This is a genomic window from Streptomyces sp. MUSC 14 (assembly GCF_001866675.1).
GTDB lineage: Bacteria > Actinomycetota > Actinomycetes > Streptomycetales > Streptomycetaceae > Streptomyces.
This window is the reverse complement of the sequence record NZ_MLYN01000087.1, coordinates 1-53,536: the sequence shown is the minus strand read 5'-3', so window position 1 is coordinate 53,536 and position 53,536 is coordinate 1. Positions and strand designations below refer to the sequence as shown.

The 53,536-nt window shown below is 67.9% G+C and carries 57 protein-coding genes and 7 pseudogenes; 31 read left to right on the top strand and 33 right to left on the bottom strand.

Annotation, left to right across the window (positions count from 1 at the left end; translation table 11 throughout):
• Window positions 1–321: 321 nt before the first annotated feature.
• Window positions 322–660, bottom strand: a complete 339-nt coding sequence (locus BIV25_RS42220) for a hypothetical protein (RefSeq protein ID WP_071377888.1) — start codon at window positions 658–660, stop codon at window positions 322–324.
• Window positions 661–1,821: 1,161 nt separating this feature from the next.
• Between BIV25_RS42220 and BIV25_RS51800 the strand changes: the two genes are divergently transcribed.
• Window positions 1,822–1,971, top strand: a complete 150-nt coding sequence (locus BIV25_RS51800; protein ID WP_177235620.1) for a hypothetical protein — start codon at window positions 1,822–1,824, stop codon at window positions 1,969–1,971.
• Window positions 1,972–2,383: 412 nt separating this feature from the next.
• Here the strand turns inward: BIV25_RS51800 and BIV25_RS42215 are convergent, their stop codons facing one another.
• Window positions 2,384–2,803 carry an NUDIX domain-containing protein gene (locus tag BIV25_RS42215; RefSeq protein ID WP_071377887.1) on the bottom strand — a complete coding sequence of 140 codons (420 nt, stop codon included), beginning with the start codon at window positions 2,801–2,803 and terminating at the stop codon, window positions 2,384–2,386.
• 1,492 nt (window positions 2,804–4,295) lie between these two features.
• Between BIV25_RS42215 and BIV25_RS42210 the strand changes: the two genes are divergently transcribed.
• The 3 genes from BIV25_RS42210 (at window position 4,296) to BIV25_RS50620 (ending at window position 6,337) form a co-directional block, all read left to right on the top strand.
• On the top strand, window positions 4,296–4,790 hold the full coding sequence (locus BIV25_RS42210; protein WP_067137117.1) for an RICIN domain-containing protein: 495 nt from the start codon (window positions 4,296–4,298) through the stop codon (window positions 4,788–4,790).
• A 149-nt stretch (window positions 4,791–4,939) separates the two neighbouring features.
• Entirely contained in the window at window positions 4,940–5,353 is a 414-nt protein-coding gene (locus tag BIV25_RS42205) for a peptidase inhibitor family I36 protein (protein WP_071377886.1), read from the top strand.
• 558 nt (window positions 5,354–5,911) lie between these two features.
• Window positions 5,912–6,337, top strand: a complete 426-nt coding sequence (locus BIV25_RS50620; RefSeq protein ID WP_143076800.1) for a hypothetical protein — start codon at window positions 5,912–5,914, stop codon at window positions 6,335–6,337.
• A 506-nt stretch (window positions 6,338–6,843) separates the two neighbouring features.
• Here the strand turns inward: BIV25_RS50620 and BIV25_RS48585 are convergent.
• Both BIV25_RS48585 and BIV25_RS42190 read right to left on the bottom strand, forming a co-directional pair.
• A pseudogene (locus BIV25_RS48585) lies at window positions 6,844–7,453 on the bottom strand (IS982 family transposase); the annotation flags it as partial.
• Between the two features lie 107 nt (window positions 7,454–7,560).
• A complete protein-coding gene (locus tag BIV25_RS42190; protein ID WP_143076799.1) occupies window positions 7,561–7,977 on the bottom strand; it encodes a hypothetical protein in 417 nt (138 codons plus the stop codon).
• 158 nt (window positions 7,978–8,135) lie between these two features.
• Between BIV25_RS42190 and BIV25_RS42185 the strand changes: the two genes are divergently transcribed.
• Window positions 8,136–8,843, top strand: a complete 708-nt coding sequence (locus BIV25_RS42185; RefSeq protein WP_143076798.1) for a sigma-70 family RNA polymerase sigma factor — start codon at window positions 8,136–8,138, stop codon at window positions 8,841–8,843.
• A 61-nt stretch (window positions 8,844–8,904) separates the two neighbouring features.
• Here the strand turns inward: BIV25_RS42185 and BIV25_RS42180 are convergent, their stop codons facing one another.
• The 3 genes from BIV25_RS42180 to BIV25_RS42170 form a co-directional block, all read right to left on the bottom strand.
• Complete coding sequence (locus tag BIV25_RS42180; RefSeq protein ID WP_071377882.1) at window positions 8,905–9,258, bottom strand: hypothetical protein; 354 nt, start codon at window positions 9,256–9,258, stop codon at window positions 8,905–8,907.
• Window positions 9,249–9,545, bottom strand: coding sequence for a transposase (locus tag BIV25_RS42175; RefSeq protein WP_071377881.1), 297 nt, complete (start codon window positions 9,543–9,545; stop codon window positions 9,249–9,251). Before BIV25_RS42175 ends, BIV25_RS42180 begins: the two co-directional genes overlap by 10 nt.
• Before the next feature lie 347 nt (window positions 9,546–9,892).
• Window positions 9,893–10,606, bottom strand: a complete 714-nt coding sequence (locus tag BIV25_RS42170) for a LuxR C-terminal-related transcriptional regulator (RefSeq protein WP_371273137.1) — start codon at window positions 10,604–10,606, stop codon at window positions 9,893–9,895.
• Between the two features lie 183 nt (window positions 10,607–10,789).
• On the opposite strand from BIV25_RS42170, the gene BIV25_RS42165 reads away from it, so the two are divergent.
• Window positions 10,790–11,167: a helix-turn-helix domain-containing protein gene (locus BIV25_RS42165; RefSeq protein WP_071377892.1), complete on the top strand. Its 378-nt coding sequence runs from the start codon at window positions 10,790–10,792 to the stop codon at window positions 11,165–11,167.
• A gap of 145 nt (window positions 11,168–11,312) precedes the next feature.
• Here BIV25_RS42165 and BIV25_RS42160 read toward each other — a convergent pair whose 3' ends face one another.
• The 3 genes from BIV25_RS42160 to BIV25_RS42150 form a co-directional block, all read right to left on the bottom strand.
• Entirely contained in the window at window positions 11,313–12,290 is a 978-nt protein-coding gene (locus BIV25_RS42160) for a MerR family transcriptional regulator (protein ID WP_071377879.1), read from the bottom strand.
• A 155-nt stretch (window positions 12,291–12,445) separates the two neighbouring features.
• Window positions 12,446–13,228, bottom strand: coding sequence for a GPP34 family phosphoprotein (locus BIV25_RS42155; protein WP_071377878.1), 783 nt, complete (start codon window positions 13,226–13,228; stop codon window positions 12,446–12,448).
• A gap of 354 nt (window positions 13,229–13,582) precedes the next feature.
• On the bottom strand, window positions 13,583–14,218 hold the full coding sequence (locus BIV25_RS42150) for an MBL fold metallo-hydrolase (protein WP_071377877.1): 636 nt from the start codon (window positions 14,216–14,218) through the stop codon (window positions 13,583–13,585).
• Between the two features lie 403 nt (window positions 14,219–14,621).
• On the opposite strand from BIV25_RS42150, the gene BIV25_RS42145 reads away from it, so the two are divergent.
• Window positions 14,622–15,584 carry an AraC family transcriptional regulator gene (locus BIV25_RS42145; protein WP_071377876.1) on the top strand — a complete coding sequence of 321 codons (963 nt, stop codon included), beginning with the start codon at window positions 14,622–14,624 and terminating at the stop codon, window positions 15,582–15,584.
• Between the two features lie 385 nt (window positions 15,585–15,969).
• On the opposite strand, the gene BIV25_RS42140 is transcribed toward BIV25_RS42145, so the two are convergent.
• The 7 genes and pseudogenes from BIV25_RS42140 to BIV25_RS42115 all read right to left on the bottom strand — a co-directional run bounded on the left by BIV25_RS42140 (window position 15,970) and on the right by BIV25_RS42115 (window position 24,929).
• Window positions 15,970–18,837, bottom strand: a complete 2,868-nt coding sequence (locus tag BIV25_RS42140) for an RICIN domain-containing protein (RefSeq protein ID WP_143076797.1) — start codon at window positions 18,835–18,837, stop codon at window positions 15,970–15,972.
• A pseudogene (locus BIV25_RS54830) lies at window positions 18,834–19,266 on the bottom strand (amidohydrolase). The gene BIV25_RS42140 and the pseudogene BIV25_RS54830 overlap by 4 nt, the downstream one beginning before the upstream one ends.
• Before the next feature lie 116 nt (window positions 19,267–19,382).
• Window positions 19,383–19,727 (bottom strand): annotated as a pseudogene (locus BIV25_RS54825) (amidohydrolase family protein); the annotation flags it as partial.
• Window positions 19,724–21,667, bottom strand: coding sequence for a hypothetical protein (locus BIV25_RS42130; protein WP_071377874.1), 1,944 nt, complete (start codon window positions 21,665–21,667; stop codon window positions 19,724–19,726). The gene BIV25_RS42130 and the pseudogene BIV25_RS54825, both read right to left, overlap by 4 nt.
• 100 nt (window positions 21,668–21,767) lie before the next feature.
• Complete coding sequence (locus BIV25_RS42125) at window positions 21,768–22,655, bottom strand: carbohydrate ABC transporter permease (RefSeq protein WP_071377873.1); 888 nt, start codon at window positions 22,653–22,655, stop codon at window positions 21,768–21,770.
• Window positions 22,645–23,553 (bottom strand): carbohydrate ABC transporter permease, encoded by a 909-nt coding sequence (locus tag BIV25_RS42120; protein ID WP_071377872.1) that lies wholly within the window; start codon window positions 23,551–23,553, stop codon window positions 22,645–22,647. The genes BIV25_RS42125 and BIV25_RS42120 overlap by 11 nt, the downstream gene beginning before the upstream one ends.
• Window positions 23,554–23,555: 2 nt before the next feature.
• Entirely contained in the window at window positions 23,556–24,929 is a 1,374-nt protein-coding gene (locus tag BIV25_RS42115) for an ABC transporter substrate-binding protein (protein ID WP_071377871.1), read from the bottom strand.
• A gap of 351 nt (window positions 24,930–25,280) precedes the next feature.
• Here BIV25_RS42115 and BIV25_RS42110 point away from each other — a divergent pair, with 351 nt between their 5' ends.
• The 3 genes and pseudogenes from BIV25_RS42110 to BIV25_RS48580 all read left to right on the top strand — a co-directional run.
• Entirely contained in the window at window positions 25,281–26,111 is an 831-nt protein-coding gene (locus tag BIV25_RS42110) for a FadR/GntR family transcriptional regulator (protein WP_079177229.1), read from the top strand.
• Window positions 26,112–26,135: 24 nt separating this feature from the next.
• A pseudogene (locus tag BIV25_RS53780) lies at window positions 26,136–26,286 on the top strand (IS3 family transposase); the annotation flags it as partial.
• A gap of 199 nt (window positions 26,287–26,485) precedes the next feature.
• Window positions 26,486–26,656, top strand: a pseudogene (locus tag BIV25_RS48580) (IS982 family transposase); the annotation flags it as partial.
• A gap of 364 nt (window positions 26,657–27,020) precedes the next feature.
• Here BIV25_RS48580 and BIV25_RS42105 read toward each other — a convergent pair.
• The gene (locus BIV25_RS42105; protein ID WP_071377870.1) at window positions 27,021–27,680 is read right to left on the bottom strand and encodes a type III effector protein; all 660 of its coding nucleotides are present in this window, start codon (window positions 27,678–27,680) and stop codon (window positions 27,021–27,023) included.
• A 127-nt stretch (window positions 27,681–27,807) separates the two neighbouring features.
• Between BIV25_RS42105 and BIV25_RS42100 the strand changes: the two genes are divergently transcribed.
• From BIV25_RS42100 to BIV25_RS42085, 4 genes and pseudogenes are all read left to right on the top strand, one after another.
• Complete coding sequence (locus BIV25_RS42100) at window positions 27,808–28,239, top strand: Hsp20/alpha crystallin family protein (RefSeq protein WP_071377869.1); 432 nt, start codon at window positions 27,808–27,810, stop codon at window positions 28,237–28,239.
• A 108-nt stretch (window positions 28,240–28,347) separates the two neighbouring features.
• Window positions 28,348–28,731: pseudogene (locus BIV25_RS42095) on the top strand (DUF2267 domain-containing protein); the annotation flags it as partial.
• An 80-nt stretch (window positions 28,732–28,811) separates the two neighbouring features.
• Entirely contained in the window at window positions 28,812–29,249 is a 438-nt protein-coding gene (locus BIV25_RS42090) for a DUF2267 domain-containing protein (RefSeq protein ID WP_071377868.1), read from the top strand.
• A gap of 219 nt (window positions 29,250–29,468) precedes the next feature.
• The gene (locus tag BIV25_RS42085; RefSeq protein WP_071377867.1) at window positions 29,469–30,446 is read left to right on the top strand and encodes an L-threonylcarbamoyladenylate synthase; all 978 of its coding nucleotides are present in this window, start codon (window positions 29,469–29,471) and stop codon (window positions 30,444–30,446) included.
• A 327-nt stretch (window positions 30,447–30,773) separates the two neighbouring features.
• Here the strand turns inward: BIV25_RS42085 and BIV25_RS42080 are convergent, their stop codons facing one another.
• Window positions 30,774–31,415, bottom strand: a complete 642-nt coding sequence (locus tag BIV25_RS42080; RefSeq protein WP_071377866.1) for a carbonic anhydrase — start codon at window positions 31,413–31,415, stop codon at window positions 30,774–30,776.
• Between the two features lie 360 nt (window positions 31,416–31,775).
• Window positions 31,776–31,949, bottom strand: a complete 174-nt coding sequence (locus BIV25_RS42075) for a CsbD family protein (RefSeq protein ID WP_071377865.1) — start codon at window positions 31,947–31,949, stop codon at window positions 31,776–31,778.
• A 136-nt stretch (window positions 31,950–32,085) separates the two neighbouring features.
• On the opposite strand from BIV25_RS42075, the gene BIV25_RS42070 reads away from it, so the two are divergent.
• From BIV25_RS42070 to BIV25_RS42060, 4 genes and pseudogenes are all read left to right on the top strand, one after another.
• A complete protein-coding gene (locus BIV25_RS42070) occupies window positions 32,086–32,256 on the top strand; it encodes a hydrophobic protein (protein WP_071377864.1) in 171 nt (56 codons plus the stop codon).
• 264 nt (window positions 32,257–32,520) lie between these two features.
• A pseudogene (locus tag BIV25_RS53775) lies at window positions 32,521–32,670 on the top strand (IS701 family transposase); the annotation flags it as partial.
• Between the two features lie 331 nt (window positions 32,671–33,001).
• Complete coding sequence (locus BIV25_RS42065) at window positions 33,002–33,415, top strand: hypothetical protein (protein WP_071377863.1); 414 nt, start codon at window positions 33,002–33,004, stop codon at window positions 33,413–33,415.
• Window positions 33,387–34,040: a terpene synthase family protein gene (locus tag BIV25_RS42060; protein WP_371273138.1), complete on the top strand. Its 654-nt coding sequence runs from the start codon at window positions 33,387–33,389 to the stop codon at window positions 34,038–34,040. Before BIV25_RS42065 ends, BIV25_RS42060 begins: the two co-directional genes overlap by 29 nt.
• 161 nt (window positions 34,041–34,201) lie before the next feature.
• On the opposite strand, the gene BIV25_RS42055 is transcribed toward BIV25_RS42060, so the two are convergent.
• Window positions 34,202–34,792 carry a TetR/AcrR family transcriptional regulator gene (locus tag BIV25_RS42055; protein WP_071377861.1) on the bottom strand — a complete coding sequence of 197 codons (591 nt, stop codon included), beginning with the start codon at window positions 34,790–34,792 and terminating at the stop codon, window positions 34,202–34,204.
• An 85-nt stretch (window positions 34,793–34,877) separates the two neighbouring features.
• Between BIV25_RS42055 and BIV25_RS42050 the strand changes: the two genes are divergently transcribed.
• Window positions 34,878–35,783: an alpha/beta fold hydrolase gene (locus BIV25_RS42050; protein WP_071377860.1), complete on the top strand. Its 906-nt coding sequence runs from the start codon at window positions 34,878–34,880 to the stop codon at window positions 35,781–35,783.
• Between the two features lie 67 nt (window positions 35,784–35,850).
• On the opposite strand, the gene BIV25_RS42045 is transcribed toward BIV25_RS42050, so the two are convergent.
• The 3 genes from BIV25_RS42045 to BIV25_RS48570 form a co-directional block, all read right to left on the bottom strand.
• Window positions 35,851–36,111 (bottom strand): hypothetical protein, encoded by a 261-nt coding sequence (locus BIV25_RS42045; RefSeq protein WP_071377859.1) that lies wholly within the window; start codon window positions 36,109–36,111, stop codon window positions 35,851–35,853.
• Window positions 36,112–36,643: 532 nt separating this feature from the next.
• Window positions 36,644–37,585 carry an SRPBCC family protein gene (locus BIV25_RS42040; protein ID WP_071377858.1) on the bottom strand — a complete coding sequence of 314 codons (942 nt, stop codon included), beginning with the start codon at window positions 37,583–37,585 and terminating at the stop codon, window positions 36,644–36,646.
• Between the two features lie 3 nt (window positions 37,586–37,588).
• Window positions 37,589–38,392, bottom strand: a complete 804-nt coding sequence (locus tag BIV25_RS48570; RefSeq protein ID WP_079177226.1) for a hypothetical protein — start codon at window positions 38,390–38,392, stop codon at window positions 37,589–37,591.
• A 146-nt stretch (window positions 38,393–38,538) separates the two neighbouring features.
• Between BIV25_RS48570 and BIV25_RS42030 the strand changes: the two genes are divergently transcribed.
• The 9 genes from BIV25_RS42030 (at window position 38,539) to BIV25_RS41990 (ending at window position 42,648) form a co-directional block, all read left to right on the top strand.
• Window positions 38,539–38,895: a gas vesicle protein gene (locus BIV25_RS42030; protein ID WP_071377856.1), complete on the top strand. Its 357-nt coding sequence runs from the start codon at window positions 38,539–38,541 to the stop codon at window positions 38,893–38,895.
• Window positions 38,896–38,928: 33 nt separating this feature from the next.
• Window positions 38,929–39,423 carry a gas vesicle structural protein GvpA gene (locus tag BIV25_RS42025; RefSeq protein ID WP_071377855.1) on the top strand — a complete coding sequence of 165 codons (495 nt, stop codon included), beginning with the start codon at window positions 38,929–38,931 and terminating at the stop codon, window positions 39,421–39,423.
• Between the two features lie 2 nt (window positions 39,424–39,425).
• Window positions 39,426–40,139: a GvpL/GvpF family gas vesicle protein gene (locus BIV25_RS42020; protein ID WP_071377854.1), complete on the top strand. Its 714-nt coding sequence runs from the start codon at window positions 39,426–39,428 to the stop codon at window positions 40,137–40,139.
• A gap of 12 nt (window positions 40,140–40,151) precedes the next feature.
• Window positions 40,152–40,406 (top strand): gas vesicle protein GvpG, encoded by a 255-nt coding sequence (locus BIV25_RS42015; protein WP_071377853.1) that lies wholly within the window; start codon window positions 40,152–40,154, stop codon window positions 40,404–40,406.
• 12 nt (window positions 40,407–40,418) lie between these two features.
• Complete coding sequence (locus BIV25_RS42010; protein WP_371273136.1) at window positions 40,419–40,856, top strand: gas vesicle protein; 438 nt, start codon at window positions 40,419–40,421, stop codon at window positions 40,854–40,856.
• Entirely contained in the window at window positions 40,849–41,673 is an 825-nt protein-coding gene (locus tag BIV25_RS42005) for a GvpL/GvpF family gas vesicle protein (RefSeq protein ID WP_071377852.1), read from the top strand. The genes BIV25_RS42010 and BIV25_RS42005 overlap by 8 nt, the downstream gene beginning before the upstream one ends.
• Window positions 41,670–41,903 (top strand): gas vesicle protein, encoded by a 234-nt coding sequence (locus BIV25_RS42000; protein ID WP_071377851.1) that lies wholly within the window; start codon window positions 41,670–41,672, stop codon window positions 41,901–41,903. Before BIV25_RS42005 ends, BIV25_RS42000 begins: the two co-directional genes overlap by 4 nt.
• Complete coding sequence (locus tag BIV25_RS41995) at window positions 41,900–42,319, top strand: gas vesicle protein K (RefSeq protein ID WP_071377850.1); 420 nt, start codon at window positions 41,900–41,902, stop codon at window positions 42,317–42,319. The genes BIV25_RS42000 and BIV25_RS41995 overlap by 4 nt, the downstream gene beginning before the upstream one ends.
• Before the next feature lie 155 nt (window positions 42,320–42,474).
• The gene (locus BIV25_RS41990) at window positions 42,475–42,648 is read left to right on the top strand and encodes a CsbD family protein (RefSeq protein WP_071377849.1); all 174 of its coding nucleotides are present in this window, start codon (window positions 42,475–42,477) and stop codon (window positions 42,646–42,648) included.
• Window positions 42,649–42,784: 136 nt separating this feature from the next.
• Here the strand turns inward: BIV25_RS41990 and BIV25_RS53770 are convergent, their stop codons facing one another.
• Both BIV25_RS53770 and BIV25_RS41985 read right to left on the bottom strand, forming a co-directional pair.
• Window positions 42,785–42,940: a DUF6131 family protein gene (locus BIV25_RS53770; protein ID WP_143076795.1), complete on the bottom strand. Its 156-nt coding sequence runs from the start codon at window positions 42,938–42,940 to the stop codon at window positions 42,785–42,787.
• 319 nt (window positions 42,941–43,259) lie between these two features.
• Complete coding sequence (locus BIV25_RS41985; RefSeq protein ID WP_071377848.1) at window positions 43,260–44,027, bottom strand: ANTAR domain-containing protein; 768 nt, start codon at window positions 44,025–44,027, stop codon at window positions 43,260–43,262.
• Between the two features lie 117 nt (window positions 44,028–44,144).
• Between BIV25_RS41985 and BIV25_RS41980 the strand changes: the two genes are divergently transcribed.
• Complete coding sequence (locus BIV25_RS41980) at window positions 44,145–44,489, top strand: helix-turn-helix domain-containing protein (RefSeq protein WP_071377847.1); 345 nt, start codon at window positions 44,145–44,147, stop codon at window positions 44,487–44,489.
• Between the two features lie 237 nt (window positions 44,490–44,726).
• Window positions 44,727–44,930 carry a hypothetical protein gene (locus BIV25_RS50605; RefSeq protein WP_143076794.1) on the top strand — a complete coding sequence of 68 codons (204 nt, stop codon included), beginning with the start codon at window positions 44,727–44,729 and terminating at the stop codon, window positions 44,928–44,930.
• Between the two features lie 94 nt (window positions 44,931–45,024).
• On the opposite strand, the gene BIV25_RS41975 is transcribed toward BIV25_RS50605, so the two are convergent.
• From BIV25_RS41975 to BIV25_RS41965, 3 genes are read right to left on the bottom strand one after another with little or no spacing between them, the layout of a single operon-like run.
• Window positions 45,025–46,086 (bottom strand): 1-acyl-sn-glycerol-3-phosphate acyltransferase, encoded by a 1,062-nt coding sequence (locus tag BIV25_RS41975; protein ID WP_071377846.1) that lies wholly within the window; start codon window positions 46,084–46,086, stop codon window positions 45,025–45,027.
• The gene (locus BIV25_RS41970) at window positions 46,083–46,958 is read right to left on the bottom strand and encodes a patatin-like phospholipase family protein (protein WP_071377845.1); all 876 of its coding nucleotides are present in this window, start codon (window positions 46,956–46,958) and stop codon (window positions 46,083–46,085) included. The genes BIV25_RS41975 and BIV25_RS41970 overlap by 4 nt, the downstream gene beginning before the upstream one ends.
• 60 nt (window positions 46,959–47,018) lie before the next feature.
• Window positions 47,019–47,912 (bottom strand): NADP-dependent oxidoreductase, encoded by an 894-nt coding sequence (locus BIV25_RS41965; protein WP_071377844.1) that lies wholly within the window; start codon window positions 47,910–47,912, stop codon window positions 47,019–47,021.
• Between the two features lie 70 nt (window positions 47,913–47,982).
• Here BIV25_RS41965 and BIV25_RS41960 point away from each other — a divergent pair, with 70 nt between their 5' ends.
• On the top strand, window positions 47,983–48,582 hold the full coding sequence (locus BIV25_RS41960; protein WP_071377843.1) for a TetR/AcrR family transcriptional regulator: 600 nt from the start codon (window positions 47,983–47,985) through the stop codon (window positions 48,580–48,582).
• A 13-nt stretch (window positions 48,583–48,595) separates the two neighbouring features.
• On the opposite strand, the gene BIV25_RS41955 is transcribed toward BIV25_RS41960, so the two are convergent.
• The 4 genes from BIV25_RS41955 to BIV25_RS41940 all read right to left on the bottom strand — a co-directional run.
• Window positions 48,596–49,597 carry a YihY/virulence factor BrkB family protein gene (locus tag BIV25_RS41955; RefSeq protein ID WP_071377842.1) on the bottom strand — a complete coding sequence of 334 codons (1,002 nt, stop codon included), beginning with the start codon at window positions 49,595–49,597 and terminating at the stop codon, window positions 48,596–48,598.
• Window positions 49,598–49,843: 246 nt separating this feature from the next.
• On the bottom strand, window positions 49,844–50,887 hold the full coding sequence (locus BIV25_RS41950) for an SDR family oxidoreductase (RefSeq protein WP_071377841.1): 1,044 nt from the start codon (window positions 50,885–50,887) through the stop codon (window positions 49,844–49,846).
• A gap of 419 nt (window positions 50,888–51,306) precedes the next feature.
• Window positions 51,307–52,242, bottom strand: a complete 936-nt coding sequence (gene ligD / locus BIV25_RS41945; protein WP_071377840.1) for a non-homologous end-joining DNA ligase — start codon at window positions 52,240–52,242, stop codon at window positions 51,307–51,309.
• A 260-nt stretch (window positions 52,243–52,502) separates the two neighbouring features.
• Window positions 52,503–53,536: proton-conducting transporter membrane subunit (locus BIV25_RS41940; RefSeq protein WP_305729342.1), on the bottom strand; the 1,034-nt coding region annotated here is incomplete at its 5' end.

Below are 53,536 nucleotides of genomic sequence, written 5' to 3'. Positions count from 1 at the left end.
CGAACCTGTCACCCAAACCTGCAGCAGACCCGTTCTGTGTTCCGCGGCTTGGCCAGGGGGCAGCTTGGGAAACTGCGATCACGTGCGGCTGCATTGTCCGGTGACCTGAGTGAACGGCTAGACGGTGGCTCGTCGTGCAATGCCGCGCTCCCTGTCATTCCCCACTGTTCCCCGCTTCATCTGGTGTGGCTGGCCGGTCCGTCGCCCACACAGTTGCATTGTCGATGGAGAGCCCGGGACATCCCGGGCCCTCACCATCTGTAGGCGGCAGGCAGGTTCGTGAATCTGCCCACCTCGTGGCGACGGGCGGCCGGCGCCTTGCTATCCCGGGTAGTTGGTGGGGATGACGCAGAAGTCGATGTGGCTGAGGTCGGCGAACTTGCCGCTCGGGTTGATCGGGGCGTGCAGCGATCCGTCGGCCGCGATGCCGTTGGGGAAGCCCGTCGTGCTGTCGTAGGTATAGACGTTGGCTGCGTTCCCGCCCTTTGCGGTGACCTTGACAGCGGCGCGGTGGTCAGACGCGGGGATGGTGAAGCTGAATACCTGACCCTGGGAGCTGTTGCTGACGGTGAGCCCGAAGGTTCCGTCGCCAGGGATCGAGACGGGCCCGGTCGTGGGATTGTCCACCCTGAACCCGGTCGCGCCCGTGGGGCAGGACACGGGTGGATTGTCGGCCACTTCCGTGGGCTGTACGCCTGCGTCGCTCGGCGGACCCGCCTGGGCCAAGGCGGGACCCGCCGCGATACCGAGTGCCGCGGTCGTGGTCAGGCCGGCGCCAACGAGCCGCGCTCCCCATCTGACCCGTGACGACTGCGCCTTTACTCGAACAGCTGCTTGCACAGCGACCACTCCTTCTCGTTACTTGGATTCCAGACTTCAGATACGTGGTGTCGCCCTCGTGGACGCTCATGCCATTTCCGACAGCAGTTCGAGATATGAATATCTATCCTCCACCGGGCGGCTCAACATTCACATGAATGGACAATAGTTGGGTGTTGCGACCCCTTTCCCTACGCCATTCGAGCCTCAGCAGGAGCCCGAAAGGACGAGCGCACCGTCGTAACGACGAGTGATCCGGACCGGCTGGCCACGGTACGACCGCACGCGTTCCTGGCGTGACGAGGGGGCGAGTCTTTGTCAACGGGACGACAGGGGCCCATGGTGACGAACACGGCAGCCGTTGCGCCGCAACCGTGGCCTGCTCCTTGCCCCCCGGCCACGCGCTCAGCGGCCCCTGCCCCGCCTGATCGGCCAGGGGCCGTCCGATCTGGGGACCTGCCTCGTCAGGGCTGGGGGGTCACAGCCGTCCACTGAGACTGAGGTGTCATTCCCTGCGCCGGGGCGGGGCATACCAGAGCGGTTCCATTGGCAGCGCAATGCAGGGTGTAGACCGAGCCGCCCTGAGTGATGATCTTGTAGAAGGCGTCACTGCCTGGGCATCGACCGAGACGCCACAGACCGGGGAGTTCGTGGGGAAGCCGGTAATCGTGCTGAGGTCGATCCAGCCAGCTGTGTTGGTCGGGCCTGAGACGATATTCGGGTTGTCCGGGTTGGTGTTCGTGTTGGGGCGCCTGCCGGCGAATGGTTTCCCATTGACCAGGGCGGCGAGAAACTGCTCCATGCCGTTCGGCTTTGTCGAATCGACGCCAGTACCGCACGCCGTCGCAGCTGCGGTCACAGTCGCGGTCACGGTCGCTGTCGCCGTGGTGGTCACCCGTCGCGGTCGCGGTCGCCGTCTTCGTGACCGTGACGGTGGCTTTCGGGTGGGTGGTGTCACAGTCGCCGCCCGCTCGCCCCTGAGACTTGCCAGGCTTGCCAGGCTTGCCGTGGTCGCAATGGGGATCGACGGCGTACGCCACGCCTGCCTGGGACGTCACGGCGGTGGCCACCACCACCGCGGGGGTCGCCACCGCGACCGTCACCGCCGTCGCGATCGCGGCAAGTCTGCGGACCCTGCTGAACTCGCTGTGAGCCGCTGATCCGAGCTGCGAGGTCGTCCTGTACTCAGGACACATCTGGGTGCTTCTTGTTCCTAAGTCTCGGGTGATCCCCGAGGCCATATGCGCAGCTTGACCTGAGCACATCGAAGCACCGGTCTGATGGTGAGGAAACACGCTTGCGGATCAATAAATCGGACTAAAGAGTGTTGCAAAGGGCCGTGATCAAGCAGTTGGAAGCGGGCAGTTGGCGCAGGATTTGAGGTCTGGCCTCATCTTTATCAGGTCGATCACGGCCCCCGGGGGAGGTGGAGGGATCCAAGCCTGGCGACCGTCTATCGCCCGCTGGGGGCCGCTCTCGTCCGTTGGCGTTCGCCGCTGTTGGTGTCAGCCGTTGGTGTCAGGCGCACCGACGGGGCTTGACATCGCTGGGGTGGCGGTCAAGCTCAGCGCACGGCGAGTGCCTCGGCGAACATCGCAAGATAGCTGTCGTGAGCGAGGCGCAGTTCTCCGAGTTCGTTTTCCTGGAACCACGCGATGGCATCGTGTTCGTCCAACGCGACATTGACCGGAGCTCCCGTCCAACTTTCGATCAGCCAGATCTGCATGTCGAAAGCGTCGGTATGGATCTGCTGCATGGGCTGGCCTGCAGGCACCGCGACCTCGATCCCGAGCTCCTCGTGCAGCTCCCTGGCCAGCGCCGCACCGGGAAGCTCTCCAGGTTCCACATGTCCACCGGGTAGGTCCCACACGTCGGGGTACCAGCGGCGCTCGGGAGATCGGTGACACAACAACACCCTGTTGCCGTCGCGCAGGAACGCCGTGACGATCCGAGCCCGAGTAGCGCCTTGCGTAGAAGTCGACACATGAGCAGTCTGCCAGCGCTGTGCCTCGGCCAGTCAACAGGCCGTGGACTGAGCCGCACCCTTCCACCTTCGACGGTGGACGGGATGGAGCTCCCCGCGCGCGCCCCAACGGACTCGCAGTCGGCGACGGCGCCCCCTCCATCCCGGTGCCGGCCGATCCCCAGCCGAAGGCATCGTCTTTGACCGCAACGTTGGGTGCGGTGCTCGACTCATGGCCTACGGCCCTATCCACGTGTGGGCGCGCGTCGGCGCAGCGCGCGCGGAGCGGAGCCGGGAAGCGCGCCCGGCGGAGCGGAGCACAGCCGGGGCTTGAAACCTGTAGAGAAAGTTGTAACTCATAGCCGGACTGGGCCTGAAGACCTTCGCATGCTGTGGGTCGGCGGTAGGAGGCGCCACCGTTCCGCGCTGACGGCAACGACGGCACACAGGGACCGTTGATCACGACCATCAGCGATCAGCCGGAGCGCCCGCCCAGCCGCCTGCCCGATCCTACGGATCAGAAGGTCATGCCCAATGGGGGCAGGGGCAGGGCTGCGAAGCGGCAGTGCCAGCGGCTGGAGGCAGAGCCAATGGACCCCGTGTGGACCACGCTCCCGTCCGACTGCCGGTCTGACTACGCTGTTACCCGCTCCGCCCCAGGTGGACGGCGCGAGGAGGCGTGCCCGAGCGGCCGAAGGGAACGGTCTTGAAAACCGTTTCCGGGGTCGCCGTTCATTAGGACGGGAGCCGTCCGGGGCCGCAGAGCGGGCAGGCCCGGGTGCCGCATCTGTTCGTGCTCCTCGGGCAGGCTCCGGGCCATTCTCCGCACCAGGTCAAGGCCGAGGCCGAGGCGGTCACCGGGGGTGAACCGGGATGCCGTAGGGCCATCGCGCACCTCTCGCTTCAACGAGCTTCTCTGCGCGGAGAGTTGCGCGATGGCCGCCGCATGACCAGGGGTTACGCCAAGATCCCTGCTACACCACTCCACGGGACGCCATCCGGCAGCGCGGGCACAGAGGACGCTCCGGGCCCGACGTGCCCGGCTGGAATCCCCAGCCGTGGCAGTGCGGGCACAGGTCGCGGTCAGGCGGTGGACACAAGCAGGTGGTCATGTCCGGTGAACGCGGGTGGGTGACGGCGCGTCACGGCTCGCGGCCCGCCGCTGTCCCCGTACCACCGCCAGCGCTGGAGCAGGCCCCACCCGTACTATCCCCGGCTCGCTGTGCACTGCGACACCGGAACCCCCGCTTCACCGTGCAATTAGACACCCCACACCATGGGTCGCCGGCGCTACATTCGGTGAGCCGACAGGGGCCGACCGGGGTGTGCGGACTTGTGTGGGAAACGAGACTCCACGCGGCCACGCCGGGCAGCCTGGTCGGGCCGCTTCGCGCAAGGTCAATACAGACGATTGTGGGTTCATCGAACCTCGACTCGGCCGACGCCGTAGAGGTCTTCGAGGAGGGGTGAACGGGGCTCTTGGCCCCGCGACTTCACGGGAGGACGCATAACCATGAGCAAAACCCTTCGACGCTTGCTGCTGCTTCCGGCGGCAGCTTTGGCGCTGCTGTCAACGCAGGCCCTGCCGGCGCATGCGGGCGCAACGTTCAACCTCCGGACCCCCTGGGGCGGCAGTCCGTGCCTCCGGCCGGACTCGAACAACTTGGGCGTGAGCGTTCACGCGTATGCGTGCGACGGCTACTCCAACCACTGGACATTCGCGAACGTGCATCCAGACGGCACGTACGAGTTCGAGTGGCTCCCCAACGGCGGCTGCCTTATCCCGAACTGGAATCAGCAAGCCTCGCCAGTCGTCGTCACCAATGGGAACAACGTCTGCAATAACGACTCCTCGCGGTGGTATCTGAAGGGGCTGCCCGACGGGAAGACTCAGATCGTCAACGTTGCCACCGGCCTGGTGCTGGACTATGACTCGTCGGGCGCCAACCGCGGGCTCCAGCTATGGCCCGCGTGGGGCGACCTGAACCAGGAGTTCTTCCTATCCTGACCGCTCAGCTGTCGACGGCGGTGATCTCTCCGCGAAACGGACATGATCACCACCGCCGCCGGATGCGATTCGAGAATACCTCAGCATGGTCGTGATCTGACCGGTTGCAATATTGAGTGCACGGCACTGCTGTCATGGGAGGGGACGCAATGCGTATCAGGTTCGGGCGGCGCACCGGCAAGCTTGCGATCGCGGGGACGCTCACGGTCGCCGCGTTGAGCTTGGCCACGGGAGGCGCTTTCGCCGCCACGCCGCCGACGGGAGCCGAGGCCTGCCCGAGCGGGAACGTGTGCTTGTACTTCAACTCGCCGAACGGCTGGGGCGCGTGGGAAGACTGGTCGCCTGGCCAGAGCCTCAGTCTGTCGGACTTCAAGTTCGCTCACTGGGGGAACGGTTCTGGTTACGGGCAGACGGTGTACGACAACGCTGCCTCGATCGTCAACAACACCGGCCACACGGTGGTCGTTGAGTCGGACCTTGGCCACGACGACTACTACGACGCGGGCTACGCCGGATCCCTGTACTCCTTCACCTACAACCACGACGCTCTCCTGTACTGCTGACGCCCAGCGAAGCATCGCGAATGCCCCCTCTGCACCGACATGGTGGAGGGGGCCCGCCCCTTCGCTGACCCCGCTAGCGCAGCTTATGAGCGCCGGACCAGGCCGGGCTGCGCAGCCGTGGCTTCGACGATGCCCGCCTCAGCAGCAGCAACACCCGCACGGCGCCGTCCTGCGAGCACCCGTCTGTCCAGGCTGGCGTCGACCGCGGCAACGGTTGATGACCGCGTACAGGTCGCCGCCGGTCCGGGCCAGGGAGTCCGTGACGCCGGCCAGGACCAGGGCGAGTTCGGGGTTGCCGACCGGCGGCATCGGGGCCCGGCCCACCCCCTTGTCGCTGCTGCTCCTCTCGTAGGCGGACAGACCCCGGTCCCGGCTCCAACTGGGCGAAGCGACGGTAGAGGTACCAGCCGAACGCCTTCACCAGGCGCTCCAGCGGACGCGGGCCGACTTGGCCACCCACGACTCCAAGATTCAGATAGACCTAACGGAGTCCTACTAGCGGTTGCGCGAACAAAGCACAACCTCCAAATCCCCAGGTACTCGCGTGATCTTCTCTCCGTGATGCTTGTCCCGCATCTGCAGCTCATAGAGAAAGGTGAGCTCGTGAAGTTCTCACGCACTATCAGAATGGCTACCAGCGTCCTGCTTGCGACAGCCGGGGTATTCACCGCCGCCACGGCAGCCGACGCTCACACAGCCCGTCCGGCGACACCGCAGAGCTTCATCCTGCTTGACGAAAAGTCCGACGGTCCCCTCACCGTCCGCATGTGGTACAACACGTCGAACGGCGGCATCCACGGCGAGGGCGTCGAACCAGGAACGAACCCGTACCCTGACATCTCCGTCGACCTCTGGGTTTCAGGCACCTGGGACAAGGGGTCCTCCGGGACGATAGATGTGAACACTTCTGAAACCTTCGCCAACCATGTCAAGGCCTGTGCGTCAGACGACTTGGGACACAGCGTGTGCACCGGAGAGACCTGATCGGCCGCCATCAACACAGCCGCCGCCGTCGTCGGGTCGAGAATCCGATCCGACGACGGCATTCTCTAGGTCGTTTCTGATGGCTCTTGGACGATGTCTCGGAGCCAGATGACGATCGCCGTGACGGTCAGGGTGCCGTTGAAGATGTAGTTCCACGTTTCGAATGCACCGCGACATCCCCCTCGTCTGGGGTGACGGCGGCTACACCGGCGGCCTCGTCGACTGGTGCCGGGACAAACTCGCGCTCACCCTTCAGGTCGTCAAACGCACCGACGACATGGCGGGGTTCGTGGTGCTGCCCAGGCGCTGGGCGGACAGGCCCCGGTCCCGGCTCCAACTGGGCGAAGCGACGGTAGAGGTACCAGCCGAACGCCTCCACCAGGCGCTCCAGCGGACGCCGGCCGACTTGGAGGCCGAACTCTGACGCTGGAACCGGGAGAACCCCGACCTTGCGGCAGACCTCGCCCAGGCCGCCGAGCACGCCCGCCGCTGACGTGCCGTACGTTGTCGGCGATCAGGGTCTGATCGGGCCGGCCGGTGAGGAGGCCGGGCTCGACCTTGAACATCGCCAGCACGGTCTCGCGTTCGTCGGGCTTTGGCTCCGGTCAGCGCGAACGCGATGGGCAGGCTGTGCAGGGTGGACACCAGGTGCAGCCGCAGGTCCCAGAAGAACCGTGAGTGACTGGCGCAGTAGCCGTACTCGGCCCATCCGGCCAGGTCGGAGGGTTTGACGGTCTCGCGGGAGCGCCCGCATTCCGCCGGTGTGGAGTCGACCCCCCACACGTCATCGCTCCACAGTGTGGTGTCGACGGCCAACAGGCGTATGACGTGCTGGATCAGCCCGGCTGCCTTCCGCCGCCGCTTGTTGTAGCCGGGCTGCTTGGGCAGATACGGGAACAGGTGCCGCAGGCGAGCGCAGGTGTGGCGGAGCCAGCGTGCTTCGGACGTGAAGCCGAGCATGGCTTGCATCACCGCGAGCGTGACAAGCTCCGCGTCGCTCAGCTGAGGCGCGATGCCCGCGGTCGGCCGCCACGGAGCCAGGTGAGGCGAGCCCTTGAGCAGGTCATCGGTCTTCATGAACAGTGCGGTCGCGAGGGTGTCCAGGTCAGCGTTCACCAAGCCTCCAGGCTCCGGTGTCGGGTAGTGCGACTCCGGATCCCGGAGGTGGGTGCGGGCGGCCGGGGACCATGTAGCGGCCGGGGCGCGGCGGAGTGGGGATCAGCTCATTGAGCGAGTTCGAACCGGTCGGCGATCTGCTCGATGAGCGGCAGATGCTCTTCCCAGGTCGCGCTCCCCATACCGAGCACGAACGCTGCGTTTCCGCGCACAGCGAAGTACTCCCGCGTCCGGTAGATGACCGCTCCGTTGCTGTTGCGGCGGGTGACGAAGTCCAGTGCCACCCCCGGCTGCCCGGCGAACCGGGTCTCGGTGCGCGTGAAGTCGTCGTAGCCGTGGGCTTCGAGTTTCTCCTGGGCCACGTCCGCCACCTGTGCAGCAGTCTTTCCGTTGGCGGGGATCTTGAAGACGATCAGATTCTGTCCGGGCCCCCCGGTGGCCCGCAGGATCTCCGGCCCGTTCGCCGGGACGGGAGGCAGCGCCTCCCAGCCCGCAGGCACGTGCAGGACCGCTCCGTAGGGCACGATCGAGATTGCTTGCCAGGGGGCAGTGGAAAGATTGGACATTCGGTGGCCTTCCAGGCTCGGGCGTTGCTCGGTCGCCAGAGGGGATACCGGCAATCGGCCGCAGTGCGAACCTCGCACTCCGTGCCCGGTCCGGTATCCGTAACAGCGGCAACCAGTTGGGCATCGAACTCCGGGAGATCGCCGTAGTGAGCAGTCACCAGGCCGAACCGGCCGCCGCAGAGCGGGAACGTCTTGTGGCGATGCACGGCCGTCTCGTGGAACGCGAGGTCGCTCGCTACCGCACCTGGCACATCGACCGGGCGGACCTGCGACAGGCCGGCATCCTCGGGCTACTGATCGCCGCGAGCCGCTTCGATCCCGATCGCGCAGTGCCCTTTGGGGCATACGCGCACACCTGGGTACGTAAGGAGATCCAGCGGGCCATCGCCCGCCAGGAATTCCCTGCCGTCGTACCGGCCGACCTTGTCGGCCGCACCGTGGCCGTGCGCCGGGCGCTTGACGAAAATGCTGACAGCTTGAACCTGGCGGCTGCCGCGCTGGGCATCTCGCCAACGACCGTCGCCGCACTTCATCGGCAACTGCGTAACGCGCCGGCTGAAGACGATGAAGAACTGCCCGCACCCGGCTTTACCCTGACGGATCCCGAACATGCCGCCATCGCAAGGGACTTCACCAGCACGGTTCGGACTGCCCTGGCCCGCATCGACCCCCGCGAAGCCGAGGCGCTGATTCTGCGGTACGGGCTGGACGACCGATCGGAAAGGTCATTCCGCCAGATCGGCCGTCACCTGGGCGTCTCCGACCACACCGCCAGGAAACTCGTCGAACGCGCTCAGGCCGAACTGCGTCGCCTCATCGACTGACGCATCCAGCCGTCCAACCATGACCGCTCTCGAACTTGACCCACCCCTTGGAATAGATCGTCTAGAGCAGTTCCTCGCCCAGCAGGCACACACCGAAGCGTGCGGCGCATTCTCCCAGCTCCGTGTAGGCCATGGCGGCCGGCGAAGCGTCCCATATCGCGAACGTGAGAGCGGAGACCGCCTCGCCGCGCGTCATCCCCTGCTCCCACGGTGCGCCCGCAGCAGTACACCGCTCGGCGAGCCGGGCGTCGGACAGGCTCGCACTCTCCCGGCCAACCCCGGCCTGGACCTCGGCGACGCCCTCGCACCAGGCGCGGTGGCCTGCGGCCAGCAAGCCGTGCAGCGTGTTCGGGTCGCTCATGCGTTGGGCCCGGGCAGCGAGGTCGAGCAGCAGGGCGGTGGGGTTCATCTCCATGGCCATCTCCTCCAACCGCTGTACGGGCGGTGGGCGTCGAGCTGCCACTCCTTCCCGGCCTTGAGCAGCCGGGCGTTCTCCGCCCGCAGCCGGGCCAGCTCCGCCTGGGCGTGCTGCGGCCCGGGCGCGGCGGCACCCTCCGCCTCGCGCACCCACGTGCGCAGCGTCTCGGGATTCACGTTCAGATCGGTCGCGACGTCCTTGAACGTCTGCCGGCCGGCTGAAGCCCGCCACAACGCCACCGCGTCGGACCGGAACTCCGCGTTGTACTTCGAGGGTCTTGCCACGTGGATCTACACCTTCCTGGACCTACAAGATCCATTGTCAGGTGTGTCCACACCACAGGGGTAGCCTCAGCGCTACATCGTACCCACTGCGTCTGACACGCACCAGAACAAGCGGCGCCCGAAGCCATAAGAGGTGGCTTCGGGCACCGTGCACCCGGCGGAGCACCGGGTGTGGGTCAGCGCGCCCGAGCATCCATCGTGCTGTCCGCCGTCAAGGACGCTGCCCTCATGAAGAGCCTCCAGCCCGAGACCGCCACCGATGCCTGCCCCGGCACAGCTGTTGGGGACCTGGATCGACGCACAGCGGGACTGGTGCGCCAGGCGTCAGGCCGGTGGCGAAGGTGTCGCTACTTGATGAAGTCCGGCAGTACCCGCGGGGGCCACTGGCCGACGGTCAGCATGCCCATGGAGTGGGCACGCGCCACGAGGGCGGCGCGGTTCGGTGCCTTCAACTTCCGCAGCATGAGGCCGACGTGGTATTCGACGCCCTGCCGGCTGAGGTAGAGACGAGCGGCGAGCTGGACCGTGGAGGCGCCGCCGGCGACGCCCTCCAGGACCTGTGCGTCGAGCTTGCTGAGAAGCCGCTCGCCGGGGTTGAGGACTCCGTCCTCGGAGTCCGTGTCGGGTGCGTGGGCGTCCGGCCTGACCTGTACGACGATCCCGGCCAGCAGTCCGGTGGTGTTCTGTACGGCGATGCCCGTCAGTTCTCCGGAAAAGGCCCGCCCCTCGTCGCCCAGGCCGACCATGCGCTCGGCGAAGCGGTTGCAGCGTCCTTCCGACAACCGGTTGAAGTGCCGGTTGAGTACAGAGGGCGAGCCGGGGTGCAGGAGATCGTAGAGGCTCCGTCCGCAGATGTCGGCGGACGTTCTGCCGAACTGGCGGGAGAAATCATGCTCCGCCGCCACGATGTGCATGTCGGTGTCGATGTGTGCCGTGTAGAAGCGACGGCTGCTCTCCGTGCGATGTCGGTGATCGGGCTGAGTTCGGTGAAACCCCGAAGGACTGCGCGGGGCCGCCGCCCTGTCCCTGTTGTGCCAGGACCCTGTTACTCGCGTGGTCACTGCGACGCACCGTCTTTCTGTCTGCGGACGTGTGTCATCTCCTGAGAAAGCATGCTGGAAAGGCGTCTCGCGGGGGCCGTTGGCAGCCCTCCCGCTCACGTCGATGACGCTATCCCCAGAGATATAGTTACCTTCAAGGTCTAGTACTTCCCATTGGGAAGTGACCTGGTGAAGAGAGTGATCATGACGACCACATGCCTGAGCGGCCAGCACGCGCACCACGACGTCTACGCCGCCCAGTGCCCCTGCCGCGCCCTGCTCGACCTTCTCGCCAACAAGTGGTCCGCCCTGGCCATCGGCGCCCTCGAAGAGGGCCCCCAGCGTTTCGGCGAACTTCAGCGCAAACTCCAGGGCGTCAGCCCCAAGGTCCTGACCCAGACGCTGCGCCGCCTCGAGGACTTCGGCATCCTCGACCGCACGATCTACCCCGCCGTCCCCCTGCACGTCGAGTACACCCTCACCCCCCTCGGCCAGAGCGCCGCTATCCCGCTCAACGCACTCCGCGCCTGGGTCGAGGACAACATCGACAACACCCTCACCCCTGAGCCGGCCGTGCAGTAACCAGGGCAGAACGCACACCAGCGAGAGCATCACCGACGCCTGCCCAGCGGCGAAACCACCCACACTCATGACCCTTCTTCCGCCCAGCTCTTCGGTCCGTCGGGCCGCTCTGCCGAGCATCCCTGATCACGGCCTTCTGCATCCTTCAGCGCAGGGCGGCGGCCATCCACTCCCGGGTTGCCGCCGCCTGGTCCGGGTCCGGCTTGGGCGTACCGTTGATTGTCGCCACCAGGAAGTGGTACCTGGTGAGCAGTTTCAGGCCGGTCGAGTTGCCCTGCCACTGCGCCGCTTTGCCGTTCCGGTCGAACTCGACAATGCCGCGCCGGGCCTTGTCGACGTCGTGCTCCCCGGTCATGGCGGCGATCAACTCGGCCGAGTCGGCGGCCACACGCTCGGCGATGTCCCGGGCCTGCGAAGAATCCGCGGGCACGCCAGCCTGCTGGGCGTCCCGTGCCTCGAGGCGAAGCTGCCGATGCCTCTCGATGCGGGCCATCATCTCCGGTGAAGCGACCAGCTTGCCCTGCTCGGTGCCGAAGACACGGTGGAAAAAGTCCCGCAGCGCCGTTCGGAACTCCTCGTCCTGCACGATCTCGGCGAGTTCGATCCAGGCCTCCAGCTGCTCGGTGGACGGCTCCTCGGGCAGGTGCGGCCGCTGGCTGTGCAGCCGCTCGACATAGCTGGGATGGACGTCCAGGCCGTCGGTCACGAAGTCCCAGAGCTCGTTGATGAGCCGGTCACGGTCGTCGTCGGACATCGACACGAGCTTGTGCATCAGGCTCACCTGTTCTGTTGTGGTGTGTTGCCGCACAATGGTCCGCAGCACTGCGCGGCGTGTCCGGAACTGCCGCAACTGGTCCTCGACCAGCCGCAGATGTGTGACGGCCAGGTCGTGCAGGGTGCTCTCCGCGGCCAGCACCCGGCGGATGTCGTCCAGGCCGGCACCCAGGTCGCGCAGGGTCCGCACGCATTCGAGCCGGGCGATGGCGTGCACGTCGTACTGCCGGAAGCCGCCCTCGGTGAGGCAGGTGGGCGCAACGACGCCCTCGTCGGCGTAGAACCTGATCGCACTCACACTCAGGCCCGTGCGGCGCGCGACTTCCCCGATGGAGTAGAGCTCGTTCATGCCCGTCACTATGGGATCTCAAGCGGCCTGAGAGTCAAGGGGCCAACCGCGACAAGACCCCGCAAGCGGACTCGCCGGACTCCACTCACACACCTCGATGATCCGGATCGGAGTCCTCCCCCGGTCCGCCCGTTGATCATGACTCGATACGCGCCCTAGTCACCATCGGCAGCCTCCCCTCGGTTACGAGATCGCTTGGGCACAAGGTCGGCGAGCGCCTCGCTGGTGTACCGCAACGGCTCGGGTACGGAGTCCAGCGCCCCGACCCCGGCAGCCCGGTTCCGCGCGCGCCGGCGTGCGGACCACAGCTCCCTGTCCAGCAACCCGTCCAGGAACATCACGTTCACCCGCCAACCACGGCCCTTGACAACCCCCAGGTCCTTGGCCAACTCCCCGCGGATCACCATGTCGGACAGAAACTTCGTGTGCACGTCCAGCCGACGTCCCCCACCGGTGTCCCGGAGAATCTCGGTGGCCAGGCGGACCTCCTCGATCAACCTGTTCCGCACGGTCGGGTCCGGGATATACCGCGCCCGCCGGAACAGCCCGCGCCTGGGCACGTGCCGGACCAGACCCTGCGCGACGAGCGCGTCACGATGCCAGTGGAACGCGTTGCGCCGCCGATACCGACGCAACAACAACTTGCGCTCCGCCGCCGCTTCGGGCTCCTTCGCCAACACGGCCAGCAGCTCGTCTGCCCAGGCCAGACCGACAGGAGTGCGGTCGACCACCTCAATCACGTCTGCGTTCCAGCGAAGCCCGTTCACGTAGAACGTCGTGTTCCTGCGGTGCCGGAGCAGCAGTTTGCCGCGCAGCGCAAGTTCACCGACTTCGGCCACGTTGCAGCCGGCCCTGGCCTGGTCAGAGTCGATCGTCTTGCCGGTGTCGGCGAGGGAGAGCAGCGCGAATTCCTCGGGCAGCGTCAGCGGACCAGCCATGTGTTCATCCTTCCCGGACTGGAGCCTGCATCGAAGGCGGAGAGCCATTCGTTGGTCGCGGCAATGTGGGCGGTTGCTTCGTCAAGCGCGTCGAGAGGGAGGTGAACTGGGATGCCACGGTTGTGGCCGCACCACGTGCTCTGCTTCCTGTTCGAAGGGGCTTCCTGTCATGAGTCGGCACCACGAATGCGGTGTGCTCGCCTGCGATCCCGCGAACGCGACAGCTCAGTTACAGCAGTCTGTACTCGTGGGCAACCAGCCTGGCGGCTGGACTGACGGGGGGCACATCCCGCGGACGACACCGAGGTCTGCCGTCACGCCAGCCCTGGACGCGTGGCGGGCTGAGCCCGGATCTCAGACCGTGACACTCTCGCCGACCTCAAGGGACATCAGCGGCACACCGGTCAGGTCGCCGATGAACTGCGCGAACGAGGCACCCTCATCTTCGCTCAACGTGAGGTCGTGGATCCGGATGGAACGCGACGGCTTCGCGGCTCGCACGAAGTCGATGCCCTCGCCGAGACTGGTCCACGGGCCGCTCGCCGGCACGAGCAGTGTGTGGACCTCGTTGTCAGGCACGAAGTAGGAGTCGCCGGGGTGGTAGACGGTGCCGTCGATCAGGTAGGCGACGTTGGTCATGAGCGGGAGGTCAGCGTGGACGGCCGCGTGGTGCTCGCCGAAGACGGCCACGTGGAATCCTGCGGCTTCGAAGTTGTCGCCGGCAAGAACCGCCACGACACGACCGTCGTGCACGCCGAGCTCGGTCGCGACGTTTGCGGGTGCCCACACGTGTAGCGACGGCTGAGCATCGAGAGCTGCTTTCAGGATGCCGGCGTCGAAGTGGTCAGGGTGGTTGTGCGTGATGAGCACGGCCGTCGTGCCGGAGACGAGCTCTGCCGAGTTGGGCGTGTACGACCCCGGGTCGATCACGAGGGTGGAGTCGCCCTTGGTGAGGACGACGGTGGAGTGCGTGTGTTTCGTGAGTTCCACGTGGATATCCTGACGAGTTGAAGGTGAGCAGCTTCGCTTGACTGGGCACGTCACGCCGGTCTGGACAAGGTTGTCGATGCCACCCCGGTCACGTCGGCGCCGTCAACCGGCCCGTCATTGACCGGCTCACCCAGACACAGGTCCGCCAGCCTCATCAGATCAGCAACCGAATCCTGCGCGCCGTCCAAGCGAACGGCGGCCCTCCACCCCAACCGTGAGGCCGCAGGTCGACGACGTCGCCGACGCCGGACAGGTCGACACCCTCCTAGACGTCGTCGGCCGTGGACGCCAAGAGGAAGACCAAACCGACAGGTGCTGCTTGTGAGCCATGCCATCACGCTATGCACGGACGTTCGTACTGTGAATGATTGCTGATCCGTGTTTCTTGCGCGAGAGTTCGGATATGGCCGATGACCAACTGTCCGAGGCGCTGGACCTCGTCGAGGTCCGCGGGGTGCTGTCCAGCGGTATCGCGGGGCGGGGCCCCTGGGTGACCCGTGTGCCCGCCGCTTACCCGTTGCAGCCGTCCGCCGCCCACCCGCTGAAGTTCCTCATCATGGTGCGCGGCCGGGCCCGGCTGTCCACCGACGGCGTCGACGGGCCGATCGAGCTCGAGCCCGGCGACATCGCGATCCTCAACCGCCGCACGTGGCTGCACGTCGAGAGCGGCGCCGGCGACGGGCCGCGCCGCGAGATCCTGCCCGAGATCGGCGTGCCCACCGCCCGCCTCGCCGGCGACGACAGTGGTGTGGACGACCTGCTCATCGGCGGTCGTGTCGAACTCAACCCGGCCGGTGACGCACTGCTGCTGGAGACGCTCCCGCCATTGGGGCACATCCGGGCGGCGGCCGACGCCGCAGGCGCCCTGCACGCCAGGCTGCACCAACTGTTCGACGAGGTGACCGGGAACCGGATGGGCTCGACCTTCGCGATCCAGCAACACGCGCAACTCCTGCTGCTGGAGATGCTGCGCGCGTACGTCGACCAGGCCGAACTGCCCCCGGGCTGGCTGCGGGTGCTCACCGACCAGCGACTGCGGCCGGCGCTGCGCCTCATGCACGCCGAACCTGGAAGGCACTGGGGCCTCGAGGAACTGGCACGCGAGGCGGCCATGTCGCGCACGACGTTCGCCGAACGCTTCCGTGCCGTCGCGGGCGTGCCGCCGCTGGCCTACCTCAACCGCTGGCGGATGCTGCTCGCCCGGCGGGCCCTGCGCGACAGCGACATCCCCGTTCGGTCGTTGGCCGCCGAACTGGGCTACACCTCGGAGAGCGCCTTCAGTAACGCGTTCAAACGCGAGGTGGGCGAGTCGCCGCTACGCCACCGACACCGGATGCGCAGCGAACTTGCAGCAGTCCGTGCCTGACAGTAGTCAGTCAGGGACGTTAGCAGCGGCACTCAGAAGCAGAGCCCGCGCCGGACACACTCGTGGCGTCGGCAAGATCCGCCAGCAACCGTGCACCGGCATGCCCGACGGCCCACGAACCATCGGCACTGACATAGACCTTGGGACGCAACCCGACACCCTGCACGTGGAAAGTGCCCTCCGCCTGGACCGACGGAACCCCTCAGCAAGGTTCATCGTCCCAGGTCAGGAAGGCACTTTCGCGTTTCCGCCTCGCCAGCCGCCAAACCCGAGCGAAACGGCGAGGTTAACCCGAACCTCGGGCACCTCGTCGGCGGCATACTTCACTTGAAGCGGCGGGGGCCGGAAACGGATCGGAAGCCACCGCTCCAGTCCCCGACCCTACTCAGCCCAGGTTCCACTCCTGGTTCGCCTGACTGTTGCAGCTCCAGAGCTGGATCTTGGTGCCGTTGCTGGTGCCGTTGTTGCTCACGTCGAGGCACAGGCCGGAGTACACGTTGGTTATGGTCCCGTCCGGGTTGAGCCTCCACTGCTGGTTGACCTGGCCGGTGCAGGTCCAGATGTTGGCCTCTGTGCCGTTGGTGGTGCCCCACCCGGCGTCGTCCAGGCACATCTGGCTGCTGCCGTTGAACAGGGTGATCTCGTTGGCCGAGTTGTGTGTCCAGGTCTGGTTCGACTGGCCGTTGCAGTCCCAGATCTGCTGCTGGGTTCCCGGCGTGATGCTCCAGTTGTTGTCGTCGATGCATTTGTCCGCGCCGACCGCGTGGATCGCGGTGGTGCCGATGCCGCTGTTGGTGGTGACGCCGGCTTGCGCGACGACTTCCTGCGCTCCTGCGGGCCAGTTGTAACCGCTGACCTGGACGTTGCCGGTCAGGACGTTGTTGTGCGGGGAGCCGGTGGCGACGACGGTGGCGCCGGCGTTGTACCAGTTGTCGGCGAAGGTGTTGTCATCGGTGTTGTTGTTGGCGCTGGCGTTCGTGTTCGCCCAGACTCCGGTGTCCTGCAGGACGTTGTTCTGCAGCGTGATGTAGCGGGAGCCTTCGTCGAGGTAGAGTCCTACGGTGTTGTGGTTGTCGTAGACGTAGTTGTCGGCGATGAAGCCACCGGGGTTCGCGGACAGGTTGTAGATGCTGCCGCCGTCGTGGAAGACCTTCTTTGTGTCGTGCACCTTGTTGTAGGTCACGATGGTTTTGTTCAGTGTGGTCGGCGTGGTGTATATGGGCTGGTAGTTGTAGGTGCCTCGGTTGACGTAATCCTGGCTGCCTCCACGGTCGTTGATGCCCCAGCCCCAGCCGACGTCGATGCCGTCGTAGCCGAGGTTCGAGACCTCGTTGTGTGTGATGACGGCGTGCGAGACGTACGTGGACAGGATGCCGGGCATGTCTTTGTAGTCCTGTGCAACGCCGGTCACGAGGTTGTTGCTGATGGTGATGTTCTGGTCGGTCATTGCGGAGTCGGACGGGTGGTGCGCGTTCGGCTGGACTCCGCCGACGACCACGCCCCCTCCGGAGTCGTTGGTGAAGGTGTTGCCGTTGACGGTGATGTTCGAGGCGCCGAGTCCGGTGCCGGAGTCGACGGCGTCGTTGTTCTGGCCGATGCCCAGGCCGACCTCGCCGAGGTCGGTGAAGGTGTCGCCGCTGAAGCTGATCCCGTTCGCGGCGGAGACCTGAACCGCCGCGGGGGCCTCGCCCCAGCTGTTACGGGTGGATTCGAAGGCCTGGCAGCCGGTGGCACACGAGGTCAGGAAGTCGGAAGGCTCGTTGGAGTAGGTCCGGTTGAGGAACGTGCCGGTCTGTTGGTCGGCGTAGCCGATGTCGCTGCTGGGGGCCAGCCAGGTGGTGTCCTCGAAGCTGATGCCCTGGAACGCGAGGTTTTGCACGGGGGTGCTGTAGCTGCCGCTGATGTCCAGGAGCGAGGTTGTCAGGGGCAGTTCGACGTCGTGGACGGAGGGGTTCCAGCCGGACGGCGCCTTGTAGTAGAGCTGGCCGGCCTGCGGGTCGAGGTACCACTGCCCGGCCGTGTTCAGGAATGCGTACGAGTTCTCCAGCTGGAGAGTCCCTCCGGCGAAGGGGTTCTCCATGGTGTCGTAGCCCCAGCCGTTGTTCTGCCAGGCCGGTTCCTGCATGGTGATGCTCGTGCCGCTGATGCTCTTCACCGGCGTGAAGCGGTCGGTGAAGGAGTTCTGGGCCTCGAGCTCGATCCGGTTCTGCTTTGGCAGGTTGGCGATCCAGTTCAGGTTCGAGTTCTGGATCGTCAGGCCGGCGCTGGTGAAGGCGACATCGCTGCGGGCGATGTTCATCGCGGCGCGCGGTGCCAGTGAGCCGTCGACGAAGAGCTGGCGCGAGTCGACTCCGACGGGGACGGACGCGGCGTAGATGTTGTTGGTCGAGTCGTGCAGGGTCCAGCCGGTCACCTGCTGGCCGCCGGAGATCACCGGGGACTGGCCCGGGGCGGCCTGCCATCTGACCGTGTGTCCGTTCGTGCCCGAGTCCGCGCTGGTGAGGTTCAAAGGTGAGGTCAGGCGGTAGGTTCCGCCGGCGAGCTGTACGACGATGTCGCCGCTCATGTGGCCGTCGATGGCTTCGACGGACGTCTTCGCCTGTGTCAGGGAGCAGGGCGTGGCCGAACTGCACGCAGTCCCGGAGCCGGTGGGGGAGACGAAGACGGTGGCGGAGACGGAGGCGTGGGCCGCCGTCGGTGTGACGAAGGCGGCGGAGACCAGGAAGCCTGTCGCTGCCGCAATCGTCGCGGTGAGGCGTCGGCCGACCCGTCCTTGGTAGGGGTGTGACGACATTGTCCGGTTCCCTTTCGCTGGCATTTCGTTGTGCGCCCTCCCGAGGGCGCTGTGGAGCACCGCCGGCCGGTCGCGGCGCGGCGGGGACTGGGCGACGCGGATGCGCCTGGATTTCACAGGCTCAGGGCTGTGTCGTTTCGCGCAGGTGCCAGATCTCGGGCGCCTCGGACCAGCGGCTGTCGTGGGGGCGTCCGGCCAGGGCTCCTGGCAGGGTTCGGTGAAGGTCCACCAACGCTGCGTTTCGGGGTCGGCCTTGACGGAGGCGAGGTCGGCCTCGAAGTCGTCGCCGTGGTACTCGAAGTAGGCGAACAGGGTGTCGCCGTGCAGGAAGATGCTGTAGTTGCGGATGTGCGCGGCACGCAGGGCGGCCTCGACGGCCGGCCAGACGGCGCGGTGCAGGGCGAGGTACTCCTCCCGGCGTTCCGGGAGCAGCCGCGTGGTCTGAGCGATGCGCCTCATCGTGCTTCCTTTCGGGCCAGGTCGGCCGCCTGGAACCGGGAGGGAACGAGCCGGTAGATACGCTCCGCGTTGCCGCGCAGCACCGCGTCGTTGGCGGTCCACGAGGAGAGGCCGAGCGCCTCGCGGACCAGGTCGAGCCAGGCGCGGTAGTCGGTGGCGAGCAGCATCACCGGCCAGTCGCACCCGAACAGGCAGCGGTCGGGGCCGCACACGTCGAGCGCTTCGCGCAGGAGCGGGAGCGCGAACGCGGACGGGGTGTCCGGTGCGTGCCAGGTGGGTGGCCAGGCCGGAGAGCTTGCAGACGACGTTCGGTTGTTGCGCAAGCCGTCGCCATGCCTGCGACCACTGGCTCCTGGCGGCCGGCTTCGGCTTGCCGAGGTGGTCGAGGACGATCGTGGTGTGCGGGCAGGTGACGGCCAGCTGCGCCAGCTCGGGCAGCTGGTGTTGGCTAACGCGTGCGTCGAAGGGGAGGCCGGCCTCGCGATCGGCTGGATGTCCTCGCGGATGTGCGAGTCCTCGGTGAAGCCGGGTGCCTCGTCCTGGATGTTGCGGCGCACCCCGACGACGAACGGGTCCGCCGCGTACCGTCTGATCGTCTCGAGGGCTTCGGGGGGGCGTTCGAGCGGGACGTGGGCGACGGCGCTGCGGATCCGGGTGTGGTGTTCGGCCTGGCTGAGGACCCACTCGATCTCGTCCGTGGCCTGCCCATTTTCCCGGTCGGCCTCCATGAAGATCATCTCGATTGGCGTGGGACGGATCGCCGCGAATTGGTCTGCGGTGAAAGACCAGTTGAGATCGGGGGCCTCGTCCAGCCACGGATAGGCAGGGCAGCGCGGGTCCCGGAGGTGGACGTGGCGGTCGAGGACCGAGGGTGTGGCGCGACCGCTCACCGTGATCCGCCCTCGCGCTGCCCGTCGGACGGCTCGTCGAACGGGGTGCGGTAGGACGCGGGACGGGTGCGCAGCTCTAGTTCGAGGGAAAGGCGCACCCGGGTCGAACGGGGGAGGTGCACGCGCAGCCAGGGCCCGTTCACGTCGTGGGCCTCGGAGGTCTCCTCGACCGGCTCCGAGTGTCCGTAGTCGTAGAGGTCGCCGATCCAGGAGTCGTCGCGGCTGCGAGTGTGGCGGACGTTGCGAATGGTGTGCTGCGCGAAGGCACCCGCCTGGACGATCAGCGTGTGGTCCGCGGTCGGGTCGAGATTCACCAGTTCCACGACAGTCGCCTGCGGGTCGATGCTGGAGACCAGGGCCGCGACCGAGGGCGGCAGGCCCGGCCGGCGGGAGTCGGCGTCGTAGTAGCGCACCCGCGCCTGCTGCAGTCCGCCGTTGTAGAGGACCTGCGGACCACCCCAGGTCAGCTGCACCAGCGCCTCGGTGACCACCGGGTTGGTCAGCTGCCACAGGTGGATGTCGGCCTCGGCGACCTCCAGGCCGCGATAGCGTTCCATTCGCTGCATCCGGTGCCGCACCTGCGCCTGGGCGGCCGCGAGGATCCGCTCGGGATAGTCCGGGTCGTCGCCGGAGAGATAGGCGAACCAGGACTCCTCATGGTGCGCCTCCTCCTTGCTGCGGAAGGGGCGCACCGTGCGCCAGTCGATGCCGCTGGCCTCGCGCAGCCGTTCGATCCGTGCGCGGTCGGCGTCTGCGGCGGTGTGGTGCCACAGCGCGACGGGCACCGGCAGGGTCATCGGGTTGTAGTCGAACCAGCCCTCGTCGCCACGTCGGAAGGGGACGTGCAGGGTAGGCGTGTGCACGTCCTCGCGCAACTGCGCGACCCACTTGGACTGGAGGCTGGAGTCGGCCTCGGTAAAGGGCATCACCTTGCCGCGGGCGATCATCTCGTCGAGCGCGGGGCGCACCAGGTCGAGGTAGGAGTCGTCGCCGGTGGCCTCGGCTGCGGCCAGTGCGGCGACCGTGGCGGCGTGTCCGACGCTATGCCAGCCGTGTGGCCAGGACCAGCCGTAGTGGCCGCCGTAGGGGCGTCCTTCGTGCAGGCCACCGACGGTGCCGTCCGGGGCGACGTTGTCCGGGAGTACTCCGCCGGCGGCCGCCGCGCGCTCGCGCCACGCGCCGACGTACTCGGCTATCCAGTCCCGGTAGCGGGTGTCGCCCGAGAGGATCAGCGCGTTGAGCACGAGTCCGCTGGCGGCGAGGTTGACCGCGGTGTCACCCCGGCCCATGCGGCGGCGCATCTGCTCACCGAGGCGCGGGTCGCTCTCCAGCGGCGGGCTCTCTCCGTCGGCGAGGATCCAGTTGAGCGGGAAGCCGTACATCTGCGCTTCCTGCGGCAGCCAGGGATAGGCGTCGCCGTCGGACAGGCCTTCGCGCTCGGGATCGCTGCCGTTGTGAGGACGGGTGATGATGCGGTGCTCGGGGTCGTAGTTGCCGTGTGCCGGGTCGACGTAGAGCTCGGCGAACCGCAGTGCTCGCTCGGTCCAGCGCTTTGGGGCGGCCATGCACAGGAAGTAGAACAGCAGCAGGCTCTCGCTCTGGTGGAACCAGTCGTAGCCGCGCTCGTACTCGTCCTTGAGCATGCCCAGCTCGGTGAGCTGGCGGGTCACGCCTTCCCAGTGCCGCTCCGACTCGGCCAGCAGGTCGTCTGCGCCGCCGAGCAGGTAGAGCTGCGGCCAGTTGAAGAAGGTCTCGTAGAAGTCGTCCACGCCGTCGCGCGTGGTCAGCTGCCCGTCGTAGTTCAGACGTCCGTCCGGCCCGGTGAAATCGCGGGCGAAGCGCCGCCAGACCTGGTCGAGCAGGTCGAACAGCTGGCGCTGCGCCGTCGCCCAGCCCGGCGGTTCGAGGAGTGGCACCGAGGCCATGATGACGGGGTCCATGGGACGGTTCTCCGTTTCGGGCGGTGCGGCACCCGCACCCGGCGGCGATGCGGGCGGGCGTGGTGACGCGGTGGGGACGTGTCGTGGTGAGTCCGGTCGCTCAGTCCTTGGTGGCGCCGGCGAGCATGCCCGCGACCAGGAAGCGCTGGGAGAGGAGGAAGACCACGAGCACAGGAACGATGGCCAGCAGGGTGGCGAGGGCGAGCTCCGGCCGCTGGACGGCAAGCGATCCCACCGTCGGGTTGAACTGCGGCACGTCGTTCAGGAGAGTGCCGAGCCCCACCTGGACGGGGAACTGGTCGCTCTGCGGCAGTAGCACGTACGGCAGGAAGTAGTTGGTCCAGTTGGCGACGAAGCTGAAAAAGCCCACGAGCGCGACGACGGGTGTGGCCAGAGGCAGCGCGACCCGACGAAAGGTGCCGAACTCCGAGCAGCCGTCGAGCCGTGCGGCCTCCAGCAGCGACCGGGGAATGGCCGTACTGAAGTAGATGTACGCCAGGTAGACCCCGAACGGGTAGAACGAGTAGGGCAGGATGACCGACCACATCGAGCCGATCAGGTGCACCGCGTTCATCTCCAGGAACAGCGGTACCACCAGCGTCGCGCTCGGCATCAGCATGACCACGAGCGTCGCCACCAGCAGCGTGTGCCGACCGCGGAACTCGGTAAGGGCAAGGGCGTAGCCCGCCGGGATGGCGACCACCAGGGTGATGGCGAGCGCGAGGAACGTGTACAGCGCGGAATTGCGCAGCCACAGGAAGAACGTGTCGCCCTGATAGCCCGTCAGCGTGTTCCAGTTGGCCCGCAGGGCGTGGAAGGAGCCGAACGACAGCGGGTTGGAGTGCACGAGCTGGTCGTCGGTCTTCGTCGCGGCCAGCACCAGCCACAGCACCGGCAGGACGAAGAAGACCGCGAAGAGAAGCAGTACCAGGGTGGTGAGCGGGTTTTTCAGAGCGCGTCGCGCGGGGTTGTGGAAGTCAGTCCGCATCGAAGAACCCCGATCTGGCGACGAACACCGCGGCGACCCCGAGTCCGAGCAGGAGCAGTTCGACCGAGACGGCGGCAGCGGTGTTGACGTTGTTGTTCTGGAAGGCGAAGTCGTAGGAGAGCTGGTTGAGCGAGTAGTCCCGCCCCGCCACTCCGACGCTCGCCTGCGAGAGCAGCTGCGGCTCGACGAACAGCTGTGTGCCACCCGCGAAGGCGAGGATGACCATGTAGACGATCCACTTGCGCAGCATCGGGATCTGAATGCGCCGGGCGGTCTGCCACGGGCCGGCGCCGTCGATGCGCGCAGCTTCGAGGATGTCCGGCGCGATGTTGTTGAGAGCGCCGTACATCACCAGGATCCAGCCGCCCGCGCCGGTCCAGAACGCGATGAGGGTGAACAGGAGCGGCAGCCCCCCGGGGGCCACGACGTCGTCGAAGGTGGTCAGGCCCAGAGCGCGCAGCAGGAAGGCGACGGGGCTGACCGTCGGGTCCAGGATGAACAACCACACCATGACGCTCGCCGCGCCGGCCAGGGCTCCGGGGAGGTAGTACACGAACCGCAGAGCCTTGCTGAGGCCTCGGGACGCGAGCCGGTGCAGCAGCAGCGCGAGCCCGACGACCAAGATCACCAGGGAGGCGAGCCAGAAGACGAGGTAGAGCGCCACGTGTTCGACGGCCGGCAGGAACCGGAAGTCGTCCGCCGCGCCGGTGAAGTTCGAGAACCCGGCGAAGGTGTCTCCGGCGGTGGTGAAGGCGAAGTAGATCGCGTAGACGGTCGGGACGACGCCGAACGCGATCAGCAATAGCACATACAGGGCGACGAAGCCGTGCCCGGCCCGGACGGGCCAGAGCGTGCGTCGCCTGGCGCGCTCCGACCCGACCCGGTTGTCTTCCGTCATGTTCACCGGCTGACCTTGTATCCGTCGGCCTGCGCGTAGTTGGATATCGCTGTCTGCCAGGCCGGCAGCAGCGAGACGATGCTCTTGCCCGCCGTCATGCCGGGGGTGATGGTCGCCGCCCAGATCGCCTCCTGGCTGTACTGCGGGTAACCCCAGCCCGGCCAGATCTGGTTTGCGGCGCTCTGCAGGGTTGGGGAGACGTCGTTGGCGTAGTACCCGGACGTGCTCTGGGCCTTCAGCCAGGTCTTGGCCGCTGGCGCGTAGGCGGGGTATCCCGGGGCGATTTTGCCCTGGTAGTCGTCGGAGGTCGTCACCCACTTCAGGAACGCGGTCGCGTCCTTGAGGTTCTTGCTGTGTGCGGACAGCAGCCAGGTACCGCCGCCGACGTTGCCGACCGACGGACTGGTGTCGCCGGCCCACTGCGGCATCGGCGCGGCCGCGATCTGGCCCTTGGGGGTCTTGAAGGTGCCCTGGAACAGCGCGCCGCCGAACCAGGAGGGGCCGGGCAGCATGAGGATCTTGTCCGCGTCGTTCTTGTCGAAGTCCGCGCTGAACACGCTGCTGGTGGACATGGTGTGGGCCTTGACAAGGGTGTCCAGCAGCGAGGCCATCTTGGTGCACTCGGCGCTGCTGGTGTTCACCGTGGCAGCCTTCGGCCCGGTGACCAGGTTGGCGCCGCACTTGCTCGCCCACATGTAGATCTCCGGCGTGAAGGTGTCACCGGCCGAGCCGACCAGGTAACCCGGGTGCTCGGCGGCGACCTTCTGGCCCAGGGCCCGGTACTGCTCCCAGGTGGTCGGCACCTGGTAGCCCCACTTCCTCATCAGCGAAGCGTTGTACCACAGAGCCGTCTGTGACAGGTCGTTGCGCAGACAGTAGAGCGTTCCGCCGACGGTGCACGGCGCATTGGCGCCCCTCGCCCAGTTGTCCAGGGTGGACTGAGGTATCAGGCCCTTGTTCAGCGGGGCGGTGAAGCCGGACTGGACCGCCCAGGTGCTCTCGTTGTCCTGGGAGCTGAAGACCACGTCTGGCCAGCCGCTGCCGGTGCGGTTGAACAGGCTCACCTTGGTCTGCAGGTAGTTCGAGCCGTTGGAGTCCCCGTCGTAGGTGACGATGTCCATTTTCACCTGAGGGTTTTCCTTCTGATACAGCTGCGCTGCGGCCAAGCGGGTCGAGTCCACCCACACGGTCAGGGTGCCGCCGGTCTGGGCGGCGGGCGAGAAGCTGGACGGCCCGCCCGCCGTGGCTCCGCCCGTACCCCCGCCACAGGCGGTCGCGGCGCCAAGGGCAAGAGTGACCACGGCGGTGGCGAGAGCGACGCGTGCCCGGCCGCTCCTTGCTCTGCCGGCGTCGGCTCCTCGGGATGTGCGTGTCATGGAGGACTCCACTGCGTCGGGGTGCGGACATATCCGACTGGACAGGCGGGCTCTGACAACCGAAATGTGTATGACTCAAACTGCGCCCGCTGCTTCCTGCTGTGGGGAGCGACTCGCACCGGCTGGCAGGCCAGCGGGTCACCGTGATGTGACATCAGAGCCGGTAGTCGCCGGGTGCGTCAAGAGAATGTGCGGGCCTATTTCCGTGACGTTACGGCTGCGTCTCCTCGGCTCCTGACGTCGCCCCAGGTTGGAGCATCAGCACCGCTTTAGTGGTGAAAATGAGTCGTACTTATCCAGGGATCCCAAGGCGGTAGAAGGTATGCTCTTGTGCGGCGGAGGCAGTCGGTCATGCTGAACGTGGCCCTGACGAAGGAGAAGCACCCGGTGGACGGCGCGCCATCAGAGAGGGCATCGGATGCGCGACCGGGTGCCCCGGCAGCGAAGGGCGCCGCATACCGGCCCGGTTACGAAGTCGTCTCGGAGCAGATCCTCAAGCTGATCGCGGCGAGGCAGCTGCAACCGGGCGACCGGATGCCGACGGAGAACGAGCTGGCCTCGTCGCTGGGTACCAGCAGGACGGTCGTGCGCGAGGCGGTGAAGATCCTCTCGGCGATCGGCCGGGTCCGCGCCCAGAAGGGGCGGGGACTCTACGTCGCGGACGATGAGGGCATGCTCGGCTCGTCGCGCTGGGGCGGATTCTTCATGCCGACGGACCTCGACCAGATCTTCATGCTCTTCGAGTTCCGCCGCGTGCAGGAGACGGCCGCAAGCCGGCTCGCCGCGACCCGCGCCATCCCGGCGGAGCTGCGGGCGATCAAGGACGCCATGGATCTGTGCCGGGAGGGGCACGAGACGGGCCGCGACGCGCTCTTCGACCAGGGCGACGACGCGTTCCATCTCGGCGTCGCCGAGGCCTCGCACAACCCCTTCCTCGTCGCCGCCGTCCGCGAGGCCCGGCGGCTGCAGCGTCAGTCCAACACCATCGGCATGCACGGAGCGCTCGGCGACCACGCCAAGGACGCGATCGTGGAGCACGCCGCCATCTACGGCGCGATCCGCGACGGCGACCCGGACGCCGCGGCGGAGGCGACCAACGTTCATCTGGACAAGACGCTCGAGGACTACCGGCGAGAGATCCAGCGCCGCGTCTTCGGCTCGGGTTCGACCGAGAGCTGTTGACCCCTTCAGTGGTTGTGGACCGCTGGCGCGATCTTCGACAGTGATCACGGAGCGGCAGTACGCTTCACGTCAATTCGCCGACCTCTGCGCCGAGTCGAGTGTCATCCAGTCCATGGGCGCGGTCGGCACGAGCGCGAACAACACCGCCTGCGAGTCCTTCCGCGCCTCTCTGAAGGACTCCGTCGACCGATTCGCTGAATCGCTGTTCTGATCTTGGACGGTGGGCCAGTCTGGTGAGCACCAGCTCCAACTCGCGCGGAAGTTAGGAGGACTTGGCGATGTCGCTGCGTCCGGTTGCTGTCCCGCCTGTTCCCGAGATGAATGATTCCAAGGGGTGGCTGCGGACGTGAGGCGAGGGAGACCAAGGTCAGGATGTGACGCCAGACTTGGACTCCCTCGCGACCGCACTCTATGTGAAGACCGACGACCTGTTGAAGGATTCGCCGCAGCTCGCTCCGCGGCGTCCGGCGGTCGGTAAATCGCCGCGGCTCAGCGATGCCGGGCTGGAAGCGCTGGCGATGCTGGGCTTCACCTCCGAGGCCAGGGGGCCTCCGAGACGGCAAAAACCCTCACTCTCGTGATATCCGAACGCGCCACCAACGCCCTGCGCCACGCGGCGGCCGTTCCACCCTCCAACTCGGCGCCACCGCCGATGCGGTGCACGTCGCCGTCACCGCCCTCAACCCGTCATCCCCGCGGGAACGCGCCCCCGATTTCAAGGGTGGCGCCGGCGGGTTCGGATGGCCCATGGTCCGCCACCTCACCAGCGAGGCGACCATCACTCCCGCTCCCGGGCGAGGCAAGCCATCCATGCCCGCCTGCCACGGTGGCAGCGCGGCCAAGGGCTCGGGCCGGTCGGACGGAGCCTGCCGCGTGAGGTCCGACGTCGCACATGGAGTTCTACATCGGTCAGTCGGGGGCGGCATCTGTGGCTTTGGCGGAGTCCGTAAGAGCGTCGAGTCGGGCGGCGAGGCCGGGGTGGCTCGTGGTCAGGTGGGGGCGAGTGGCACTCAGGGGGCGGATGAGGGCGGCGGGGTCGTCGTCGGCGAGGGCCGCGTGGAGCTGCCTGAGCGGGGAACGCGCGGCGGCCGGAAGGTCGGTGAGGGCGGTGATCTGGCCGGCGATGCGGCGCAGGTCGGCGGCGTTGCGGCGGGCCCATGTGGCGGCGCTGCGTTCGGCGGCGCGGTGTTCGCGGGTTGCCCGGACGCGTTGTTCGCCGGTGGCGCCGACGGGTCCGGGCCGACCCCGCAGGTAGCGGCGTTCGGCGGCCTGGCGGCTGGCGACGCCGAGGGGGTGAGCGAGGTCGGCCCAGCTGGCGCCTGCGTGGCGGGCGGTTTCGATCAGGCCGGTTTCCCATCCGGCGAGCTGCTCGCGCACCTGTCGCAGCAGCAGCAGGGAGGCCAGGGCCTGCTCAGGGCCGGCGTCGGGGACGTCGGGGGAGCCGGGGGCTGCATGCCGGGCGTCGCGCAGGGCGTGGTCGATGGCGTGCAGGGCCGCCGCGGCGGCGAGAAACGATGCCGGGCTCTGAGCGCCGGCGCTGGAAGGGGCCGGCTGGTCGGCTGCTGTCACGGGCACCTCCCTCGGGCTGTCATCTTTCCGACGACGCTCTTGTTTGTCATCCATTGGATGACATGTTACAACGGTTTCAGTGAGGCGCATTGGCAGCAACTGCCCGAACCTTCTGGAGGTGTTTTCGATGTTGATGCGCACCGACCCCTTCCGTGAGCTCGACAGGCTGGCCCAGCAGCTGATCGGCCCGGGCACCTGGTCGCGGCCGTCCGCGATGGCGATGGACGCCTACCGCGAGGGGCACGAGTACGTGGTGGCCTTCGACCTCCCCGGTGTCAGCGCGGACGCGATCGACATCGACGTCGAACGCAACATGCTGACCGTCAAGGCTGAACGCCGGCCCGCGGCCAAGGGCGAGGACGTACAGATGGAACTCTCCGAGCGGCCGCTGGGCGTCTTCTCCCGCCAGATCGTGCTCGCTGACACGCTGGACACCGAGCAGATCAAGGCCGACTACGACGCCGGGGTGCTCACCCTGCGCATCCCGATCGCCGAGCGCGCCAAGCCTCGCAAGATCTCCATCGGCTCGGGATCCGACCGCAAGGAGATCTCCGGCTGAGCCGGACGATGCGGGCCGAACGGCGGCGGAGGACGGGCAACCGATCTCTCCCTCACCCCGTCCTCCGCACCCCACGGGACGGAGACTGGAAGAAGGGTGGCGATGGACGTGACCCTGCGACAGGAAGCGTTCCTGGAACATGTGAAGGAACGCGGCGAGTACGACAGCCTGCCAGAAGCAGAACGCGCGGCCCGCGTGGTGCTCGCCCTGCTCGGCGCACACCTGGTCGGCCAGGTACGCGCCGAGCTGGCAGCGCGCCTGCCGGAGGACTTCGCCCTCATCCTGATCAACCCGCTGCAAAGCAGAGAGCCCCTGCCACCGGAGCGGTTCCTGCGCGCGACCGCCGCCTGGATCGAAGGGGCCACCGAGCAGACCGCCGCCTGGGACGTCAGCGCCGTCCTCAGCACGGTCGCCGACGCGACCGGCGACGATCTGCTGGGCCAGATCCTGCTCCAGCTCCCCGCCGGCTACGACCTCCTCTTCGGCCACCCCCCAGCACGCCTGACCACCCACACCCCGGTGCCCCCGCACAGGCACCACGACCTTCGGCGACAGAAAGGGCAACGACCACAGTGATGACCGACCCGCGTGCACCGCTCCAGCACACACCCGTGATGACGTACGAGCAGCTGCTGGAGAAGGTCCGCTACGAAGGCGCCTACCCCACCCGGGAACGAGCCGAGGAAGCCGTCCGCCTGGTCCTCGCAGGACTCGGACGCCAGCTGACGGGCGACGAACGCGTCGAACTCGCCGGCCGCCTCCCCTTCGAAGCCGCAACGATCCTCACCGCACAGATCCCCGCCGCCCAGCCCCTGACCGGCTGGGCCTTCGTCAAAGACCTCGCTGCCCGCACCGGCGACACCCTGGGCACCACCCGCTGGGACACCGGGTCCGTCCTCTGCGCCGTCGCGGCCCTGGCCGGCCCCGGCCTCCTCACCCGCATCCTGCACCAGCTCCCCTCCGGCTACGCCCTGTTGTTCGGCCGCGCCGAACTCACCCAAGCCGCATAGACGGCCAACGTTCTGCTGAACATGCTGAAGTCGGTGGGCCTGCAGGGGTCCTGAGCCTTTACGCTGGGCGGAGCCGTCCCGGTAGCGTCCCCCGTGCCACCGGGACGGCTTGTGTGTCCGGGCGACGATAGGGGTCACTTTCTCGTCTACGGCAACCATGGTTGGCGCTGAGATTGATCAAGACCGTTGCCGGTCCTTGACGCGCCTAGGATTGCGAGGGTGACGGCAAGAATCAGTGACATCGAGAAGGCGGCCGGTGTGCTGCGCGCCGGCGGCCTGGTGGCTCTCCCGACCGAGACCGTCTACGGACTGGGCGCCAACGCCGAGGACCCTACCGCCGTCGCGCGCATCTTCCAGGTCAAGGGCCGCCCGCCCTCCCACCCGCTGATCGTCCACATCGGCGGCGCGAAGCTGCTGGACGACTGGGTCCAGGAGGTGTCCGCGACGGCCCGGCTGCTGGCCGAACGCTTCTGGCCGGGGCCCCTCACACTGGTCCTGCGGCGCGGTCGCCGGGTGCCCCTGCAGGCGACGGGTGGCTTGGAGACGGTGGCCGTGCGCGTGCCCGACCACCCCGTTGCCCTCGCACTGCTGTCGGCCTTCGGCGGCGGTGTCACGGCCCCGTCCGCCAACCGCTTCGGCTCGGTCAGCCCCACGACCGCGGACGACGTCCGTGCCGAGCTTGGAGACGCCGTCGACTTCGTGCTGGACGGCGGGCCCTGCGAGGTCGGTGTCGAGTCGACCATCGTCGATGTCACGGGCGAGATCCCGACCATCCTGCGGCCGGGCGGGGTGACGCGCGAGGACCTCGAAGCAGTGCTGGGGTGCCCGCTCGCGGTCCCCTCGACCAGCCGGATCCGGGTGCCGGGCCAGCATCCGTCCCACTACGCGCCGCGTGCGCAGGTCGTCCTCGTCGAGCAGGAGAAGGTCGTCGCCGAGGCGGAGCTGGCGCAGGAGCTGGGGCACCGGGTGGGCGTCTTTCTGCCTGCCGCCTTCGCCGACGCGGAGGTGAAGGCGCACGCGGTGGTGCAGGTCCCCGGTTCGATGGGCGCCTATGCGCGCGGGCTGTACGGGTTCCTGCGCGAACTCGACCAGCAAGGGTGCGACCTCATCGTCGCTTCCTTGCCGGTGGAGGAGGGGCTGGGACTGGCCATCGCCAACCGGCTCCGCCGCGCCGCGGGGCCCCGAACCCCCGTGTGACCAGCGCCGACGCCCCTACCGCTCCCGGGTGCGGCCTGGCGTCGTGGCAGATTCGGCTGAGCTTCCGCGGGTCTGGCAGGCCGTGCACAGTTCGCGCCGCCCGTCGTCGGGGACGAGCGTGCCCCCATCCCCCCGGCACCCCTCACAGTCCGCGGCCCGCGCCAGGCCGGCGTGGGGAGGGCGGTGCCGGGCGCGTGGTCGGCTCCGTGAGCCATCGGGTAGTGCCCTTCGGGATGATCGAGCGGTGAACGCGGTGGGTCCCCAACCAGGTTTACGGGTCTGCTGCGACCGGGGGAAATCCCCTAGGGGCAGCCACGGCCGGGATGGTCAGGACGCGGCGGGGACCGCCGCATCGAGGCCGCGAGAGGCGACGAGCTGTGCACTGCCGTCGGCCAGCCGGTAGGACAGCCCCACCACACCGAGGCGGCCGGCGGCCACCCGCTCGGCCAGGACGCGGGAGCGTTCGAGCAGCAGGTCCACGGTGTGCTCGATGTGCTCGGCCAGGATCTCTTCGGCCTGGTCGCGCCCGGCGGCGCGGGCTGCCAGCACGCTCGGCGTCACCCGTTCGACAACATCACGGACGAAGCCGCCGGGCACCCTGCCACCGTCGGCTGCCGCACGGGCGGCTGCGATGGCCCCGCACGAGTCGTGCCCGAGCACGACGACGAGCGGGGCGTCGAGCACGCTCACCCCGTACTCGACGGAACCGAGGACTTCTGCACCGGCGACATGCCCCGCGGTGCGCACCACGAACAGGTCGCCCAGGCCGCGGTCGAAGATGATCTCAGCGGCCAGCCGGGAGTCGGAACACCCGAACAGCACGGCGAAGGGCTGCTGGGACGGTGCGATCTCGGTGCGGCGTATGGCGTCCTGGTTCGGGTGCTCGGGGGCGCCTGAGACAAAGCGCTGGTTACCGGCCATGAGCAATTCGAAGGCGTCGCGGGGCGTCGGGTTCAGGATCTCGGTCATGGCGGCAGCCTACGAGCAGGCACCAGCCGTCGCACCGCCTGGTCCCGCCAGAGGCCGCCGAAGCGGGCCACGCTGACGGCCTTGTCATCACCCCCAGGCGCCGGGCGAAGGCGGCCTTGGTGCGGAACCCCAGCGCGCGACGGTGCTGCCCCGCTGTTCCCCGAGGCCGGATATACCCATGCCTCAAGACAGGTTGGCTTCGTGCGCGGCAGAGCAGCGTTTTAGGCCCTCCGGCTTGGGTGTCTGCGACACGCCCCCTCGCCCCGCATCATCGGGAAGTGCCGGCTACCGACTCCAGCAGTCATGGCTGGGGCTCCACCCCGACAGGGTGGAGCCCCAACCCGTGACACCGCCGGAGTGTCAGCGTTTGAAGACGTCCTTGATGTTTTCCTTGGCCTGCCGGGCGTGGCCGGTGGACTTCTCTGCCTGTCCCTCGGCGGTCACGCGCTCGTTGCCGACCGCGTGCCCCATCGCCTTCTTGACCTTGCCCTTGGCCTGCTCGGCCAGCGCCTTGGCCTTCTCACCAGCGGTCATGACGGATCTGCCTCCTCTAACGATGTCGTCTTTGGGGGTAAGCACCGTCTGCCCGGGGCCGGCCTTCATAAACGAGGCGTTCGGTGCGCATGCTCGAGGACCGGGAGGGCAAACGGAGCGTCAGGAGGTTGAGAAGATGGTTCCGCTGTTGCTTGTTCTGCTTCTCGCGCTGCTTTTGTTCGGTGCGGGTTTCGCGCTGAAGATCCTCTGGTGGGTTGCGGTCGTCGTGCTGGTGGTGTGGCTGCTCGGCTTTGTGATGCGCTCGGCCAGTCCCGGCGGCGGTCGGAGCCGCTGGTACAGGTGGTGACCTGGGAGCACTTTTTGCGTGCATGGTGAGGGCTCGGCCGGACGACATCCGGCTGGGCCCTTCCTTCAGGTTCGGCCGCGTGCGAGTAACGAGCACAACGAAAAGGTGGTCCTGAAGCAGCCCCCGGAGGGAGCCGCACGGGCTGCCTGGTTTGCTTGCGAGATCGAAGGGCAGGCGGGCTTTCGTGCTTCGGATCGGAGGCGCACGCCTAGTAGTGCTTCGTTACGTCGGGTGATCTCGCCTGGTGGTAGCTATCGTCCTGGTATGAGGCCGGGGGAAGTGGAACGGCTCCGGGGTGAGTTATCGGAGTTCGTCGCGGATGTGTTCGCTTCGGTGCCGCAGCGGGATCAGCGGCGGTGGGGCGAGTGCTGTCTGCGGGGTCTGATGCTGGACAGCCGTCAGAAGTCGATCCAGGGGGCTTCGAGCGAGTGGGGACGCCGGAGCCGGTGCTGCGGCGAACGTGCGGTGGCTGTCGCGCCACCGCCACCCCCGCTGCCGACAGCGTCCGGTCGCGGTCCGGCTGATGGAGGAAACAAGGTCTTCGCTCACGTGCCGGTGCGTGTTGGGTGGCCGATCAGCCGGTGTCCCCGGCCTGTGCCCTGGTGCGCCCCTGCGTGTGCTCTGGCACGGTGCGGCGGCAAGGGGCTCTGCTGGCTTCGAGGAAGTGGCCCGGGTCCCAGTCCATGTCGGGTATGCCGACGGCGCGGGCGTCCCGTGTCGCGCTTGACCACCGGCAAGGAGTCAAATGACCGCTGAAGTCACCATTCCGAGCATCGACATCCCCTTTGCCCCCTCGCGGACGAACCCCCTGGGAGGCCGGCTACACCCCGCCACGCTGGAGTGGACACGTGACTTCGGCCTCGTGACCACCGAAACGGCCGCCGGGCGTCTGAGGAGATACCAGGTCGATGTGATCGTTTCCTACTACGCTCCCACTGTCGACGACTGGCCCGCGTTGCGGCTGTTCACCGACTGGATGGCCTGGGCGGCCCTGTTCGAAGACCAGATCGACGAAGCCACCGCAGGTCTGCGCCCCGACTTTCTCGCCCCGGTCCTGGACGACTTGCGCGCCGTCCTCCTCGGCGAGACCGGCTCGCAGGCCCGGCCGAACCCCGCCAGGGAGGCTTTGGCTGACCCTGTGGCGACGCACTGTATGTGACAGCCCGCTGTCGTGGCGCCGGCGCTTCTATGAGCACATGTCCGATGCGTTCCGCTGCCAGCTGCGCGCCTCGGTCCACCGGGCCACTCGAACGCCGATGGACGTCGCCACCTGTCTCGATCTCCGCGGCAGGCTGGGCTGGGTCGCTTTCGCACACGACCTTCAACACCACATCCACCGCGTATGGCTCCCTGACACCGTGTACTGCCCCACGCCGTACCAGGCTCTGCTGTGGAGCGCGGCCGACATCATCATGTGGACCAACGACCTCGTCAGCTACACCAGGGAGGCGGCTTCCGCAGAGACGAGCAACCTGGCACTGGCCCTTCAAGCCGAACTCGGCCTTACCCCTCAGCAGACGGTGGACGAGGTCCACCGCATGATCGCCGAGAAGGTCCAGGACTTCCTCAAGGCGGGCCGGGAACTGCCCGGTCTCGTCCGTTCGCTGGGCCTGTCCGACGACGTCCGGCTGGTTGCCGAGCAGTGCCTCGCACACCTGCGCACGCTGGTCCGTGGAACCCACGACTGGCACGTGAGCTGCGAGCGGTACCGCCCCGGCGGCGATGGAGCAGCGGACCGGCACGGCTTCGACGACCTCTTCGGGGTCGCTCACGATGTGAGGTGACCCCTGTGGTACTCCAGGGGTCACCTCACAGTTTCCGTCACTCCCAGAGGGGCGACTCCTCCGGCCCGCCAAGGTTGACGCCGGCTACATCGGCCATCTGCCTTGCCCCTCCGAACATTGAGAAGCGCCTATGGCTCTCAGACAGAAATTTGATATGCCAGCTATCCGACTGGTCTCAGCGCCCGCGCGAGCGCGTCGACGGTCACGCCGACGATCGCCCGGAGTTGCTCCGGGCTCGACCCGGCCCTGCCCATCACCGCGAGAGACTGGTTCACGGCCGCTACGTGTACGGCGAAGTCCTCGGCGTTCTCGTCGGACATTCCGCCGGCCTTCAGCGCGGTGCGCAGGCGCGGGCGCTGGAGGCCGAACAACATTTTGACGTGCTCTGCGACGCTCGGGCTCAGCGCCGGACTCGCCATGACCGACTGGGCCATCAGGCATCCGTCGGGCACGGCGGGGTCGGCGATGCGCCCCAGGGTGACGTCGAAGAACGCACGGACGGCGGCGACGGGGTCCTCGGCCGCGCACGAGAGGGCGGCGTCGAACTTGTCGCCGTAGCACGTGGCGTAGCGATCCAGGCAGCGAAGGAAGAGCGCGTCCTTGTCGCCGAGCGAGGAGTAGATCGAGCTGCGGTTCAGGCCGGTCGCCCGGGACAGGTCGTCGAGCGAGGTGTCGGCGTAGCCGGAGCGCCAGAACTGGATCATCGCGGCGTCGAGCACCGTGTCCATGTCGAACTGCTTCTTGCCTGCCATGCGGCCCATGCTCCCATCTTGGACTGATCAGTTCAAGACGTGCTAGCGTCGAATCACGGTCCACCCGCCTCGATGGAGGATTCCCATGACCAACCCCGTCCCCGCGCACGACCTGCCCCTGCATGACCTGGCCGGATTCACGCACCGCTGGGTCGATGCCGACGGCGTCCGCCTGCACGCCGTCGATGGCGGTCGGCCGGACGGACCGGCCGTCGTCCTGCTCACCGGGTTCCCGCAGACGTGGTGGGCCTGGCGAAAGGTCATGCCTGCTCTCGCCGATCGGTTCCGGGTCATAGCGATCGACCGGCCGGGCCAAGGCCATTCCGAGCATCCGGAGCTCAGCTACGACACGCACACGGTCGCCGCGCACATCCAGGACGCCGTGGACGCTCTCGGCGTGCGGGACTACTGGCTCGCCGGGCACGACATCGGCGCCTGGGTCGCCTTCTCCCTCGCCCTGAACTACGAGAGCCGACTGCACGGGGTCGCGCTGCTCGACGCCGGAATCCCCGGTATCACCATGCCGGAAGCGATCCCCCTCGACCCGACTCTGGCGTTCAAGACCTGGCACTTCGCGTTCCACGTGGTGCCCGATCTTCCCGAGACGCTGATAGCCGGCCGCGAGCGGGAGTACATCAGCTGGTTCCTGAAGACCAAGTCCCTCGCGCCCGACGCGTTCGAGGAAGCAGAGCTCGACCACTACGGCGCGGCCCTCGCCGTCGATGGCGGCCTGCGCGCCGGCCTTGCCTACTACCGCGACGCCGCCGAGTCCGCGCGCAAGAACCGCGCGGCACTCGAGCAACGGCGACTGACCGCGCCCGTCCTCGCAATCTCCAGCAGCCACGGCTCGATCCCGGACATGGCGGCCTCCATCAGCCCGTGGGCCGAGAACGTGACCGGCGTCATCGTGCCCGACGCCGGTCACTACATCCCCGAGGAGCAGCCCGAGGCCGTCGCCGCCGCCCTCACCGACTTCTTCAGCGGCCGTTAGTGCTCTAGCAGGAGGGCAATCCCCATTGCCGTCGGGGGCCCGTCAGTTACGGGCCCGCCCCGTGCGCCTACGGACGTGCCGCGAACCGCCCGTCGCCCCGCTTGTGCAGCCAGCCCCGGGCGGCGAGCTTGGTCATCTTCGCCCGCAAAGGTTCCAGCTTGCCGCGTACCGAGGCGTCCAGCCCCAGCCGCTCGCCGACCGCCCTGACCTGCACCGGGCCGTCCGCCTCCCGCACGATCGCCAGGATCTTGCGGTAGTCGCCGGGCAGCCCACCCTCGTCGGCTGCGTCGCCGCGGTGCGGGATGAGCAGGACTGCCCGCCCGGCCACCTTCGCCGCCCGATGATCTACACCATGGTCATCGGCCGCCGACCACCACGAGTGCCCAACTCGCCATTCACACCAGACCCGTGACCTGCGACTTCACGATGCACACCGCTCAATGGCGAACCCGGCAAACCATCCGCAGCGACGCGTACACACGCGATCAGTTCATCTCGCCGGCTGAGAACGCATCAGCCCTGCCCCTAAACCCCATCAACACTCACCACAAAGGGTCCGTCAGTAAGCTGACAGACCCTCATGAACGATCGAGTTCAGGCTCCTCTGGTTCGGACTGTGAGCCGGGGGAGCCTTGTGGTTGGTGTGGCGTCTGAGCGGTTCGGAAGGGATGGGGCGGGACATGTGTCACTGCCGCCTGTGGCGGGCCATGCACATTGAGCCGGGCGTAGGCATCGGGAAGGCGTTCGGGTGACTGAAACTGAGGACGACTGCTGGCGTCACCCCGTTTCGCGGACAACAGCCCCACGGAGATCAAATCAGCATGACGATTCTCTGTGGGGTGCCCTGCATCGTCATGGTTTCATGCCTCCTCGTCTTCATACTCGTCTTCGTATTCGTCTTCTGTTTCGTCCTCGGGGTATTCGTCCTCCGGTGCCTCTTCCTCTTCGTCTTCTTCGGGTTCTTCGTCCTCGTACTCGGCTTCTTCCTCTTCCAGTGCCTCTTCGTGCGTGCGCACCACCTCGCCCTGGCGGATCTCGCCGCGCCAGCCGTCGGCGTCCTCGTCCGAGAGGGTGACGTAGCGCTGGAAGTGTTTGGCGTCGAGCCGGAGTCGGCGGCCCTGGGCGCGCCAGATGTTGCCGGTTTTCTCGAAGAAGCCCGAAGGGTAGTACTCGACGACGAGCACGATGTGCGTGAGCGTGGGCGTGATCTCGTGGAAGCTGACGCAGCCTCGGGTGCTGCCTTTGGCGCCGTCCGAAGTCCACATGATGCGTTCGTCCGGGATCTGTTCTTGGATGGTGGCCTTCCAGGAACGGGTGGACGGACCCACCTTTACCTTCCAGTCACTGCTGGTTTCGTCACCTTGTGACACGCTGCGCACGCCTTTGGCGAAGGAGCTGAACTTCTCGAACCGGGTCCAGTGGTCGTAGGCGACGCGTACGGGGACGCCCACATCCAAATGCTCGATGATGGTCGTGACCTTGGGATTACCGGACTTGCTACCCTTGCCGCCGCCGAACAGGCTCGAAACCTTCTCGGCCGCGCTGTCCTTGATGTCTTTCGCCTTCTCGCCGATCAGGGCCTTGAGAGGTGAGTCCCCCTGGAGGACGCGGGCGCCGACTTTGGGGAGCACGCCGCCGTTCTCGGCCACGTCCAGCAACTGGTCGGTGAGGTCCTCCACTTTGGCGCCCGCCAGGTCCGCGAGATGCTCGACCTGCGCACCGGCGTAGTCGACGAGTTCGTCACGCAACCGGTCGAGGCCGGAGGGTTCGTCCCGCCCGGTCTTCTGTGCCGTCCTGGCCATGGCCTACCTCCGCCGCGTGGTGGACGCCCTTTTGGCCGCCGCCTTCTTCGGGGCGCTCTTCCTGGGGGCGGCTTTCTTCGCCGCGCTCTTCCTGGCCGGTGCGGCAGTCTTCCTCGCAGCGGCCTTTCTCGCTGGAGCCGCGGTTTTCTTGGCCGCGGTTTTCCTGGCCGGAGCCGCTCTTTTCGTGGTCGTCTTCTTCGCGGGCTGTGCCTTCTTGGCGGTGGTCTTACGCGCCGGCGCCTTTCGCGGCGTGGGGCGTGCGGACGGACGCTTGGCTGTGCGGCGGTGGCTGCGCGGCTCTTCCTGGGCGTCTTCAGCCCTGTGGCCGGGACGCCGACGCCTGGAGGTGGGCCTCTTGGCCCGGGGCTGTTCCTCTTCCTCTTCCGGCTCTTCTTCGCCGGGTTCCTCTTCCTCCCCGTCCTCTTCCTCTACGTTCTCGTACTCTTCTTCGGCCTCCGGCTCGTACTCGCCTTCCTCGCCTTGCTCTTGCCTCTCGCTTCCGATGCGTGAGGTCCGCTCGTGCAGGGCGTCCGCGAGGCCGCCGAGTTTGCGGTCGGCAGCTGCCGCTAGAGCCTTGCGGCCCGCGTCCTTGAATTCGCCTCGCACCTGCTCGTTGAGGTCGGCGACTTGGGGGATCTCCTGGAGCTTGCGGAGCCCGTCACTGAGCAGTTGCTGGGGTTCCAGGCCGAAACGGCGGCCCGCGAGATAGGTGGCCAGTCCGAAGGCGAGTCGCCCCTTCTTGGCCCGGCCGAGGACATAGCCGCCGGCGACTGCGGCAGCGAGAGCGATCTTCGTTGAATCGTTCATCGATCATTCCCTCCGGCGAGCCGCTGCGCGGTCGCACGGCGGCGCGCGGCCACCGGCGGCCCGTCGCGGCACACTTTCAAGGTGCATATGGTGAAATAGTACATTTGAGTGATGGGGGGTGCCGCTCCAGCAACGGAGTTGGGAACATGCCCGCCTCAGACAAGGACAGCACGGGGAGTGGCAGGCGCCCTTCCCACAGTGACGACACCACACGCCGTACCGGGCGCAGCCGGAAATCCGCCCGGCACTCGGCGGCCTGGGCCATGCGCTCCGCCGCCCGGCAACTGGAGGAACTCCTCGGACGCGCCCCCGAGTCGGTGTCGGCAATTAAGCCGACCGAGGAGGGGTGGGAGGCGGATGTCGAGGTACTCGAGCTGGAGCGAGTCCCCGAGACCACCAGCGTGCTCGGTACCTACCACGTCAGGCTGGACGCGGAGGGCGACCTGCTGGCGTACGAACGGACCCGCCGCTACACGCGCGGCCAGATCGACCGGCGTCGCTGATTTATGCACGTGGGGGTGGTGAAGGGAGGCGCCATGACTGTGGTGCCGCAGGGCGAAAGCAGCCTCTCGCGCGGTAGCACGAGCAGCCTGTACGACGTCCTGGACCTGATTCTGGACCGCGGCCTCGTCATAGACGTCTTCGTCCGTGTGTCCCTCGTCGGTATCGAGATACTCAAGATCGACGCCCGCATTGTCGTTGCCAGTGTGGACACCTACCTTCGCTTCGCCGAGGCCTGCAACCGCCTCGACCTCGAAACAGGTAGCAAACAGCCCACCCAGCTCACCGATCTCGTCGGCGAGATCACCGAAGGCGGGGCGGAGGGCAAGTCCAAGGGGGCTCTGACCGGCGCCGTCGAGGCCGTCAAGGACACCCTGACAGGTGACGGCGGTGAAGCGGATGACGCGGATGAAGACGAGGAGGACTACGGGGACGGCGAAGGTGAACAGGAGGAGCCCGAATACGAGGAGGAGCCCCGGCAGCAGCGTCGTCGACAGGCCAGGAGGGCTTCCCGGCGGCAGAGGGAGTGACCATGGCCGTCTACGTCTACTCCATCACTTCGAAGGACCACCCGATGCGGCTGGACGACCTCCACGGCGTCGGCGAGCCTTCCAGTCAACTGCGCACAGTGACAAACGGATCGCTGTGTGCGGTCGTCAGCGACGCACCCGAGGATCTGCGTGCCCGGCGACGTGATGTGCTGGCTCACCAGGAAGTCCAGGAGCGGCTGATGGCCGAGGGGGCCGTGCTGCCGCTGCAGTTCGGTATGACGGCCGAGAGTGACCAAGCCGTACGCGCAGCTCTGGAGGACAGGGCCGACGAATACCAGGAACGGCTGCGAAGCCTGGAAGGCGCCAGGGAGTACAACCTGAAGGTCTCCTGGGAGGAAGGGGCGCTGCTGCGCCGGATTCTGCTGGAGTCCGAGGAGGCCCGTGAACTGAACGCCGCCATTCGCGGCGGCAACGGCACCCCGCAGATGTCACTCGCGCTCGGCGAACTGGTCGCGGGGGAAGCCGAGGTTCGGCAACAGGCGCTCGCCACGGGCATCGTCGGGGCTCTGCGCCCGTACGCGCGCGACGAGACCCCCTCGCCCCCCGGCGGCCGTGACTTCCTGAACGTCTCCTTCCTGGTCCCTGCGGACGAGGAGGAAATGTTCCAAGCCGCGGGGATCAGACTGGCCAACCAACTGGGCGAGGAATGCGAGGTCCGACTACGCGGTCCTCTGCCCCCGTACAGTTTCGTCTGAGAGGCGCAGCTCATGGGCCTGCTGTCTCAGCTCCTCACCTTCCCGCTGGCGCCCGTGCGGGGCGTGGGCTGGGTTGTCGACCGGGTGATCGAGGCCGCCGAGCGGGAGTACTACGACCCCGAGCCCGTCGAGCGTGAACTGGCCGCGCTGGAGCGAGCACTGCTTGAGGGCCGCATCGATCAGAAGACCTTTGACGAGCATGAGGACCGGCTCCTCGACCGTCTGGAGGAGATCACAGCCTACTGGCGGGGCGACCCCGCTCCCTGAGGTGGAATCGAGGTGGCTGCGGTGTCGGAATCCCCCGCGAACCGGCTGAGCGCGTACCCGTCCAGGGCCACGGCCTCGTATGGCTATGGACAAGGCTCCTCCGCGAACCTGGCCGACATCCTCGAGCGCGTCCTGGACAAGGGGATCGTCATCGCCGGGGACATCCGGATCAATCTCCTGGACATCGAGTTGCTCACCGTCAAACTCCGGCTCATCGTCGCCTCCGTCGACAAAGCCAGGGAAATGGGAATTGACTGGTGGGAGCACGATCCGTCGCTTTCCTCCCGGCCTGGCGAGCGTGCGCTGGCCGAAGAGAACAGACGGTTGCACGCAGAGATCGAGACGCTGAAAGGCGAGCGTGAGCTGCCGCTGGACGAGGAGCGGACCGCCGCACTGCGCCGCCCGAGGTCCTCCACCACTCGACACCGGAACGGGGCTGCCGATGACTGAACCGGTCACCTATGCCTACGCCGTACTACGCACCGCAGACGGGCTTGCCGAGGCCCTGGGCGATGTGAAGGGCGTGGCGGGGGCGTCCGTTCGCCTGGTACGGGAAGAATTCGGGAGCGAACTGACGGCTGCTGTCAGTTCTGTGCCCGCCCAGGACTTCCAGGAGAGCGCCCTGCGACGCCATCTGGAGGACCTGGACTGGCTCGAGGCCGTCGCCCGCGCTCACCACGCGGTGATCGAGGCCCTGGCCGCACACACCACCGTCCTGCCCCTGCGGCTCGCCACGGTGTACCTGGACGACAAACGGGTGGGGACCATGCTGCGCGAGGAGGCGGACGGGCTCTCCCGCGCCCTTCGGCGGCTGGCAGGACATCTCGAATGGGGCGTGAAGATCTACGTGGAACCGCAGCCGGACGCACAGGCCACCGGTGAGGCGGGCGCGGTCGGCACGGCCGGCGGGCTCAGTCCGGGCCGGGCCTATCTGCGCGCTCGCCGCTCCCAGCGGCACTCGCGCGACGAGGCCTACAGGGCCGCCCGGCAGGCCGCCGAACGCGTCGAAGCGATCGGCCACACCATGGCGGCGGGTCACGCCCGGCACCGGGTACAGCAAGGAGAACTCGCCGCTGACGCCGGTGAGAACGTCGTCAACGACGCCTACCTCCTCTCGCGTGAGGCGGCGGCAGGCTTCCGCACGCGGGTGCTTGAGGTCGCCCAGGGACTGTCCGGCGTGCGGATCGACGTCACTGGACCCTGGGCGCCGTACTCCTTCGTCGCCCCGCCGGGCACGCAGTCATCCGCAACGGACCGGGCGCCATGAACGACGTGACGCACTCGCCCGAGGCCGAGCCGCTGGCGCAGCGCCAGGTGGCCCTCATCGACCTGCTCGACCGACTGCTGAGCGGCGGCGTCGTCCTCACCGGGGACGTGGTCCTGTCGATCGCCGACATCGACCTGGTGCGCATCTCACTGCGGGCCCTGATCGTCTCTGTGAGCGCCCAGAACCCGTCACCATGGATGACGCCGACACGCCCCGGGGAGGCGTCATGACGGGTGTGGTCGCCGGGGGCGGGCACACCGATCCGCCCGACCGTCTGGGCGAGATCGCCGAAGCGGCCGCCCGAGCCTGCCGGCTGCTGTCCGCGGTACCCGACGTCACCACACCGGCCCGTCCGTCACCGCGCCCCGCCCGCCGCATCAGCACCGACCCGGACACCGTCGAACGGGACCTGGTCCGGCTTGTCCTCACCCTGGTTGAACTGCTGCGGCAACTCATGGAGCGCCAGGCATTGCACCGTGTTGACCAGGGAGATCTCACCGAGGAGCAGGAAGAGCGGCTCGGTTCCACTCTCATGATCCTCCACGACCGGATGTCCGAGCTCTGCACCCGCTACGGCCTGACCATGGAGGACCTCAACTTGGACCTGGGCCCGCTCGGCCCCCTCCTTCCCCCTGATCCGCCTTGATCGCGCAAGTGACACCTTCCCTGAGCGGTCCCCCGGTCGTGATCACGCAATGGGTGCGACGCGTCCCTCACCGCAGTGACTGCTGTTTCCCTGCGAGATATGGGGTACCCGACGTGGGTGTCCACAACCTCCCATGGCTAGGAGAGTGAACGACGATGGCCGTAGAGAAGAAGGCCAAGGGCAAGATGGAAGAAGCCGCAGGCAAGACCAAAGAGGCGGTGGGACGCACCGTGGGCAACGAGCGGATGACAGCCGAAGGGCAGACGAAGAAGTCGAAGGGTGCAGCGCGTCAGGCCAAGGAGAAGGCCAAGGACGTATTCAAGCACTGATCAGGAAAGTCCTGGGCGGGATCCCTGAAATCCGGATCCCGCCCCTCTGTAGTCAAGTCGCACGTCACCAGTCTGATCCAGCAGGGCTCATGCCATGAAGAGGTCAGGATCGGAGGGGACGGCCAGGCCGGCAAAATCACCAGTAGTGACGTCGGCCGGCGACTGCGTGCCCCATGGACCCCATGGCCCACAAGGCGATTCCGACCACCGCCAGAATGAGGCCTATGGTCCACAGGATCGATATTCCTGTGACGAAACCGACTATGAGCAGAATGATCCCGAGTGCGATCATGGCGTGCCTCCTGCGGGTGGGTAACGGCTCCTTGTTCACGGGTTCCCGGAAAATGGTTCCTTTCATCGGCGGTGCGGGGAAAATCTGGAGCACACTCAATCCCTTCGTGGTGTCGATGGCCCGCCCGTTGGCGGCAGGGCGACCTCGTGAGCCGGCCCGTGAGGGCGCCTGGGTATCCATCGGCCTGTGACCGGGCCCCGTCGTCGGGCTTGGCCTTGTCCCCGACTGCCTCCCTAGGGGGAAGCAGCAGTGTTCGACGCTGGAGCGGCACTTCGGCCCTCAGCCGTCCTGCGCACGCGCCGAGTGACGTGCACCCGGTCTATGCATGCTCCTGGCTTTGGAGCATCGGGCGCCGGGTCCGGCCTCCGCGGGTGCGGTGCCGGGGGTGTCCGTCGGCCAGCCGTGTTCGGGCGACGGCGACGGTGAGCTGCCTTTGGACCGGGTCCGGCAGGGACGTGCCCTGCACGGTGGTGACCACGTCTTCGGCCAGGAGGTGCAGTTTGGTGTTGGTGTTCTGTGATGCCGCGACCAGTACGTTCCACGCCTCGTCGGCGTTCAGGCCGAAGGAGGCCATGAGGATGCCGCGTGCCAGGTCTATTTCCGGCCGGGTCCGCAGCGCACGCCGCAACTGGACCACCTCCGTCTGCAGGAGGCCGTCCTCGGGGTCCTCGCGCATCCGGCCGGGCCTGCCGGCGGCCGGGTGGGCGTGGTCGTGCGCGGGGGAGAAGAGGGGGTAGGTGTCGGTGTAGGTCAGCAGGCGTTCCGTGGCGGGGCTGGCGTCGGTGACAGTGATCGTTTTTCCCGTCGTGAGCGCGTCGCGGCGAGCGGTCAGGAGCACGTTGAGCGCGGAGCAGTCCACGAACATGAGTTCGCCGAGGTCGAGGTCCACCCCCTCCTCCGACTTCGCGAGGGCTTTGCTGAGGGCGTGCCTGAGGCGCTGACTGTTGTCGAGGCAGAACTTCCCGCTCACGGCGACGGTCACGCGGACGCCGGGCGGCCCCGCCTGCACGAGCAGAGTCGTGCAGGGCGACAGCGTGCCGTCGGTTTCGTCGCTTGCGGGGGGCCTGTTCTGGGGTGGTTGGTTCATGCTCGCCTCCTCCGCATGTCTCCTTCAGGCTCACTCGTACCCCATGAGGCGTCAAGCCCTGCACGAATCCAAGTTCGTACTTTGGAGTGCGTGAACGTGCAGTCGTACGATGGAGTCATGGCTGATGGAGTGCCCGAACCACACAACGGGTGGACGTTCGTGACCAATCACGCGCGGGTACTGGCCAGCATCGCCGACAACCACAGCGCGCGCGTCCGTGACATCGCGGCGCGCTGCCGGCTCACGGAACGCGCTGTCCAAAAGATCATCGTGGACCTGGAGCAGAACGGGTACCTGTCGCACACCCGGGTCGGCCGCGTCAATCGGTACAGCATCGACCCGGACAGGGTCCTTCGCCATCCGGCCGAGGCAGGCCTGACCGTGGCCTCCCTGCTGTCGGTGCTGGTCAGGGACGAGGACGAGCGCCGAGGTTTTGGCGACCACGTCCGGCCCGACACGTGAGGGCAGTGGTCAGCTGAGGGCAGGCGCGGCTTGCCTGTCGGGCTTGAGTCACGGGTCGGTCTCTGCGGATGAATGCCGCTGCCGGGGGGCCTCGGCTGAAGGTCCGCCCTCACCAATTTCTACTGGCTCCTGAGCAGTCCCAGAATGATGAAGGGGCATCAACGCCGCCGAGGCTGCGCTGGGCCTCATGGCGTCCGAGGAAAGGTTGATAGCGGGCTTGCTGGTCGAGGTTGCGAGGTGACACTGATGCGGGATTCACCCGACAAAGAGACGCCCAAGGCTAATGGCGGCGGCACGAAACGCCGGGACGCCGAACGTGAGCGGCGTTTTGACCCTGACGAACTGATACCTGCCTCAGGTGGAGAGATTTCCCCCGAAACCGTCGAACGGATAAGGCAGCGTATGGAAGAGCAGCGGGAGGCAGAAGGCGAGCAGCCATAGTCGTGGTGCCTGTGCCGACTGGCCGGGTGCCTCAGCCCTGGGTTTTGCCCGGGAGTCGTTCATCGGGCGACGAGGGCTTGGGAGCCGCCGTGGCTCACGCGTGTGCCGCGTCTGGGGTGGCGTGGTCGGCGATCCAGTGGTCGACGCGGGCCCACTGGGTGAGCAGCCACTCGCTGCGGGCATCGTCGCCCAGTGGGACGCGGCTCGCGGGTATGCGCCACCAGCGTGTTCGCACGCCGTCGCGGAGCGGCAGCCGGCTCCAAACGGTGCGCGCCGAGTGGACGACGTCGAGGCCGGTGTGGGCGACGAAGACCACGTCGGCCGCGGGCGCGGCGGCGATCGCGGCGAGTGCGCCGGCGTCCAGTGGTGGGAGGACATGGCGCATCTGTTCCGCGCGGGATGCCCGGCGCGGCAATCCCCGGCGGCGTAGTGAGGCGATCGCGCGCTGGCGGCGGCGCGGTGTGAAGTTGCCGCCCTCCGGAAAGATCACGAGGGCGTCGCCCGGCGTCAGCTGGGCCGCCAGGTCCCCGATCGCGTCTTCGGCGCGGCCGTCGAGGGGTGGGAGGAAGCAGTGGGGGACTCGCCCCATGAGGACGTCGAGAGCGGGGTCGGCGCGGAGCGTCCGCTTCAGAACGGTGTGCGGGCGCAACCCGGCCTGGCTGAGCAATATCTGGAGCAGCAGGAAGGAGTCGCCGACCCCGGCGTGCCGTACGAAGACCAGGACCGGTACCACGGCGTGTCCGGTCTCGCCTGGTGGCGGGGGCCTCACTTCCACCTGGAGCCGGAAGACTCGCTCGGCCGCGCGTCGTAGCAGCCGCAGCAGCCGTTCCAGCACGGCGAATGCGTCCGCGGCGCGTCGCTCCTCGCGGTTCTGTTTGTCGGGCAGCTGTCGCGCCCACAGAATGGCGGCGGCCATCAGTCCGGCCAAGTCCACCAGGAGGTAGAAGAGCGCGAAGCTGGTGATCCGCACCGGTTTCCACGGGCCGCGTGTGGCGAGAGAGACCGGCGCGCAGAGCACGCCTGCGGCGACGACGAGCGTGGCCACCGTCGGGATGAGGGCGAACAGCAGCGTGGCGGTGGCTGTGCGGCGCAGCCCGGTTACCAGTGCCCCGACCAGCCGCGTCGCGTGTCTTCGGGACGTACTCGCATTGGTCATGGCTCGCCGTCGGGTGTGCTGAGGGCGGTCTCGAGATAGCGGGAGGAGGCGGTGTAGGCGCGCTCGATGCGGTCGGCGGTCCGGCCGAAGCTGCGGTGGCGCAACTGCCGTAGGGTGGCTGTGCCTTCTTCGGGACCTGAGCCTGACGGCAGTACGCGGACTGTGACGCCGGGCGGCAGGTCCGCCATGTCGCGGGCGAATCGGTGTCTGCGAGCGATCTCGAACGCCACCAGGGCCACTTGCCAGGGGGCCCGCGGCGGGCAGAGGGCTTGCTCGATGCGGCCGACCTGCAGCACATAGACCTCGGTCGCACCGAGGGCCACCGCGCGGCCGACGGGGATGCTGTTGACCAGACCGCCGTCGACGTAGTGCTCGCCGTCAAGGGGGACGGGCGGTAGCAGCCCGGGTACTGCGCACGAAGCGAGCACGGCATCCACCAGCGGCCCGGCGGCGAACCAGTGCTCGGCGGCCCGCTCGATGTTCGCCGCCACGCACTGGAACGGCAGGGCCAGATCTTCGATGTCTGTCACCGGAAGGTGGGAGGAGAGCAGTTCGCGCAGCGGTGTGGGGTGGTACATGTGAGTGCCGCTGCGCACGACGGTGCTCATCCGCCTGAGCAGTGATCCGGAGAACACGCCGGCACGTCCAAGGCCGGTCCACAGGTCGGCGAGCCGGGCCACCGACGCCCGCGACGGGTCGGCGGCGACGGCTGCGCCGTTGATCGCGCCGACGGAGGTGCCGACGACGACGTCCGGGTGTACGGCGGCGGCGAAGAGCGCCTTGAGCATGCCGACCTCGTAGGCGCCGAGCGCACCGCCGCCGCCCAGCACGAAGGCGCGGGTCGGTGGGTGGGCTGGACGGCTGTCCTCCATGGCCGAAGGGTGCCCCGGTACGACGCCGTCAACCACCGGCGCGAGAGCCGGCGCCGGCATTCAGATGACCAGGACCCGGCGTCCGCGCGTGTGGCCGGACTGGCTGTCGATGTGCGCCGCCGCGGCCTCGGCCAGCGGGTACGACTTCTCGACCGGGATGTGCAGCTTCCCCCGCGAGATGAGGCCGACGGCCTCGGAGAGCGCTTCCGGCATGCTCCCGGCCACGCCGGAGAATCGGACACCGCGCGGCGGCGCACCGAGATCGGCAATGGAGATCACCTTCCGCGGATGCCCGGTCAGCCCGACAAGCTCCCGGATCACGCCCGAGCCGGCCAGATCGAGAGCCGCGTCGACATGTCCGAGCCGGCGCACCCGTTCGACCCAGCCCTCGCCGTACGTCGTGGCGAGGGCGCCCAGACCGCGCAGATAGTCCTGGTTCGCGGCCCCAGCCGTGCCGATCACCGTGATGCCACGGTCGCGGGCGATCTGCAGCACCGCCGATCCGACTCCCCCGGACGCGCCGCTGACCAGCAGCGTCTGCCCGGGCCGTACGCCGACCTCGCGGATGACGCGCAGCGCGGTCTCCACCACGGAGGGGTAACCAGCCGCCTCTTCGAATGTCAGCCCCTCGGGCATGAGGGCCCAGGCCGACAGCACGGCGAACTCGGCATAGGTACTTGAGCCTTCGCCGAACACGTGGTCGCCGACCCCGACCCCTTCCACGCCCTCGCCGACCTCGTCCACCACCCCGGAGGCGTCCAGCCCGACCCCGGAGGGCAACTCGACCGGATGAGCCCCCAGGATCTGGCCTTCACGGATCCTCCAGTCGACGGCATTCACGCCCGCCGCCCGCACGGCGATGCGTACCTGACCAGGGCCCGCGTGGGGCTCCTCGGCGTCCAGGAGCCGCAGTACGTCCGGGCCGCCGAACTCGGCGAAACTCACTCTCTTCATGCGACCGACCGTAACACTAGCCGTTAGGATTTAATATCTGTTCTGATTTTGCTTCTGGTAGCGTCAGACCATGACCGTGCCGCCTGGACGCCGTGAGCGCAAGAAAGCCGCAACTCGTCAGAAGATCGCCGACACCGCCCTCCGGCTCTTCCTGGAGCGCGGATTCGACGCGGTGGGCATCCGCGACGTGGCCGCCGAGGCCGACGTGGCCGTCACGACGGTCTTCTCCCACTTCGCCTCGAAAGAGGCCCTGGTGTTCGAGCAGGACGAAGACTTCGAGCAACGCCTCACGCAGGCGGTCACCGACCGGGCGCCCCACGAGCCGCTCATCCCCGCGCTGCGCCGCGAGGTCCAGGCGCTCGTGCGGCACTGCACGTCGGACAGCGCCACCCCGGTCTGGCGCATGATCGACGCATCACCCGCCCTGCGGGAGTACGAGGAGTCGATCAGACTTCGCCACGCGGAGGCGCTGGCAACGGCCATCGCCGCCGACCCCGACCTGTCACAGTCCACAACGGCCTGCCGGACGATCGCGAGGTTCGTGATCGACGCCTATTCACTGGCCCGTCAGGCGGCCGACCCGCAGACCGCGCTCGATGAGATCTTTCCGATGATCGAGGCAGCCTGGGCCGTCACCCGCCCGTCCTGTAACTCCATCATGGTCACGTGACGTTCCGCGTCGGTTACCGACCAGGGGACTGCGGAGGTTCTGGAGGTCGGGCAAAGCGCACGCGGATCTTCTCGAAGCCCTTGAAGGCCTCCGTGGTCGCGTACGACTGATAGGCGCGGCGGTCCCCCGGGCTCAGGCGCACCCGGTCGGTGAAAGGGGTCAGCAGGCTACGCGGCCACATCCGTCCTACCCCGACCGCGCTCACCTCCACCGTGCTCAGGAAGATCAGTGCGCCCAGGTAGAGCCAGGCCAGCAGGCCGAGGACGATACCGAACATCCCGTAGGTCGCTGTGGCTCCCCGGAGTACATGGCTGACGTAGTAGGAGCCGGCCCACTGCACGAGCTGCCAGGCGCAGGCGCCGCCGAGAGCCGCCCGGGCCAGTCGACGCAGCGGCAGCTCGCGCTGGGTCAGGACCCGCTGGCTCAGCACGATCAGTCCGGTGTTCAGCACGACCGCCCCGGCGACCGCGGCGACCCGCGCCCCGGCCGCCGGGCGGGTGCCGAACACCGTTGCGGCCGCCACCGCCGAGGACAGCAGCGTGGTCACGCACAGTCCGGTCCCCAGGATCACCAGGAACACAAGCCCCTTCAGCCGGGAACGGAGTGGGTCCGGCCGGGCGTGGCGGGGCACGGCCCAGATCTTGTTCAGCGCGTACTGGGCAGCCTGCCCCACGTTCAAGGCGCCGTACAGAGTGCCGATGACGCCTGCCGCGAGGGCGAGTCCGCTGCCGTGCAGGGGGTGAACACTGTGGCCCAACTGGTCACCGATGACGGGGAACTCGGCCAGCGCCGAGTCGAGGACATGCTTCCGCAGGCCGGGATCGCCACTGAGCAGGGTGCCAAGGACGGCCACCAGGATCAGCAGGAGCGGGAAGAGGGACACGAAGGCGTAGTAAGCGAGCAGGGCTGCGAGATAGCTGCCCTGGTCGTCGAAGAACTTGTAGAGCACAGCCAGCGGGAACCCCACCCAGCGATGCCGACGCTGGTATGCGTCCACGCGCGCGACGACTTCCATGGGACAACGAGTACCCTGCCCGCATCGCCATATGAGCGCCGGCCCGGGCACTCAGCCTGTGCAGGTCAGAACGCCATGCCTCCTGCTGCCGCGCTCTGGGTGACCGGACCACCACGGTTGCCTCTCTCCGAGCGAGTAGCCGTCCTCGGGGTCGCCCCGATGCACCAAGAATCTGTCAGCTCATGCAGCCGCCTGACCAGCCGATTCTGCCACTAACTGTGCGGGGAGGTTCGGCAGGACGTCGCCCTAGCGCCGCCGAGGACGGTGCCGCACCGCCAAACCGGCCGCAGCCGTGGCCGCCGCGACTCCGGCCAAGGCGAGCGCGTCGTGGTGACGAGAGGCCCATGGCTGCGGCGCGCGCGATGCCGCCCGTTCGCCGAAGCGGCCGTGCGCGCCGAAGTCCCTCCCGTCGATGCCGTCCAGCGGCTGCCAGAGGTTGTCGCGGCTGCCGGGCGGCTTCGGCTCGTCAGTCATCTGTGAGTCGTAGCCGGTCCGGGCCAGATAGTGGTCGAGCAGGCCGGGTGCCACGGCATTGGCGAGCAGTGTGCCCACGGTGCTCGCGCCGACCCAGTACTCACGCCTGCGCGGGCGACCGGCGGCGTGCACCACAGCACGGGCGGCGAGTTCGGGTTGGTAGATCGGCGGAACGGGCTGTGGACGGTACGGCATCCGGCTCAACGACCAGTCGAACTGGGGGGTGTTGAGGGCCGGCAGCTGGACCATGGTGACCGACACCCCGCTGCGGCGGTGCAGGAGTTCGCAGCGCACTGCCTCGTTCCATCCTTGGATCGCGTGCTTGGCGCCGCAGTAGGCGGATTGCAGGGGGATGCCGCGGTAGGCGAGCGCCGAGCCGACCTGTACGACGACGCCGTGGTCGCGCGGCAGCATCCGGCGCAGGGCTGCCTGCGTGCCGTACACGTAACCGAGGTAGCAGACCTCGGTGACCCGGCGGAACTCGTCCGGCTCGATGTCGGTGAACTCCGCGAACACCGTGGTGAAGGCGTCGTTGACCCAGACGTCGATCGGGCCGAGTTCCCGTTCGACCCGTGCTGCCACGTTCTCCACGGCACGGGGATCGGCGACGTCCGCTTCCAGTGGCAGCGCCGTTCCGCCGGCGCGGCGTATCTCGTCGGCTGCGGCGTCCAGCCCGGTTCGGCCGCGTGCCACGAGCGCCACGCGGTCGCCCCGTGCGGCGAACGCCCGTGCGGCGGCCCGGCCGACGCCCCCGCTGGCTCCGGTGACCACGACGACCCGTGGGCTCTGCGACCCATGACCGGACCGTTGGAACATGGCTGCTGCCTCCGTTTCTCGCCCCTGTCACGGGTCTGACGACCGGTACCCCTTGTGGCGGGACCGCCGGCACAGGAACAGTCGTGCACTTGCGGAGTAACCCTCAGGTGCGTCCGAAAACCTCCCGCCGCTGGCCGAGGTCACACCTGCAGGATGGTGCCGACCAGGGCCGACGCACCTGCAGACACAGTTGCATGTCGGCTGGGGCGCGTGTTTCTTGGACGTCAGAGCCCGGTCCGGCCCGCGGTCGGGGAGCGCAGCGCGTTCGACGGGTCGCCGAGCCTCCGTGCCGCGATCCGGACGCGGTTCTCAGCTCAGGTTGCAGTGCCTTTCTGCGCTGTGGGTGTCCGGATCCGCCGCATGATCCACGCCCTGGCCCCGTCGGGTGACTCGTCCCGACCCGCACACGTTCTGTCCGATCACGCGAGGTCGTCCAAGTGGCGTCGTGCCCTGTCGAGGGAGCGGCGGCAGCAGCTCAGGTCCTTCCATGGGTTTGCGCGCTTGTCCAGGCGTTCAGGGAGGGTGCGCGGGGTCCAGCGCCGCGGGCCCAGCTCCGGGTCGTCAAGCTCCGTCCACGCCAGCGGGGTGGCGACCGGGGCGTGCGGGCGGGCGTGCACGGCGCAGGGGGCGACCGAAGTCTGGGCGTAGGCGTTGCGCTGGGTGTCCAGGTAGAGGCGGCCCCGGCGCTTGTTCTTGCGTGCCTCCGTCGTCAGCCGGTCGCTGTGCCGCGCCGCGAGCAGGTCGGCAATGCGCCGGGCGAAGTGCCGAGCAGTGTCGAAGTCCGTGGTCCGGTCGAGCTGCACCAGGAGGTGCAGGCCGCGTGATCCCGTCGTCATCAGCGCGGGCCGCAGCCCCAGCTCGGTGAGCAGGTCGCCCAGCCGGCGCGCGCCCCACCGGACGCTCTCGAAGCCATCGCGTGCGCTGTCAGACGGGTCGAGGTCGAAGACCAGCCGGTCGGGGCAGTCCAGGCAGTCCGCGGAGCTCAGCCAGGGGTGCGGGGTGATACACGCCTGGTTTGCCAGATAGACGAGGGTGGCCGTGTCGTCACAGACGGCCATGGTGAGACGGCCCTCCTCCTTGGGCACGCGCACCGTGCGGATCCAGTCGGGGAAGTAGTCGGGAACGTCCTTGTGGTAGAACGACTTTCCCCCGTAGCCGTCCGGGTAGCGCTCCATCACCAGCGGGCGGCCCTTGAGGTGGCTCAGCAGCATCAGGGGCGCGATGCCACGGTAGTAGTCGATCATCTCGGCCTTGGTGATGCCGTCGTCCGGGAACAGCTCCTTGTCCGGGTTCGATAGCGGCACAGTGCGGCTGCCGACCCGTATCTCCTCCCGGGTCTTCGCCCTGGTTTTCATGAGTCTTCCTCGGGAAGTCTCCAGGCCGCTTCCGCGGGATGCACGTCGCGGCCTCGTCGGTGAGCAGTCCGGTGCAGAGGCGATGGCGGAGCTTGCCGTCATCAGTCCATCGCGCGCATCCCACAGGACCGACCAGGTCCGTCAGCGATGTGGAGACAGACATCCCCATGCACCCCCTCCGCGGGGTGAACGGCTGGTCGCCTCTTCCGGGTGCCCGACGGACCCGACGCCATGCGCACGAAGGACTCGGTCACAGTGCGCTACACGGTCATGACGACGAGCAGCACTGCCGTCCCGACGGCGAGCCAGGCGACGTAGTCACCGAGGTGTCCCGAGTGCAGTCGGCGCAGGGGCACGATCGCGCGCTGTCCCACGCCTTCACAGACGGCAGCGACCCGGCCCAACGGCGGTGACCGCAGCGCGGGCCCCCACACGGCGGCCATGGCGAGGGGCACCGCCAGGACGGTCGAGGCAAGCGCGAGGAGCATGCCCTCGGCGCTCCAGCCGACGTCCGGAACCGGCGCGGACGGTGCGATGGTGTGGCCGTGGATCGCCGCCGTCGTATAGGCAGTGCGGTCGGTGAACTGCCGGGCGGCATGGGCGAGGGCGGCGCCGAGGCCGGGGAGCAGCCCGACAGCGAGCGCGGCGGCGAGGAGTACGGCGGGCACGACGAGCATGGGGACGGGGATCCGGCGCTGCGGATCGCGGATCTCCGGTTCCTCACCGCTACCGGTGGTCTCCGTACCGGCGTACCGGTCGCGCGGCCGGGGCCCGGCGCCGGCGAAGATCCGGGCGGCGGCCCGCAGCACGGCTCCGCCGGTGAGGGCCGAGACCAGCACGAACACTGCGGGCAGCCAAGGGAATTCGTCCTCACCGGCATGCTCGGCGACAGCCTTGCCGAGGGCTGTCCCGAACGGCGGCAGACCGGCGAGCCCGAGGCCGCCCACGGCGAACAGCGCGCCGACGAATGGCAGATCGCGGCCGCGCCGGTACAGCCCGTGCTCGTCGACGGAGCTGTGCCGGTCGAGGAGGACACCGGTCGTGGCGAAGAGGGCCGCCTTCACTCCGGCGTGGGCGGCGACGTACAGCGCCGTGCCGGCCGTCGCGGCGGGGGTGAGCAGTGCCGCACCGGTGAGGAAGAGGCCGACGTGCCCGACGGTGGAGAAGGCGAGAAGCCGCTTGAGGTGGCGTTGTTGCCAGCACATCACGGCCCCCACCAGTGCCGTCAGCACCCCGGCGGCCACGAACACGGCGCGCAGGTGGGCGTGCGCGATGCCGTGCGGTCCGGAGAAGA

Bases quoted from the DNA above. Each gene is read 5' to 3' on its own strand.
- BIV25_RS41950 (WP_071377841.1), bottom strand. From the start codon at position 50,887: ATGTTCCAACGGTCCGGTCATGGGTCGCAGAGCCCACGGGTCGTCGTG.
- BIV25_RS42075 (WP_071377865.1), bottom strand. From the start codon at position 31,949: ATGACCGCTGGTGAGAAGGCCAAGGCGCTGGCCGAGCAGGCCAAGGGC.
- ligD (WP_071377840.1), bottom strand. From the start codon at position 52,242: ATGAAAACCAGGGCGAAGACCCGGGAGGAGATACGGGTCGGCAGCCGC.
- BIV25_RS42015 (WP_071377853.1), top strand. From the start codon at position 40,152: ATGGGCCTGCTGTCTCAGCTCCTCACCTTCCCGCTGGCGCCCGTGCGG.
- BIV25_RS42100 (WP_071377869.1), top strand. From the start codon at position 27,808: ATGTTGATGCGCACCGACCCCTTCCGTGAGCTCGACAGGCTGGCCCAG.
- BIV25_RS48570 (WP_079177226.1), bottom strand. From the start codon at position 38,392: ATGAACGATTCAACGAAGATCGCTCTCGCTGCCGCAGTCGCCGGCGGC.
- BIV25_RS41955 (WP_071377842.1), bottom strand. From the start codon at position 49,597: ATGGAAGTCGTCGCGCGCGTGGACGCATACCAGCGTCGGCATCGCTGG.
- BIV25_RS42005 (WP_071377852.1), top strand. From the start codon at position 40,849: ATGACTGAACCGGTCACCTATGCCTACGCCGTACTACGCACCGCAGAC.
- BIV25_RS41975 (WP_071377846.1), bottom strand. From the start codon at position 46,086: ATGACCAATGCGAGTACGTCCCGAAGACACGCGACGCGGCTGGTCGGG.
- BIV25_RS42020 (WP_071377854.1), top strand. From the start codon at position 39,426: ATGGCCGTCTACGTCTACTCCATCACTTCGAAGGACCACCCGATGCGG.
- BIV25_RS42140 (WP_143076797.1), bottom strand. From the start codon at position 18,837: ATGAGGCGCATCGCTCAGACCACGCGGCTGCTCCCGGAACGCCGGGAG.
- BIV25_RS42120 (WP_071377872.1), bottom strand. From the start codon at position 23,553: ATGACGGAAGACAACCGGGTCGGGTCGGAGCGCGCCAGGCGACGCACG.
- BIV25_RS42070 (WP_071377864.1), top strand. From the start codon at position 32,086: ATGGTTCCGCTGTTGCTTGTTCTGCTTCTCGCGCTGCTTTTGTTCGGT.
- BIV25_RS42205 (WP_071377886.1), top strand. From the start codon at position 4,940: ATGCGTATCAGGTTCGGGCGGCGCACCGGCAAGCTTGCGATCGCGGGG.
- BIV25_RS41990 (WP_071377849.1), top strand. From the start codon at position 42,475: ATGGCCGTAGAGAAGAAGGCCAAGGGCAAGATGGAAGAAGCCGCAGGC.
- BIV25_RS42050 (WP_071377860.1), top strand. From the start codon at position 34,878: ATGACCAACCCCGTCCCCGCGCACGACCTGCCCCTGCATGACCTGGCC.
- BIV25_RS41970 (WP_071377845.1), bottom strand. From the start codon at position 46,958: ATGGAGGACAGCCGTCCAGCCCACCCACCGACCCGCGCCTTCGTGCTG.
- BIV25_RS42000 (WP_071377851.1), top strand. From the start codon at position 41,670: ATGAACGACGTGACGCACTCGCCCGAGGCCGAGCCGCTGGCGCAGCGC.
- BIV25_RS41995 (WP_071377850.1), top strand. From the start codon at position 41,900: ATGACGGGTGTGGTCGCCGGGGGCGGGCACACCGATCCGCCCGACCGT.
- BIV25_RS41960 (WP_071377843.1), top strand. From the start codon at position 47,983: ATGACCGTGCCGCCTGGACGCCGTGAGCGCAAGAAAGCCGCAACTCGT.
- BIV25_RS42125 (WP_071377873.1), bottom strand. From the start codon at position 22,655: ATGCGGACTGACTTCCACAACCCCGCGCGACGCGCTCTGAAAAACCCG.
- BIV25_RS42160 (WP_071377879.1), bottom strand. From the start codon at position 12,290: ATGAACGAGCTCTACTCCATCGGGGAAGTCGCGCGCCGCACGGGCCTG.
- BIV25_RS53770 (WP_143076795.1), bottom strand. From the start codon at position 42,940: ATGATCGCACTCGGGATCATTCTGCTCATAGTCGGTTTCGTCACAGGA.
- BIV25_RS42040 (WP_071377858.1), bottom strand. From the start codon at position 37,585: ATGGCCAGGACGGCACAGAAGACCGGGCGGGACGAACCCTCCGGCCTC.
- BIV25_RS42180 (WP_071377882.1), bottom strand. From the start codon at position 9,258: ATGGAGATGAACCCCACCGCCCTGCTGCTCGACCTCGCTGCCCGGGCC.
- BIV25_RS42165 (WP_071377892.1), top strand. From the start codon at position 10,790: ATGACGACCACATGCCTGAGCGGCCAGCACGCGCACCACGACGTCTAC.
- BIV25_RS42130 (WP_071377874.1), bottom strand. From the start codon at position 21,667: ATGGACCCCGTCATCATGGCCTCGGTGCCACTCCTCGAACCGCCGGGC.
- BIV25_RS42080 (WP_071377866.1), bottom strand. From the start codon at position 31,415: ATGACCGAGATCCTGAACCCGACGCCCCGCGACGCCTTCGAATTGCTC.
- BIV25_RS42030 (WP_071377856.1), top strand. From the start codon at position 38,539: ATGCCCGCCTCAGACAAGGACAGCACGGGGAGTGGCAGGCGCCCTTCC.
- BIV25_RS42065 (WP_071377863.1), top strand. From the start codon at position 33,002: ATGACCGCTGAAGTCACCATTCCGAGCATCGACATCCCCTTTGCCCCC.
- BIV25_RS42210 (WP_067137117.1), top strand. From the start codon at position 4,296: ATGAGCAAAACCCTTCGACGCTTGCTGCTGCTTCCGGCGGCAGCTTTG.
- BIV25_RS42145 (WP_071377876.1), top strand. From the start codon at position 14,622: ATGGCCGATGACCAACTGTCCGAGGCGCTGGACCTCGTCGAGGTCCGC.
- BIV25_RS41980 (WP_071377847.1), top strand. From the start codon at position 44,145: ATGGCTGATGGAGTGCCCGAACCACACAACGGGTGGACGTTCGTGACC.
- BIV25_RS42115 (WP_071377871.1), bottom strand. From the start codon at position 24,929: ATGACACGCACATCCCGAGGAGCCGACGCCGGCAGAGCAAGGAGCGGC.
- BIV25_RS42110 (WP_079177229.1), top strand. From the start codon at position 25,281: ATGCTGAACGTGGCCCTGACGAAGGAGAAGCACCCGGTGGACGGCGCG.
- BIV25_RS41985 (WP_071377848.1), bottom strand. From the start codon at position 44,027: ATGAACCAACCACCCCAGAACAGGCCCCCCGCAAGCGACGAAACCGAC.
- BIV25_RS42055 (WP_071377861.1), bottom strand. From the start codon at position 34,792: ATGGCAGGCAAGAAGCAGTTCGACATGGACACGGTGCTCGACGCCGCG.
- BIV25_RS42155 (WP_071377878.1), bottom strand. From the start codon at position 13,228: ATGGCTGGTCCGCTGACGCTGCCCGAGGAATTCGCGCTGCTCTCCCTC.
- BIV25_RS42025 (WP_071377855.1), top strand. From the start codon at position 38,929: ATGACTGTGGTGCCGCAGGGCGAAAGCAGCCTCTCGCGCGGTAGCACG.
- BIV25_RS41965 (WP_071377844.1), bottom strand. From the start codon at position 47,912: ATGAAGAGAGTGAGTTTCGCCGAGTTCGGCGGCCCGGACGTACTGCGG.